Genomic DNA, 57671 nt, shown 5'->3' with positions numbered 1-57671 from the left:
GGAGTCACTGCCTGCGGAGTCACCTGGGGATTCCGTCCCCGCACAGAACTGGAAGAGTTTCATCCGGCACATATCGTAGACAATGCTACGGACATTGCCGTTATCGCCGCTCTTTGAGAAGGCACTCCCTCCCCCCCAGCTATCCGAGAGTGCATATTTACATTATGATATTTTTTAGGCACGGATTACGCGAAAAACACGGAGTTTTTCTTTGTCTCTCCGTGAAATCCACGTACTTCCACGCCTAAAAAATAATCAGAAAGAGAACAGCCTCAGAACAATTTTCGCATCGCTCCTTTATCTCCTACCACAAGATAGGTATTCCCGTCAATCAGTAAAGCGCGCCCACGTTTCTTCTTTCGGTTTTCCTCGTTATCCACATTCACTCCAATCACCCGTCCATCATAGAAAGTGGAAATATCCTTAAAGATAGTATGCCCCACAATGATATGTTCGACGTCATAACGTTTCAACATCAGTTGCAGGGAGTCTTGTGCCAATGGATGGTATTTTGCATCCGTCCGTACCAATCCACGATACCAGATAGGTCCGCTATTACCATATAGGAAAGCCGTGAGAGGCGATAAGGCCTTACGTTCCTTCTTGCTCATGAACAATGCACGGCTCATTTCCTCATTCACTGTGGGAATATTCAAGTCACGGTCATAAAACTCCTTTCCCAAACCTGCGTGCACATACAGATTAGGTCCGATGGTCTGCATCGTATTACGGGTACCAAGCCATTTGCCAAGTTCTGTGTCCGGACCGAACAATGCCGGATAATCCATACCCAGTTTTCGGGCCAATGTCTTGTACTTTTCTTTGGTATAACGCAAATCATTTGCCGTCACAAGCGGTTCATGGTTACCCAACAGAAACGAAACATGACCACCTGCATCTGCCGCCTCCTTCTCCAATTTATAGAACAGCCAAAATATCTGCGGCACATCTTTGCCACGGTCAAATATATCACCGATAACCACCAGATGGTTGGTTCCAAAACTCCAATGGTAGTCTTTATCAATGACATTGTTGCCTCGCAGCAAGCTCATCACGCAATTCAACTTGCCATGGGGGTCAGACATCACAAACACTTTATCCGGTTGTCTGTATTGCCATTCCGGACGTTTGACCGGATGCAGCTTCACATCAAACGGATAACGCCCTTTGTGGTCCGTGACATGAAGGGTGAAATCCTGAGGAAGCACCGTATAAGTCGTATCTTCTATCTGCCCTTGGGCTGTAACGCTTATGACGCGCACCTTGCCGTCCGGTTCATAAATCACATAAGGTCCGTCTGCCGACAATTCCTCCTTCTTCTCCTTATCCTTCTTCTTACCGTCTAAACCAAGAGTTCCGGCACTTAGGCCGGAACTGATGAAGGTTAGAATAAATACAGTAAAAAAAGACTTTACAATAGTAGTCTGATACTTCATATTCTCGCTTTTTTGGAATTAATCACCATAAGTCGGATTCTGCTGCATATTCGGATTGGAATTCATCTCCGCCTTAGGAATGGGCAATACTACACGATAATAGTTCCAATCAAAAGATACGCTCTCATCCACCATCTTCAGATGTGAAGTCTCGGCTATTTCCGGAAATTCCTTGGTCGACTCCTTGCGCACGATAGTCTGATGATTACGAAGGGCGTCGAAGAAACGGTGTCCTTCACCGAACAACTCTTTACGGCGTTCCAACAGAACATCATCCAACGTCACCGTCTTACCCTGCACGGTCTTTTCCGGATTGGCACGGCTGACAATAGCATCCAGATACTTTACAGCCTTGTCATTGTTATTGAGCTTTACAGCCGCTTCGGCAGCAATCAGATAAAGTTCGGACAGACGAAGTACTGGAATATTGGAATCTTCCACAGCCTTGCCGCTTTGCGGCTGATACTTGGCTATGTAAGCTCTCTTTGTCTTAGGAACAACCGTATATGCCTGATTCCTGACATCATCCGGATCTTCCTGCATCAGTTCATAGAAAGAACTGGTCAGGCAATAATCATCATAACCCGCCTGCCAACAAAGGTAAGCCACACTTTCTTTGCCAACGCCGTCCACTGTCAGATTCACCAACTCAAACAAGACTTCTCCCGGATCGGAAGAGGCAAAATCAGTTCCCCATATCGTGCCATACTCATCATTGGTCCACAAACGGTACTTATTCTTTTCCGCTCCCGCAATGGCAGCTTCAGCCGTAATCAAGGCATTCTGATTATCTTCCATATACAAATAGGCTCTACTCAGCAACAGCATTGCCGCCCACTTATTAATCTTACCCTTGTTGAATTCTTCATCCAGCAGGTCAGCACCTTCCTTCAAATCCTTGATGATTGCCTCATAACACTGGGCAACGGTATTGCGCGACGGCTTGTTTTCCGTATTGGATACTTCGGTCACAATAGGCACTCCCAAAGAAGCTCCTCCATCCTTGGCATACGGATAGCCGAAGAAACGGGTCAGGTCGAACAAGGCAAATCCACGGAGAGCCAAGGTCTGGCCTTTCAGGTCGTTGAAGTATTCCGTATCATCCTCACTGACATCCAATCCGTCTATTTGAGACAAAATGATATTACAATTCTGGATAATCTTATAGGCATAAGACCAGTGGGAAGACGGACCGGAATCCTTTGTATAGTCCAGCATATAGTAGCTGGTGGTACGCTTTCCGGTCTTTATGGACTGCGTATCGTCACCCGTCACGTCTCCGTAATAAATCATACGGCCCGAGTAATAGTTGGTACTGCGCATCACGTCGTAGATACCGTTCAAGCTATATTCCACATCATCCAGATTCTGTATGGCGGTTTCAGTCGGAATCTTTGTACTGGATTCAACATCAAGCCAGTCATTGCCACAGGAGGCGGTCAGGCTGACCAACATCCCCATCATCATATATTTTAATGCTTTCATTGTGTTTCTTTATTATGAGGTTAGAAATTCAAATTAAGACCGAAAGTTACTGTTTTCAAAGGAGGTGTTCCCCAGCCGGCTGTACCTGCACTGACTGATTCCGGATCATAGAAATCGTAAGCGGCCCAAGTCCACAAGTTGTTGGCAGATGCGTAAAGGCGCAGGCTGTTTACGCCGATTTTCCGGGTCCATGTTTTAGGAACGGTCACACCGAAAGTCAACGTTTTCAGACGGATAAAGTCCGTGCTGTGCAAGCGGCGGGTAGTGGTAACGCCATTCATGGCTACCGCCGGCTTCTCTATAAACACTTCATATTTACTGATATCTCCCGGTTGCTTCCAATTGTCACGATAATAGGCCGGAATATTAAGAGTAAAGTCCTTGCCGCCATGTTCTGTTTTCTGTGCCCAGTTATCATATCCATAAGCACCGAACTGATAAGAGAACATGAAGCTCAAATCGAACCACTTGTAACGCAAAGTATTAGAGAGACCACCGGTCACATTGGGCTCGGCATGTTTCTTCAGAGGAATGGCTTTGGCATCCTTGTTATTCTCTGTGATTTCCTTGATATAGTTTCCATTCTCGTCCACGTCGTTGGTATAGAACTGAGGTGCACCGGTCTCGGGGTTGATTCCGGCAAATTCTATCATGTAGAATGTACGGTAGGACTTGCCAATCATGTGAATCTGCGAGCCGCTGATAATCTGGGTCTGTTCGCCGTCCAGTTTCACAATCTTATTCTTGTTGTGCGAAAGGGTGAAAGAGGTAGACCAGTCAAAGTCTTTGGACACAATGTTCTTGGAATTGATTTCCAATTCCACACCCTGGTTCTTCACCTCACCGATATTCATCAGATAGGAACTGAAACCGGTAGTCATAGATACGGGACAGTCCATCAAAAGGTTCTTAGTAGTACGGGTATAGTACTCCAAAGTGAAGTTCAAACGGTTGAAGAAGCCGAAGTCCAGACCGATATTCAAGTTGTAATTCGTTTCCCATTCCAAATCCCTATTTTCAATCTGCGACTGAATCAATGCAGGATTCTCCATATAGCCGCCACTAAGGCTCGTCAAGCCCATATAGCCGTATAAGTCGGAGGGCAACGTACCATTCACACCGTAGGATGCACGGAGTTTCAAATCGGTCAGCCATTTGGACGTGGGTTTCATGAAATCCTCTTCGATAATACGCCATGCTCCTGAAACAGACCAGAAACTTCCCCAGCGATTATCTCTGTGCAAACGTGAACTGCCATCCATACGATAGCTCCCACCCAGATAATACTTGTTCTTGTAGTCATAGTTGAGACGGGTGATGTAAGAAACCATTCTTGACCTCTTGGAAGAACCATCTATGCTCTCTAAAGTCTGCCCGTTGGCAATGTCATTCTTTATCGGAGTCAGGAAGTTAGTAGCATATCCCGACAAGAAATCATTGTACTTGGAATCGATTTCATATCCGACAAGGGCATCCAAATTGTGGTCCTTTTGGATAGTAGTCTTGTAAGTCAACTGGTTTGACCACACCAACTTGTTATATTCACTATATGCCTTTTCGGCTCCACCATTATTCTTCTCACCGTCGGAGGTACGGGAGTCTTTCCATTCTTTACCCTTACTGATGTTATAGTCATAGCTCAAAATAGACTTTAACTTCAAGTCCTTGATAAATTCATATTCGGCATTAATCGTATTGAACATACGGGTAACATACTCACGCTGGTAATTGTACTCCTGGGCAAGAACGGGATTTCTTCTTGACAACGAAATCAAGTCCTGGTTATAGCTTCCATCTTCATTGTAAACCGGATCTGAAGGCGTCAATTTGCTTACGCTGGAGTAGAAAGGAGCAGTATAACCGGTTCCTTCACTATATACATCCTGATTCAGATTGGTAAACATGATGTTGGCACCGAATTTCAATTTATCCGTAGCCTGAAAATCAACATTCAAACGTCCGGTAATTCTTTCCAGCCCCGATGTTTTTACAATACCTTCTTGGTTGAGATAGGACAATGAAGAATAGTATTTGAATTTGTCAGTTCCTCCGGATATGGAAGCCTCATAACTGGAATGGCTTCCTTTCTTGAACAGATAATCTCCCCAATCCGTATAGCCGCACCAGGGAACCGGAGCATATTTGTCGATATTCTTATCAGCATAAGCTATGGCATCCGCATCCGATTTGCCGCTGCGCTGTTGTCCAAGCACCATACCATTGTATATGTATTCGCGACGTTCTGCTCCGCTCAAAGTAGGACGATAATCCATAGCAAAGTCACTGAATCCCCAATCGGCTTTCAAACTGATAGAAGCCTTACCGGTTTTACCTTTCTTCGTCGTAATCAGAACCACACCATTCGCAGCGCGCGAACCGTAGAGTGATGCAGCAGCGGCATCCTTGATAATCGTAATATTCTCAATATCCGAAGTGTTGACGGTTGACATGGCATCCAGACCACCATCCGAACTGATGGAGTTTATCGAACCGGAAGTAACGGGCACTCCATCAATAACATACAGCGGAGAGTTGGAGGCATTGAAAGAGCCCATACCACGAATACTCAAAGAAGCTGAAGAACCCGGCTGGCCGGAAGCAGAAGTAAACTGTACACCCGTAGCATTTCCCTGCAACAAATCCTGGAAAGAAACGGAAGGCACATCGGCAATCTTTTCATTCTTCACACTGGCAGCCGAACCCGCATAAGCAGATTTCTTGAATGTACCGTAACCAGTTACAACCACCTCTTCCATCATATTTGCATCCGGCACCAATACAATCTTCAATATCTTACCCGAAGTAGCTTTCACTTCCTGACGAACATAGCCGACATAAGAGACAAGCAAGGTAGCCGATGCATGCTCCACCTTGATAGAGAAACCTCCATTCAAATCGGTAATCTGACCGTTTGTAGTACCTTTGACCAAAACATTGGCTCCAATGACGGGCTCACCGGTCTCATCCACCACTGTTCCGGAAATAACATTAGCTTGTTCTACTGCCTTCACAGCATTCACTTCATTGGCTGGACGGATAGCAATGGCCCCGTCTTTTACGACATAAGCCAATCCGCTATTCTTAAGACATTCATCCAGCACTGCTGCGATTTTTCCATTCGTGACCCTCAAATTACGTACCTTGACATTCTTTACGTCATTTGTACTATAAATGAAAGTAAAATCCGTCTGGCGTTGAATTTCCCATAACACGTCACTTAAAGTGGCGTCCTGCACATTTACAGTAACTGTTGTCTGGGCAAACGCCGTATTGGCAGCCTGCACAAAGCCAATCATAATAAAACTGAAAAACAGGAATGTAATCCACATACGTTTACTACCTTCCCAAAACCTGGTGTAGCTCTGTTCCTTAGTCATAATTAAATTATTAAATGGTTATTTATAGAATATAATAGTTTTACCGTTGATTTTGACATGTATGTTTTCCGTCGCTTCCAGTAGCTCAAGGAAAGGAGCTATTTCCTCATAACGGTTCACATAGCAACCGAAACGCAGGTTCTTTAACGCTTCGTCTGAATAGTCCACTTCAATATTATACCACCTTGAAAGGATTCTCATAATATCTTCCAGCCGTTGATCTTTAAAATTGATTTTTCCCTTCACCCATGATGTATAGAAGGCAGTATCTACTGTACGCACTTGTATATTCCCGCTCCCGGGAATTAATGATGCCTGCTGTGAAGGTTTTAAGACAAGACTCTGTCCCTCCCCGGTGTCCACCTTAACAGAACCACTGACAAGAGTCGCCTGATATTCTTCACCCGGATAGGCCGAAATATTGAAAGTTGTTCCCAACACCTCAATCTGCATACCTTGAGTCGATACAATGAAGGGATGACCGGTCTTATTTACTTCAAAATAAGCTTCTCCCGCCAATTCCACTTCCCGCTTCCCTGCTTCGAAAGCAAGCGGAAAACGTAGACTGCTCATTGAATTCAGATGTACTTTTGTACCATCATTCAGAACAAGTGTATACTCACCGCCTCGAGGCACTTCAACTTTATTATATGCCAAAGCTGACAGCACAACCTGCCCGTCTGCAGCGCTGTAGTTCAAGGTCGTCGAATCTATCTGTATTTGTTTACCAGCCAACTGCAACTGCCGCCCATCGGCATTCTCATCCAGATAAACCGTTTCCCCATTATCCAATGTAAGAATAGCTTTGGCTCCACCCGGCAGTATTTGCTGGGCAGCCAATAATTGATTGCCATCCATGACATGGGGTACAGAAATATCCTGAAATGCAAAAACCAATATCAGCACCGGTGCAATAAAAAGAGCAACGTACCGTAACAGTTTCAAATGTCTCCTTCTGAGCTCCATCCTCTTGATACGTGTTTCGACACCTTTCCATCCAGCCTGCGAATCAAACTCCATTTTACGAATTTCGTGCTGTGCATAATGTTCATCACTACAAATCTTTTGGAAAAGCTGCTCATGGCTTTTGCTCTCTTTGCGCCATTTATCCAAAAAACGGCTCTCTTCCGGTGTTACTTCACCGGATAGGTGCCTGGAAATAAGATGAGCTATATGAAAGTACTCTTTTATCATAATTTGGCATGTTTTAGTCTATCTTTAATGATAATACAAGCCAAAATGAAAACATGGTGAATCGATAAAGACTTTTTTTTGAAAAAATAGAAAAAAATGTGCTTTTAGATAAATAACAGAAGGCAATAATAATAATCGGTAAGGAATGCACGAAGCTTTTTATAAGCCACTTTTTTAAGAGTATGTACCGTTTCGGGAGAGACATTGAGACGCTCTGCTATTTCTGCATTCTTTTTACCTTCCAGAGCCAACTGCATGATGGCTCTCATTTGGGTAGGAAGTTTCTCTATAGCTTCTGACAGAATCCGGAAAGTCTCTTCTTCCACAATCGCATCACGAAAAAAAGCATCTGCTTTTTTGGCTATAATCTTTTGCTCGTATTCATGAGCTACCTTCGAATGCTCAAGTTCGTTCAAGGCATGGTTACGTACGGCCGTATAAAGAAAAGCTTTCACCTGATGAAGATAAAAGAAATCGTCTCTTATCTGCCACAACTTGGCAAATACGTCTTGTACTATATCTGCTGACATATCCGCATCCTCCATGTATTGGAACGCGAAAGAACAAAGCGCCGCATAATATTCCTTAAAAATATTATGAAACTCTTGCTCATCCAGCTTAATGCTTACAACAGAGTGGGATTTATCCTTTTTTATCAGATTTAGCGCCATATTTATGCTTTTCGGGCGCTAATATAGTTAAATTTTCAGAATATAACCAATATAACTATCAATCCTCTAAATCTTTTCCCCATAAATCAATATCGGATGGAGCTTTCCATAAGCTCCATCCGACCAATAGTCCTATTGCCAATAAAAAAATCAAATATATCATTATAGTCCGGTTTGTTTCAATGTCTTATAATAACACAGTAAACTGGATTAAAGTTCACTCCACCCAAAATTGTTGTTTTTCCTATGTATACTTTTCAATGCAGAGAGTGTATTATTTGGTTTTCGTGTACGAAAACGAGCAATTTTGTGCACGATAACGACCAATTTCGTCCAAAATTGTCCCATTTACTAAATAATTATGCTTTTCGAGTTTGATTAATTGAGAAAAGGTCTTATTTTTGACCCGGTTTTTAATTCATACTATTGCAAAAACAAACTCAATTACCTAATTAAATCACAAGAGAATGGAACAAGTTTTCGGCTATATCATCGGCTTAGGAGCAGCAGTGATGATGCCTATAATCTTTACAATTTTGGGAGTATGCATCGGCATCAAATTCAGTAAGGCGCTAAAGAGTGGTCTGCTGGTAGGTGTCGGTTTCGTAGGTCTGTCAGTTGTCACTGCGCTGTTGACCAGCAGCCTCGGTCCTGCTCTGAGCCAAGTCGTTGAAATTTACGGTCTTCAGTTGAAAGTATTCGATATGGGATGGCCTGCAGCTGCGGCTGTAGCCTATAACACATCGGTGGGTGCATTCATCATTCCGGTATGTTTGGGAGTAAATCTTCTGATGTTATTAACGAAAACGACCCGTACGGTCAATATCGACCTTTGGAACTACTGGCATTTCGCATTTATCGGCGCAGTCGTTTATTTTGCCAGCGACAATATCTGGTGGGGTTTCTTCGCCGCTATTATCTGCTACATCATTACCCTGATTATGGCCGACTATACCGCCGACAAATTCCAGGGATTCTACGACAAGATGGAGGGTATCTCCATTCCCCAGCCTTTCTGCGCAGGTTTCGTTCCATTTGCCGTAGTCATCAATAAAGCATTGGACAAAATCCCCGGTTTTGACAAATTGAACATTGATGCGGAAGGCATGAAGAAGAAATTCGGTTTGCTGGGTGAGCCTCTGTTCCTGGGTATTCTGGTCGGTTGCGGTATCGGTGCTTTGTCTTGCAAGAACGGTCAGGAACTGGTAGACAAGATACCTTATATATTAGGTTTGGGTATCAAGATGGGCGCCGTAATGGAGCTGATTCCGCGTATCACCGCTTTGTTCATCGAAGGCTTGAAGCCTATTTCTGATGCTACCCGCGAGCTGATTGCCAAGAAGTTCAAAGGTGCTGTCGGCCTGAACATCGGTATGAGCCCCGCATTGGTTATCGGCCATCCTGCAACGCTGGTGGTTTCCCTGCTGCTGATTCCCGTAACCATACTGCTGGCTGTCATCCTGCCGGGTAACCAGTTCCTGCCTCTGGCATCGCTGGCCGGAATGTTCTACCTCTTCCCACTGGTACTGCCCATCACGAAAGGAAATGTAGTAAAGACGTTCATCATCGGACTCGTTGTACTGACCATCGGTCTTTATTTCGTAACAGACCTCGCCCCCTATTTCACACAAGCAGCCCACGATGTATACGAGAAGACACAAGATGCTGCCGTGAATATCCCCGCCGGCTTTGAAGGCGGCGCACTGGATTTTGCATCCAGCCCCTTTGCTTGGGTCATTTTCCACCTGACCTACTCGTTGAAATGGATAGGCTCCGGTATCCTTGTATTATGCACATTGTTCCTGATGATTATGAACCGTCGTGCTATCATCAAATACCAGAAATCAATCAAAAATTAAAAGTTAAAAATTAAATAGTAACGGATTATGAAAAAGTTAGTACTTGCATTTATGATGGGAGCAGCTGCCATGGCAGCCAATGCCCAAGTGAATTACAAAGTGCAGACCGCCTGCCATCCGCAGGACGTGAAGCATTATGACACGGAACTTCTGCGCAGCAGATTCATGATGGACAAAGTGATGGCTCCGGATGAAATCAACGTAACCTACACCCTCTACGACCGATTGATTTACGGTGGCGCCATGCCGGTGAACAAGACATTGAAGTTGGAAGTGTTCCGTGAACTGGGTCCGGAAATCACTTACTTCCTCGAACGCCGCGAACTGGGTGTCATCAATACCGGCGGTGACGGAGTGGTTACTGTAGACGGTAAGGAATACCCCATGAAGTATAAGGAAGCCCTTTACGTAGGCTGCGGAAATAAGGAAGTAACCTTCAAGAGCAACGACGCTACCAATCCCGCCAAGTTCTACATCAACTCGGCCCCGGCCTACAAACCCTATGTTACTCAGCTGATTACCACCGATGCCAAGCTTCAGAAAGCCAACCCCAAGAAATATGCACTGGGCATCTCCGACCATTATGGAAAAATGGAAGACAGCAACGACCGTATCGTAAACCAGCTGATTGTGAAAGATGTACTGGAAAGAGTGAAAGACGGCGGTACCAACCAGTTGCAGATGGGACTCACGGAACTGGCTCCCGGCTCTGTATGGAATACCATGCCTGCCCACACGCACACTCGCCGCATGGAAGCTTACTACTACTTCAACCTGAAACCCGGCAACGCTATCTGTCACCTGATGGGCGAACCGCAGGAAGAACGTTTGATATGGCTGCACAACGAACAAGCCATCACTTCTCCCGAATGGTCCATCCACGCTGCTGCCGGAACCAGCAACTATACTTTCATCTGGGGTATGGGCGGTGAAAACCTGAAATACAGCGACAAAGACGAAATCAAATACATCGATATGAAATAAAGTTGCCCTGCAACGTCCGATAGGCATGGACTTAAATAATCCATGCCTATTTTTGTCATTTTCTACATCCTTTTTACTCAATATTACACCTCGAACAACACACAAACCCCTACATTTGCATCAAAATATAAATCTATTATCATGAGTACATTTCAAAACACCGCAGGGCGGATGACCAATTACCGTTGGATTATCTGCGCCATGCTATTCTTCGCGACAACCGTCAATTACCTCGACCGCCAGGTTCTTTCATTGACCTGGAAAGATTTCATCTCCCCCGAATTCCACTGGACCGATACACACTACGGCTACATCACAGCTATCTTTTCCATCGTCTATGCCTTAGGCAATCTGTTTGCCGGACGTTTCATCGACTGGATGGGAACGAAAAAAGGGTATTTATGGGCCATTGCCGTATGGTCTATCGGTGCTTGTATGCACGCCCTCTGCGGACTTGCCACAGAAATGACCCTCGGCATTGAAAATGCCGCCAACATGATTAGCGCTACCGGTGCATTGGCCTCTACCATAGCCATCACCAGCGTTTACTACTTCATTGCCGCCCGTATCATACTGGGCATCGGTGAAGCAGGAAACTTTCCTGCCGCCATCAAGGTGACTGCCGAATATTTTCCAAAGAAAGACCGTGCCTTCTCCACTTCCATATTCAATGCCGGCTCTACCATCGGAGCACTGATAGCCCCATTGTGTATCCCTACCCTGGCCCGCTACTTCCAACGCATGGGCGTGGGCAACGGCTGGGAAATGGCTTTTATCGTTATCGGCGGATTGGGTTTCATCTGGATGGGACTGTGGATATTCATGTACAAGAAACCTGATGAAAATCCACACGTAAACGCAGCTGAGCTGGCATATATAGAACAAGACAAAGACAATGAGAAGGATAAAAAGGCGACTACTCCGACAACCAAGGATGAAAAGAGCATTTCTTTCCTGCAATGTTTCAAATATCCGCAAACCTGGGCTGTATTTTTCGGCAAATTCATGACTGACGGTGTATGGTGGTTCTTCCTCTTCTGGGCACCCGCATACATTTCGGACGTTTACGGATTCTCCTCAGATACTCCCACGGCACAGATGCTTATCTTTGTGCTCTATGCCATCACGATGTTGTCCGTCTATGGCGGGAAATTGCCCACCATCATTATCAACAAAACCGGTAAGAACCCCTACGCCGCACGCATGCAGGCCATGTTCATCTTTGCACTGTTCCCGCTATTGGCATTGTTTGCACAGCCATTGGGCAACAAGGAAGTATTTGGCGAACAAGCCTATTGGTTCCCGATTATCATCATAGGTATTGCAGGCGCTGCCCATCAGTCCTGGTCGGCCAACATCTATTCTGTGGTAGGTGATATGTTTCCCAAGAGCACCATTGCCACCATTGTGGGAATCGGAGGTATGGCGGGCGGTATCAGCTCATTCCTTATCAACATGAGTTCCGGTTTGCTGTTCGACTATGCCGACAAGACACAAATGGTATTTCTTGGATTCCAGGGCAAGCCTGCCGGATATTTCATCATCTTCTGTGTATGTGCAGTGTCCTACCTGATAGGCTGGTGCATCATGAAGGCACTGGTTCCGAAGTACAAACCGATTATAGTGGACTAATCAGAAGTCTCTATATAGATATTCAGAATCATGCGGAGTTTGCAAACTGCATTACATGCCTTGCAAACTCCGCACAAAAAAAGCCTTTTCTCACGAAATGGCTTTTCTTCGTTCAATTACAGTCAAAAACAAAAAACTGTAAATGGAACACAATTTAAGATGAAAAAAAGGGAAGTCTCACGACTTCCACAATTCTTCTAACCTTAAATCTAAATCTCTATGAAAAAAACGTGATGCAAAGATAATGGTTTATCTCACACAGCGTTATTAATAAACTCTATAAAGAAGCAGAAAATATTTAAGATTTACTAAATAAGACGGTTACGAATGGCAAACTACAGACAAGAGCTCGGCATAAATAGGATTAAGTTTCAATAGTTGCGGCACTCCTGTCATAAACATCTGCCTGCGGGCACGAGTAAGGGCAACATTCAATTTCCGGTCAATCCGAGTACCGTTTTCCTCCGTCATATTTGCCAGAAACTTCAACTGATAAGCCCGGTTCACACAGAAAGAGTAGATAATAACATCCCGTTCGCTACCTTGGAAGCGTTCCACGGTGTCTACCAATATATCCTCCAAAGGAGCAATACCCAAAGCAGCAATCTCTTTCTTAATCAAGGCTATCTGACTGCGATAAGGAGTGATGACACCTAAAGTGACAGCCGGGTTGAAACCGGAAACAGCTGCATACTGCCGATAGATAGCCGCTGCCAACCGTGCCACAATCCGCGCCTCCGAATGGTTCATCTTGGCCGACTGTGCCGGCGGTTCGACTGCGGCAGGCAGAAAAGCGACACGACGAGTCAGCAAGCCGGCAAACTCACAATCACACAGCTCAGGAGCAAGAATCAGCTCTCCCTGCTGGTGCGGCAGACCAACCGGTTCCAACAGACCACCGTAAAAAGCCCGGTTAGGAAACAAAGCTACCTCGATATTCATACGACCCTGACGGCAGAGCATGTCGTAGGAGGGATGAGGGATAAAAGATGAAGAATGAGAGGTTGATGCCTGGCGATTGGCACTTTCCTTGGAGAGATTCCTATAAAGGCGTTCGAAAAGGGAATCTTTCAAATTATACAATCCGATGGCCTGCAAAGCTTCGTCACACACTTCCGACTGCTCGGACGACTGCAAGACCACTGCGGGTAGCTGCTTATGGTCACCTATCAAAATAAATTTGCCGATGGCATCCGCGCCTGCGGGATTGCGGGTACAGAGTAATCCCAGCAGTTGTGGTTCCAAAATTTGGGTAGCCTCATCCACAATCGCTACATCAAAAGTCTTCAACCGGAAAAGTTCGGTCTTGGAAGAAAGCGTGGCAACCGTACCGACAAAAACACGGCAACGGGCAATGCGCTCCTGCACCTGCCGCCGAGTGGCACAAGATTCCAACACATTCTCAATCAGATACGGGCGGAATGAGTCATCGCAAGACAACTCACTGCCTAAACGGATAAAGTCTATTTCAGGCTCAATGGAAGCCAGCGCCTTACTGATTTCATCTACAGCACGATTGGTATACGAAAGCAGTAGAATCTGTTTCCCCTCCCGGTAAAAGGCTTCTACCATGCCCCGCAGCGCGCGAGAGGTCTTGCCGGTACCCGGCGGACCGATTAAAAGGAAATAGTCGCGGGCAGCCTGCGCTTTTAGAATAATCCGCGAAAAATCATCCGGAGCGGTCGCAATACCAGTATCCAAAGAAGCATCGAACTCGGGAGGGCGCTGCCCCAACAACAAATCACGCCGTCTTTGAGTGGCAGAAAGGAAAGCGGAAAGTCCCAGATACATGCTACGAAAGGAGGTGTCCATATAGTCGTGTTCTATGGCATAAAGGCTAGCAGCAGGCAATACACCCGCATTCTGCTGAGTGGCACGAAGACGGATACAGACCTCGTTATCGGATATGCGCTCTATATTACCTTTAAACACCATCTTGTTGGTAACGTTGTCGGTATCCGTATTCCGTTCGTAAAGAACCACCGCATCACCCTGACGGAAATTGGGCAGAACCCGCTCCTGCCGGGAAGCAACCATTTGCTTCGTTCTGAGTGACAAATACGGTTTATGCGCATCTGCCGCATGATTCTCGCAAATAGCCAAATCGTACAGAATTTCACCTGCCTCACATTTCTCAGCCAGTGTGGAAAGCCAGAGGGCGGCAGCACCGGTACGTCCTTCATAATCCACATCTCCAGATTTGGAGGTATAGAGTTCCTTGGTTATAAAGTTATAGAGCGTATAAAAATAGCTTTGTTCCAACGACGAAAGCGAACGGATGCGTTGCGCTACGGCATCGATGGAGGGGCAAAGGAAGCGTTTCCACAAGGTATTGTCCAAACCGCGCTCATTCAAGGTATCCGGATGGATGTCTTTCAGGCGCTCTGCCGTATACTGTGGGCTATTCCGTAACTGGATGCCATATTCATTGGCTACAATCCGGTTACGCACATCCATCACACGGCGCACCATTGCCCACGAAGGACGCGCCGGATAAAGCAACGGATAACGGGTATAGAGCAGATAAGCCTTTACACGTCGATGGTCCATTCCCATAGAATACTCCAACACAGCCTGATAGAGCAACATCTGCACCTTATTGTTTTCTTTAGGCTCCACCTTACCACGGATGGAATACTCGTCCGCCTTACCGGACTTCATTTCAATGAACGAGGTCATATCCCGCTGCATGTAGTCCAGACGCCCTTGCAAACCCAATGCTTCACAGATGTAAGAGGGTTCCAGCACGGCATCAGTCCTATCGAGCTCATAGCCGGATGCACGAAATGTTTCTGTCACCGTCCGGTGGATATTATCGAAATGGCGCTTGCAATCGGAAAAGAATTCAGCTTCCTTCTCCCGGTCGCGCAGGTCGGCACATGCTGCCAGCTCGATGGGATAAGAACGGAAGGCCTTCTTCATGCATGCCAAATAATCGGGTGCCTCCTTGGCATGAATCCATTCGTCCAGAAAGAGGTTGGCAATATTACCCAACAGTAACGGACGGGTATTGTCTGGCGACTGGAGCCGTGCCAGGATATAATTGGCAGGATGATGCCCGTAATCCTTGAAGCATTCGGCAAGCGAACTGATGTCTATCAAGTAATCGGGCTCAAGTATAATAAAGGAAGGGGTGAGTATGCCGACTTCGTCCACCGTAACATCCAGCAGATTGACCTGGGCATGCCGCCACAGAATCCGGCAGATTTCTGCAAACTCTTCATTAATCTGAGGTACATTATAACGGACACGCAACGGCTCATCGGCTACAGTGTCTACGGGCAGTACATATAAATAAGTATCATCGGCATACTGAAAACAGACGCGCATGCGCTTTATCCGTTCTTTGGCGGGCGGTGCCACTATATAGGTGGCATCCGCACGGGGTAGCAGGCGATAAAGTTCGGCAGGTATCTCCTCCCCCGTCAAGCGCTTGACAAAGAATGCCAGTGTCTTGGCATCACGCAACAACTGTTCACGTTGCGGTTCCGCCTGGCGGTTCAGAATAGCATTGGAGGTCAGCCGGAAGGTATGCAGACGGTTCTGTTCCACGGTGGAAAGTCCGGCCTTCGAAGCCACGAAACTGATACGTGCAGAAAGGTCCGTCATCTGCAAGCTGCCGTCGGGCATCTGTGTACGGCACAAACGCTCCAGCAACTCGCGCAATTGCCGATAGGCCACGTCCAAGGAGATTTCCTCAACGTGGCAGGCTTCCAGCAATATACTAAAATATTCCTTTACTTCACAATCCATCATTCCTCTGTCTCCACTTCTTCCGCTTCATCATCAGTCTTTTTATCCTTTATCATCAGGATACTCAACTCATAGAGCAGATAAAGCGGCACCGCCACTACTGTCAAGGTAAACGGGTCACCGGTCGGAGTAATGATGGCCGAGGCAATAACAATGATGACAACAGCATGACGGCGGTATTTCCGCAAAAAGGTCTTGTGCACCAGTCCCAGCAGGGAAAGCAGCCATGTCACCAGCGGCAGTTCGAATGCCAGTCCCATGCAAAGCACCAACATCATGAAATTGTCGATGTACGAGTTCAGGGAAATTTGATTCTCGATGGCTGCGCTCAATTGATAAGTGGAAAGGAAACGCAATGTCAGCGGATAGACCATAAAATACCCCAGCAACACACCGATGAAGAACATCACCGTACCTATACCCAGCGCTTTCCTCACCCCTTTACGCTCGTTTGGATAGAGTGCAGGGCTTACAAAGCGCCAGATTTCATAGAAAGTATAAGGAGCAGCCGTTACCACCGACATCCAGAAAGCGGTAGACATGTGGACAAAGAACGGTGCGGCAAGATTGATATTGACGAGCTTCACATGAAACTCCTGGGTAAAGAATTCATCCTGCAAATCCAGTCTCTGCCCTATCCAGCGCAGCAAGTCATAGAAAATGAAGTCGTTATGGCAAGGAGCCAATATCACATTGTCAAACAGATAAGGCATGGCAATAAAATAACCGATAGCCAATACAAACCACACACCGAGTACACGAAACAACACCCGGCGCAACTCGTCCAAGTGGTCCCAAAAGGTTAGTTCTTTTTCTGACATAAAGGGATTTACTATTTGACAATTTACTATTTACTATTTGGGCTGCGCTGCGGGGATTTACTATTTGACAATTTACAATTTACTATTTGGGCTGCGCTGTGGAAAAGGCAACAAGCCTACCCATACTCCTGAACTTCTCAGAGTATCAAATAGTAAATAGTAAATTGTCAAATAATAAATACCCTTGTTCCTTTATTTCTTTTCAGCCGGTTTATCCAAATCTTCCTGAGCCTTGTTTATCTCTTCTTTGGCTTCATTCACACCATCCTTGAAGCTCTTCACTCCTTTGCCCAAACCACGCATCAATTCGGGAATTTTCTTACCACCAAACAACAGCAAGATGACCAATGCAATAATTATCCATTCGGAACCGCTGGGCAGAAAGCCTAATAAAAGTAAGTTTGTCATAGTTATATCTGATTAATTATAGTGCAAAGATAGGAAAATTAAGGATTAGGGATTAAGGATTAAGGATTAATTTTATCGCAATCCCTAATCCCTAATCCCTGCCCCCTATCTTCAGTCTTGATAATAAATACGTTTTACCCGTGTAGAAACGCTTGTCAACACCTCATAAGGAATAGTTTCGAGTACATCGGAAAGAACGGTTATAGGCAGATGGTCACCAAAAATTTCCACACTGTCACCCTCCTTGCAATCGATGTCCGTCACGTCAATCATACAGACATCCATGCAGATATTCCCTACATAGGCTGCCCGTTGGCCGTTTACAAGACAATAGGCATGTCCATTTCCAAGATGGCGGTTCAGGCCGTCGGCGTAACCGATGGGAAGAGCCGCTATACGCGACGGACGGGTGAGATGCCCTTTCCGGCTATACCCCACCGTATCCTCTTCGGGAACATCACGTATCTGGAGGATGGTAGTCTTCAACGTGCTCACATTATTCATAATGGAATTGTCTATGGGATTGACACCATAGAGGCCGATACCCAGGCGCACCATATCGAATTGCGCCCCGGGGAAACGCTCGATACCTGCGGAATTGCAGATATGGCGAAGTATCTTATGCGGAAAAGCCTCCTGCAATTCCATGGACGCTTTCTCGAACATTTCTATCTGCCGGCGTGTAAAACTGTCGAATTGTTGCGAATCGCTCCCTACCAAATGCGAGAAGACGGAACGGGCAATCACAGCATTCTGTCCCTTCAGCCGTTCTATCAGCCGGGGCATATCCTCCGGAGCAAACCCCAGGCGGTGCATACCGGTATCCAGCTTTATGTGGATGGGGAAGTTTGTGATACCTTCCTTTTCCGCTTCTTTAATCAAAGCGTCCAGCAGATGGAAGCTATATACTTCGGGCTCCAGCTTGTAATCGAACATGGTCTTGAAAGCAGTCATCTCAGGATTCATGATAATGATGTTCGCAGTGATGCCCGCTTTGCGGAGTTCGGAGCCTTCGTCGGCAACCGCCACGGCAAGATAATCGACATGATGTTCCTGCAAAGTCTTGGCTATCTCATAAGAACCTGCACCGTAAGCGGAGGCTTTCACCATGCAGACCATCTTTGTTTCCGGCTTCAGCTTGCCACGATAATAGTTCAGATTGGCAATCATCGCTCCAAGATTAACCTCCAGAATGGTTTCGTGCACCTTCTTCTCCAATACTTCCGTCAAGGAGTCAAAACCGAACTTACGTGCACCCTTAATCAGAATTATTTCGTTTTCAAGGCGAAGTTCCCCACGCTGAATGGCACGTATCAAGGCCGCTGTATCCGGATAAAAGGTCTTCTCTATATTAAAGCGTGCAGCGCAGGAAGATATTTCATTTCCTACACCTATGATGCGTTCAATGCCACGGCTGTTTACCAGCTGTGCCACTTGTCGGTAAAGTGTCGGCGTGTTCTGACCGGTCTCCAATATATCCGAAAGAACCAAAGTCCGCCTCAATCCCTTACTTTGCGAACGGCGGTAAAGAAAATCGAGTGCAATATCCAATGAGCCAAGGTCAGAATTATAACTGTCGTTAATCAACAGACAGTTGTTTTTTCCCTCCTTGACTTCCAGCCGCATGGCGATGGGTTCCAGCCTTGCCATACGTTCTGTAATCTGTTCGGCAGGAAGCATCAGATAGAGGCATGCGGCCAGGCAGTTCAGCGAATTCTCGATGGAAGCATCATCTATGAACGGTAGAGTAAACGTATTGTCCATATCCAGATAGCGATAGGAAATGACAGTACAGTCATCCCGTTTCTCCACTTTACTTATATATAGAGGACGTTCCATATCTTTCCGGCTCCACGCAATCTCACGTGCAGACAGCATGGACTTCGCCACACAGTTGCTGACGAACTCATCGTCACCATTATAAATCACTACATCACAATTCTTGAAAAGCGTCAGCTTCTCCATGCATTTCTCCTGCAACGAGAAGAAATTTTCCTGGTGAGCCCCTCCTATATTGGTCAGGATGCCTATGGTAGGCTTGATGATGTTCTGCAAAGCGCGCATTTCCCCCGGCTCGGAAATACCGGCTTCAAAAATAGCAAGTTCGGACTGTTCGTTCATCTGCCACACAGACAAAGGCACTCCAATCTGGGAGTTATAACTGCGGGGAGAACGGATAATGGCACGTTCCGGACTGAGCAACTGGTGCAGCCATTCTTTCACAACGGTCTTGCCGTTGCTTCCCGTAATACCGATGACCGGTATCTGGAACTGGTTCCGATGCTGTTCCGCCAGTTTTTGCAGGGCTTTCAGCGGGTTGGGAACAATGAGATAATTGACAATTGACTGCGCATCATCACGCTGCATAGCATTGTCAATTGTCAATTGTCCATTGTCCATTAATCTAAAGCTTTCTTCGCTAAGCACAAAATTACGTACTCCACGGGCATATAAATCTGTAATATAGCGCGCACCGTCATTCCTCTTGGTGGTCAAGGCAAAGAATAATGTTTCCTCAGGAAAATTCAGGGAACGGCTGTCAGTGAGCAGCCAGTCTATGGTAGCCGGCGCGTTTCCCATACGCCGTGCGCCAATACTTTCGGTTATGCTTTCAATCGAATACGACATATTTCTCTCTCTTTTTGGAAATCTAAGTACGGGTATTTTCCGTTAAGTTGGTCTATTTTTAACACAATTTGTCCTAAAAAACGCTTATACTCTTCTGAAGCGGGATAAAATGGCTTATGTGACAACATCTTACGGATATTTTCACTTTCTTCCATAATCCGTAACGCATCGGCAGAGATGCACGACCGGGTAAACCGTTCCCAGACATAGCGAATGGCTCTTTCGGAAGGATGCACCATGTCTTCTGCATAGAAGCGATAGTCACGAAGCTCGTCGAGCAGCAGCTCATAAGCCGGAAAATAGAAAACATGTTCCGGGAAAGTGGCTTGCAACTGGTTCACGGCAAGTAGCAGGGTAGCTTTACTGAGCTGGTTGGCATGCATTCCGTCACGTACGTGGCGGATGGGGCTGACGGTGAACAATACTTTCAGCCGGGGAATCCGCGCCAGCAAGCCGGAAAGCAAAGAGGTGTAGTCAGATACTATTTCACAGACAGAAAGCATACGGCGGGTAAAGCAGGACTCAGGTTGCTTATGACAATTGGCAACTACAGTTCCCGTCTTTTTATTTTCATAAACCCAGGCAGATCCGAAAGTCAGCAGCAGACAATCCAACCGGTCCAGCCTTTCATGGGCGCTTTTCAAACGCCCGTTAATGCCTGCCAATGTTTCCTCTGCAGAGACTGAGGAAAAACTACCATGATGCATGGCACTATGCCAAAGTTCATGAAAGAGGAAAATATCGTTTTCATTGTAGCATCTGCCCGCAATGATTTCACGCAATGCCGCAGAAATGGAAAACGGATTATAAAGCACACCATAAGGATTGACGTCACAACGGAACTTGGCATCCGCCAGCCTTTGCCCCATCTCGGACGCAAAACAAGAACCCATCAGCAACAGATTATTCTCTTGCGAAAGAAGGGGCATACTGGAAACTACTTCTACAGGCGTATAAAGATTCATAAGTTCGAAATAAATAAACCATTCACTTTCTCTGAAAAAATGATGTACCAACTGCTTGCTACGCCACAAAGATAGTAAATTTCAATATAAAAAAGGCAGGTGATATAACCTCTCATTATATCATCTGCCTTAAATAAAAATACTATATATTCTATTAATACCAATTAGCCGTAGGATCAGCCACCCAATCTGCAAAACCTGGATATTTATCATTAATAGCCTGACGCTCAGTAGTCCATTCATATCTTGTCTCTACACGTATCTTCTGCGGAGCTTTGCCAATCTCTGCTTTCAGTGTATATACTTCAGCATTTTGGCCTTCCACTTTGATATTTACGGCACCGGTACCGTTAACTCTGTACATCACCGGAGCCTTAGTTGCCCCAGCATCCGTATTTACCATTGTAGTATTAGAAACACCAAAGAGTTCATGAACTTCACGGCTATCACCGCCTACCTCAATATACAAAGGCAAAGTACCACCCGCAGCCTGCAGGGTAATGATAGTTGCTCCCCCATTGGTCGCTACATCAAACACGACATCGTTGAAGTCAAAATCATCACTGTCTCCAAGGTCTTCTGCTATGATTCTGTACGCATTCGTATATACGGCCGGAGAGATTTTCACAATCCAATCACTATAATACCCATCTGCAGCCACTTGTTGATTTGGGTTCTGTCCGGTAGCTTCAAAGTCAAATCCCACATAATAAGCACCCCCAATATATTGTATAGTATAATTATAGTGCATTTTACCATCCAAAGAAACCCTATAGCCAAAAGAAGACGTTCCACTATTCTGCATTAGCATTATAGCCCCCTCAGTAGCATTAAAATTATTGATATGCTCATCTGATGCTGCAACCAAAAAATCCATATTAGAGTGTGAGCCACTTACATGTTGAACAAAAAAGTCGGTCCAATCCACACCAATGGATTGTGGATTCTGATGTGTTTTAAACCATTCCGTAACCACTTCTTTTTCTGTAGCCGTAATACCCTCGGGTACTTCCGTAAAATCTTTCCATTGATTGCTATTAGTGTTAGCAACACGCGTTGTCGGTGTTGCCCCAAATCCCCAATCCTGATCAACTGCAATTTCTCCATACTTCTGCACGAAAGCCGATGCATACTGTGCCTCTTTCTTAGCCGCCGCCTTTTCCGGGTCGAACAAATCGCTATCAGAACCGCAAGCGGAAAATACCACTACGCCCATAATAGCCAAAATTCCAAAGTTGAGCTTTTTCTTCATATCATTCATTGTTTATTCATTTAACAATTCGTGATTACACCCCATTCCGACACATATTACAACCAAGGATATCATTATATACAACTCAAAATTGTATAACATATTGATAAATAGGACATATTCTACTTCGCAAATATACATAATACTATATCAAATAACAACCAAAACCTCAAAAAGTTGCAATAAATAATTTATTAAGTTGTATTTTTCAATAAACATTAAATTTAAAGCATCTCTTATCATAGATGCACACATACGAAAGTACAAGTCAATTTTTGAAAGGACTAATATCTTTGCCTACCAAAATTAAATTATTCCTATATGGAGAAAAAATCGTTCCACCATGGTGGAACGATTTTTTCTCCAGGATGGAACAATATTTTCTCCATGGAGGAACGATTTACTATCAGGCATCTTTTCCCTTAACCATAGGCAGGCTGAACGAGAAATATGGCGTATGCAAAGAGAAAGTAAAAACAGAAGTGAACAAAAGAGGCTTTTTTTCCTTCTAAAACTTCCCGCCATCCGTTTTCTTTTGCTATTTTTGCATTTTGTAATCTTCAGATTAGAAATGAGAACAGAACCAACAACATATAACTTGCTTAACACCATTACATTTCCCGAGGATTTACGCCAACTCAGCGTAGAAGAGCTTCCTGAAGTCTGTAAAGAATTGAGGCAAGACATTATAAAGGAGGTTTCGTGTAACCCCGGACATTTCGCTGCCAGCCTGGGCACGGTAGAGCTGACCGTTGCCCTGCACTACGTATTCAATACTCCGTACGACCGCATAGTCTGGGATGTAGGCCATCAGGCGTACGGGCACAAGATACTGACCGGACGCCGTGAAGCATTCTCCACCAACCGTAAATTCAAGGGAGTTCGTCCTTTTCCCTCACCAGAGGAAAGCGATTATGACACATTCACCTGCGGACATGCGTCAAATTCAATCTCCGCCGCTCTTGGCATGGCTGTTGCCGCTGCCGAAAAAGGCGAGAAAGACCGCCATGTGGTCGCCGTCATCGGTGATGGAAGCATGAGCGGCGGCCTGGCTTTCGAAGGACTGAACAACGCTTCGTCCACCCCCAACAACCTTCTTATCATTCTCAACGACAATGACATGTCGATAGACAGAAGTGTAGGTGGCATGAAGCAGTACCTTTTCAACCTGACTACCAGCAACCGCTATAACCAGCTGCGCTTCAAGACATCCAGACTGCTGTTCAAAATGGGACTTTTGAACGAGGACCGCCGCAAAGCGCTGATTCGCTTCGCCAACAGCCTGAAATCAATGGCCGCCCAGCAGCAGAATATCTTTGAAGGGATGAACATCCGCTACTTCGGCCCTATCAATGGACACGATGTGAAAAACATAGCCCGTGTCCTGCGGGACATCAAAGATATGCAGGGACCGAAAATACTGCATCTGCACACTGTGAAAGGAAAAGGCTTCGAACCTGCCGAGAAGAATCCGGATATCTGGCATGCACCGGGCAAATTCGATCCGGAAACCGGAGAACGCCTCAAGGCGGATACCAGCAATTTGCCTCCGCTTTTCCAGGACGTGTTTGGGGAAACGCTGGTAGAACTGGCAAAGGAAAATCCGAAAATCGTCGGAGTAACCCCCGCCATGCCCACCGGCTGCTCTATGAACAAGCTGATGGACACCATGCCCGACCGTGCCTTCGATGTGGGTATTGCCGAAGGGCATGCAGCCACTTTCTCGGGCGGTATGGCTAAAGAAGGAATGCAGCCTTTCTGCAACATCTACTCCTCCTTCATGCAGCGGGCATACGATAATGTCATCCATGACATCGCCCTGCTCCGCCTCCCCGTCGTACTTTGCCTAGACCGCGCCGGACTGGTAGGAGAAGACGGACCGACACACCATGGAGTTTTCGACCTGGCCTATTTCCGTCCGATTCCCAACCTGACCATATCTTCACCGATGGACGAACATGAATTGCGCCGCCTGATGTACACGGCACAGTTGCCGGACCAAGGTCCGTTCGTCATCCGCTATCCCCGCGGACGCGGCGTATTGCTGGATTGGAAATGTCCGCTGGAAGAAATCCCCGTAGGCAAAGGGCGCAGACTGAAAGAAGGCAAAGACCTGGCAGTCATCACCCTCGGTCCCATAGGCAACGTGGCCGCACGTGCCATAGAGCGTGCGGAGAAGGACAAAGGAATCTCCATAGCCCACTACGACCTGCGTTTTCTCAAGCCGCTCGACGAAGCCCTGCTGCACGAGGTGGGACTCAACTTCCAGCATGTCGTCACCATAGAAGACGGTGTCAAAAAAGGAGGAATGGGCAGTGCCATACTGGAGTTCATGGCGGACAATGACTATATTCCCCATTTCAGACGTATCGGTGTACCCGATGCCTTCATAGAACACGGCACCATACAAGAGTTGCACCATCTTTGCGGAATGGACGAAGAAGGAATCTATAATCAATTGATAATTGATAGTTGAAAATTGACAGTTTGAGCATTTACCCCATAGGTCAACTATTAATCACCAACTATCAGCGAACTAAAAGTGAAAATAATTATTGCAGGTGCCGGCGCAGTAGGCACACACTTGGCCAAGTTGCTGTCCCGCGAGAAGCAGGACATCATTCTGATGGACGACAACGAAGAGAAGTTGAGCACACTGAACTCCAACTTTGACTTGATGACGGCTACAGCTTCCCCTACCTCCATAAAAGGCTTGAAAGAAGTGGGAGTGGGAGAAGCCGACTTGTTCATAGCCGTCACCCCCGATGAAAGCCGGAACATGACCGCATGCATGCTTGCCAACAATCTGGGAGCACAGAAGACCGTAGCCCGTATTGACAACTACGAATACCTGCTGCCCAAAAACAAGGAATTTTTCCAGAAGCTGGGCGTCGATTCACTCATCTACCCGGAAATGCTTGCCGCCAAGGAAATCGTGTCCTCCATCCGCATGAGCTGGGTACGCCAATGGTGGGAGTTCTGCGGAGGAGCCTTGATACTGATAGGCACCAAGATGCGCGAAAAAGCCGAGATACTGAACATCCCCCTCCATGAGTTGGGCGGACCGGAGCTGCCCTATCACGTGGTAGCCATCAAACGGGGAAGCGAAACACTGATTCCCCGTGGTGACGATACCATCAAGCTACATGACATCGTATACTTCACCACCACACGAAAATACGTCCCCTACATCCGCAAAATAGCCGGCAAGGAAGATTATGCCGATGTGCGCAACGTGATGATTATGGGTGGAAGCCGGATTGCCGTACGCACCGCCCAATACGTCCCGGACTACATGCAGGTGAAAATCGTGGACAACGACCTGAACCGCTGCAACCGCCTGACCGAGTTGCTTGACGACCGCACCATGATTATCAATGGCGACGGGCGGGATATGGACTTACTTGTGGAAGAGGGACTGAAGAACACGGAAGCCTTCGTAGCCTTGACCGGCAACTCGGAAACCAATATTCTGGCCTGCCTTGCCGCCAAACGCATGGGAGTCAGCAAAACCGTAGCGGAAGTGGAGAACATCGACTACATAGGCATGGCCGAAAGCCTTGACATCGGCACCGTCATCAACAAAAAGATGATTGCTGCCAGCCACATCTACCAGATGATGCTGGATGCGGACGTCAGCAACGTGAAATGCCTGACCTTTGCCAATGCCGATGTAGCAGAATTTACCGTTAAGGCCGGCTCGAAGATTACCAAACATCCGGTAAAAGACCTCGGCCTCCCGAAAGGAGCCACCATCGGCGGACTTATCCGCCAGGGGGAAGGCGTTGTGGTTATGGGTAACACCCTGATACAGCCGGGTGACCATGTAGTGGTATTCTGCCTGAACATGATGATTAAGAAAATCGAAAAATACTTTAACTAATTGAGAATGAGTAGTTGGTAAATGATTAACTTCAAGACAATCATACGGATTATCGGTATTCTGCTATTGCTGGAAACAGTCATGTTTCTGGTCTGTTCGGGCGTGTCCTTCTACTACAGAGAAAGCGATATGCTCGACTTCTGGAAAGCAGGAGGCATCACAGCAGGGGTAGGCTTATTGCTGGCGGCTCTCGGCAAGGGAGGTGAACGACAACTGACGCGCCGTGACGGATATGTACTGGTCAGCTTTGCCTGGGTGGCATTCTCTCTTTTCGGAATGCTGCCTTTCTATATAGGCGGATACATACCCGACATTGCCAATGCATTCTTCGAAACCATGTCCGGTTTCAGCAGTACGGGTGCCACCATCTTGGACGACATCGAGTCACTTCCTCATGGAATACTGTTCTGGCGCAGTATGACACAGTGGATTGGCGGCTTGGGAATCATCATGTTCACCATTGCAGTGCTTCCCATCTTCGGAGTCAGTGGCCTGCAGGTGTTCGCCGCCGAGGCAAGCGGCCCTACACATGACAAGGTTCATCCCCGTATCGGTATCACCGCCAAATGGATTTGGAGTATCTATGCCGGCATAACCGCTCTGCTTGTCGGTCTGCTGATGCTTGGAGGTATGGACTGGTTCGACAGTATCTGCCATGCATTTGCCACTACCGGTACCGGTGGCTTCTCCACCAAGCAGGCCAGCGTTGCCTACTACAAATCTCCTTATATAGAATATGTCATCTCCATTTTCATGTTTATCTCCGGCATCAACTTCACCTTGCTATTATTGTTCGTCAACCGGAAATTCAAGAAGTTCATCGGCAATGCCGAGCTGAAATTCTATTTCGGTTCAGTTGTGCTCTTCACTGCCGTCATAGCCATCGTGCTTTACTATACCAGTCCCATGGGGATGGAAGAATCCTTCCGCAAATCCTTGTTCCAGGTAATCTCCCTCCAGACCTCCACCGGTTTTGCGACAGATGACTATATGCAATGGACACCCGTCTTGTGGGGGCTGCTTACCATCATCATGCTGATGGGAGCGTGTGCAGGCAGTACCACCGGAGGCTTGAAGTGTATACGTATGGTAATTCTTACCAAAGTTTCACGAAACGAGTTCAAACACATCCTACATCCCAATGCCATACTTCCGGTACGGATAAACAAGCAGGTAATCTCTCCCTCCATTGTCTCCACCGTACTGGCCTTTTGTTTTATTTATATCGCCATTATAGTCATCAGCACACTGCTCATGATGGCTATGGAGGTCGGAGCTGAAGAAGCAATGGGCTGCGTTATTTCCAGTATCGGTAATATGGGACCCGGATTGGGTAAAACCGGACCTGCCTATTCGTGGAATGCCCTGCCCGATGCAGCTAAATGGCTGTTATCCTTTTTAATGCTTCTGGGTCGTCTTGAGTTATTTACCGTACTGCTGCTTTTCACACCGGATTTCTGGAAACGGAATTGATTTAGGATAAAAAGTGTAAAAATAATCATTTTTTGTTATGCGGGGATAGCAAATTGAACAATACTTATTATATCTTTGCGTCCTTGAAAGAGAGAATTGTGGTATGAAGCAATGCATTAAATACTGTTTAATCATAATCTTTGCAGCCCTATTGCACGACAGTGCAACCGGAGCTGCAGATATTTTGTGCGTTCCTGCCACCCGACAAGCAGAATGCTGTACGCTGTCACAAGCTCCTACCACCCAACAAGCAGTCCAGAAGTTCTACGACTTGTTTTCACCAAACTCCCTCTGCATAGAACATGTGGACCATACGCAAGTACCAACCAACAAAAGCGTACTCCTGCGCATGTACATCTACAAGATGCAGCAGCATGCCTATGCACCGGAATGCGACCGTTTGTTGAATCTGTCTCCTCATCCCGTACCCGACGCGAATTATTACGTGTTCGGGCTAAGAAAGATTATCATTTAGAAGGCCTGCAAGCGCAGACGCTTGCCCCTGACCTCGCCGGACAACAAATCAGAGGTTTTGTCCTCCGGTGCGATGTATCTATTATTATATATCTAAAATCTTATCAGGTTTATGAACTTTACTTTGTTAGTGGTCGTCTTATTGACGGCAATCGCTTTCGTGGGTATCGTCATCGCGCTCTCCAATGCGATAGCACCCCGTTCGTACAATGCACAGAAGATGGAGCCGTACGAGTGTGGTATCCCTACCCGCGGTAAATCGTGGATGCAATTCCGGGTAGGTTACTATCTGTTTGCCATCTTGTTCCTGATGTTCGAAGTGGAAACGGTATTTCTGTTCCCTTGGGCAGTCATCACCCGCGAACTTGGCGTGGCAGGACTTTTCAGTGTTTTATTTTTCCTGATTATATTGATTCTGGGCCTTGCTTATGCCTGGAGGAAAGGAGCTTTGGAATGGAAGTAACAAAGAAACCGAAAATTAAATCTATCCCTTATGAGGAGTTTACAGACAACGAAACGTTGGAGAAACTGGTTCGGGAACTTAATGCCGGAGGCGCCAATGTCGCCCTTGGCGTACTGGACGATTTCGTCAACTGGGGACGCAGCAACTCACTGTGGCCTCTTACGTTTGCAACCAGCTGTTGCGGTATCGAATTCATGGCCCTCGGCGCAGCCCGCTACGATATGGCGCGCTTCGGGTTCGAGGTAGCCCGTGCCAGTCCGCGCCAGGCAGACATGATTATGGTTTGCGGAACAATAACCAACAAGATGGCTCCCGTTCTGAAACGTCTTTACGACCAGATGGCCGATCCGAAATATGTAGTAGCCGTAGGCGGCTGTGCCGTCAGCGGAGGCCCGTTCAAGAAATCCTATCACGTGGTGAACGGTGTGGACAAGATTCTGCCGGTGGATGTCTACATTCCCGGTTGCCCTCCGCGTCCGGAAGCATTCTACTACGGCATGATGCAATTGCAGCGTAAAGTGAAAATAGAGAAATACTTCGGTGGAGTAAACAGAAAAGAAGAGAACCACTAATCAGTACTTAAAAATATGGAAATAAAATACATAGAGCCCTCAGTCCTGCACGACGAAATGCTGCGTCTGCGGAAAGAGAAACAAATGGACTTCCTGGAATGCCTCAGCGGTATGGATTGGGGAATACCCGACGAGAAAGACGCACCGGACACCCCCCGCGGACTCGGTGTAGTCTATCTGTTGGAATCTACTGTTACCGGCGAACGGATAGCGGTACGCACCGCCACTCTAAACCGGGAACATCCCGAACTTCCTTCCGTCAGCGATATCTGGAAAGCTGCGGATTTCAACGAGCGCGAAGTCTACGACTTTTACGGCATCGTTTTCATCGGTCATCCGGATATGCGCCGACTCTATCTGCGCAATGACTGGGTAGGCTATCCCATGCGTAAAGACAATGAGCCGGAAAAAGATAATCCGTTGCGTATGGACAACGAAGAAACGGTGGACACCACCATGGAATTGGAGCTGAATCCCGACGGTAGCATCAAAAATAAGGAGATGCAACTTTTCGGTGATGAGGAATATGTGGTGAACATCGGTCCCCAACATCCGGCCACCCACGGCGTAATGCGCTTCCGTGTATCATTGGAGGGTGAAATCATCGACAAGATTGATGCCAACTGCGGCTACATCCACCGGGGTATCGAGAAGATGTGCGAAAGCCTGACCTATCCGCAGACCTTGGCTCTGACCGACCGTCTGGACTACCTGGGCGCACACCAGAACCGCCATGCCTTGTGCATGTGTATCGAAAAGGCAATGGGCGTGGAAGTAAGCGAACGCGTGCAGTACATACGTACCATCATGGACGAGTTGCAGCGAATAGACTCTCACCTGCTGTTCTATTCTTGTCTTGCTATGGACCTGGGTGCATTAACGGCCTTCTTCTACGGTTTCCGCGACCGCGAAAAGATACTCGACATCTTTGAGGAAACTTGCGGCGGACGCCTCATCATGAACTACAACACCATCGGTGGCGTGCAGGCAGACATTGCTCCCGGCTTCGTAAAGAAAGTGAAGGAGTTTATCCCCTACCTCCGCGGTATCCTACACGAATATCACGACGTATTCACCGGGAACATCATTGCCCAGCAACGTCTGAAAGGTGTGGGTATACTCTCACGGGAAGATGCCATCGCCTTTGGAGCTACCGGAGGCACCGGACGCGCCAGCGGATGGGCCTGCGACGTGCGTAAGCGTATGCCATATGCCGTATATGACAAGGTGGACTTTAAAGAAATCATCCGCACCGAAGGCGATTCATGGGCACGCTACCTTATCCGTATGGATGAAATTCTGGAGAGCCTGAAGATTATCGAGCAACTGATAGACAACATCCCGGAAGGAGCCTACCAGGAAAAGATGAAACCTATTATCCGCGTACCGGAAGGCACTTATTATGCAGCCGTAGAAGGTAGCCGCGGTGAGTTCGGCGTCTTCCTCGAAAGCCACGGCGACAAGATGCCTTACCGCCTGCATTTCCGCAGTACGGGCTTGCCATTGGTATCGACCGTAAATACGATTTGCCGCGGAGCTAAAATCGCCGACCTTATTGCCATTGGCGGAACATTGGATTATGTAGTACCAGATATTGACAGATAAAAGGATTTACGATTTGACAATTTACAATTTACCATGCGGAATTACAGCGCAGCCAAATTATAAATTGTACATTGTGAATTGTAAATCAAAAAGCGCCTCGTAAATTGTAAATAGTAAATTGTAAATAGTAAATGAACAACGTGTTTGACTTTAGTATAGTAACCAACTGGATACACCAGATGCTGACTTCCCTGATGCCGGAAGGTCTGGCAATATTCCTCGAATGCGTGGTGATTGGCGTATGCATCATCTTGATGTATGCCGTGCTTGCCATCATCCTGATTTACATGGAGCGTAAAATATGCGCCTTCTTCCAATGCCGCCTCGGTCCGATGCGCGTGGGGAAATGGGGATTGCTCCAAGTGCCCTGCGACGTCATCAAGATGTTGACAAAGGAAATCATTGATTTGAAATTCTCTGACCGGTTCCTCTACAATCTGGCACCGTTCATGGTAATCATCGCTTCTTTCCTGACATTTGCCTGCCTGCCCATCAACAAGGGATTGGAGGTATTGGACTTCAATGTAGGAGTGTTCTTCCTGCTGGCTGCATCGAGTATCGGCGTAGTGGGTATCCTGCTGGCAGGCTGGAGTTCCAACAATAAATTCTCGCTGATTGGAGCCATGCGAAGCGGTGCGCAGATTATCAGCTACGAGTTGTCCTGCGGATTGAGCATACTGACAATGGTAGTGTTGATGGGAACCATGCAGTTCTCCGAAATAGTAGAAGGACAAGCTGACGGCTGGTTCATCTTCAAGGGACATATCCCTGCATTGATAGCCTTCATCATCTACCTCATTGCCGGAAATGCGGAAACCAACCGCGGTCCCTTCGACTTGCCCGAAGCCGAAAGCGAGTTGACTGCCGGATACCATACGGAATACAGCGGTATGGGCTTCGGATTCTTCTATCTGGCAGAATATTTGAATCTGTTTATCGTAGCCTCCGTGGCAGCCACCATCTTCCTGGGAGGCTGGATGCCGCTACACATCGTAGGCCTGGACGGCTTCAACGCAGTGATGGATTACATTCCGGGATTTGTATGGTTCTTCGGAAAGGCCTTCTTCGTAGTCTTCCTGCTGATGTGGATAAAGTGGACCTTCCCCCGCCTGCGTATTGACCAGATTCTGAATCTGGAGTGGAAGTACCTGGTACCCATCTCTATGGTGAACTTGATTTTGATGGTATTAATTGTAGTATTTAAATTGCATTTCTAACCGGCGTAGCGCCGGAGCAAGATTTCCTTGCGGATAATTTTAATAAAGGCAAAAGTAATGAAAGAAAAGAACTCTTATATCGGCGGACTCATACACGGCGTCACTTCTCTGCTGACAGGTATGAAGACAACCATGACCGTATTCTGCCGACGAAAGACTACCGAACAATATCCGGAAAACCGCTCGACATTGAAACTCTCCGACCGTTTCCGTGGCACGCTGACCATGCCCCATAATGATAAAAATGAACATCGGTGTGTAGCTTGCGGTTTGTGCCAGATGGCTTGTCCCAACGACACTATCAAGGTGACCGGCGAGATGGTTGAAACGGAAGACGGCAAGAAAAAGAAGATATTGGTTAAGTACGAATACGACCTCGGTTCGTGCATGTTCTGCCAACTCTGTGTGAATGCCTGCCCTCACGATGCCATCACGTTCGACCAGGATTTTGAGCATGCAGTGTTTGACCGCACGAAACTGGTCATGACGCTGAACCGTCCGGGCAGCCATGTAGAAGAAAAAAAGAAACCCGCTGCTCCCAAAGAAGAGACAACAAAGTAATTCGTTAATAGTAACTTGTAATTAAACAACATGGAAATAACTCTTGAAACAGTAGTATTCTACTTCCTTGCGGCCTTTATCACCGTATTTTCCATCTTGACGGTAACGACCCACCGCATGGTGCGCTCGGCCACCTACCTGCTGTTCGTGCTTTTCGGTACGGCAGGCATCTACTTTCTGCTGGGTTACACCTTCCTCGGTTCCGTGCAGATTATGGTCTATGCCGGCGGTATCGTAGTGCTCTACGTCTTCTCCATACTGCTTACCAGTGGCGAAGGCGATGTCATCGAGAAGTTAAAGCGTAGCAGGTTCCTTGCCGGACTGGGTGCCACCGTGGGCGGTGCCATCATCGTAGTATTCATCACTTTGAAGCATAAGTTCATTGCCACCACCGACGTGGAGCCTTTGGAAGTCAACATCAAGACCATCGGTCACCACATGCTGAGCGGTGACAAGTATGGTTATCTGCTTCCCTTCGAAGCTGTCAGCATCTTGTTATTGGCATGTATCGTAGGTGGATTATTAATAGCACGTAAAAGATAAGAATTATGATACACATGGAATATTATCTGATAGTTTCGGCTATCATGTTCTTCGCAGGCATCTACGGGTTCTTCACCCGCCGCAACACGCTGGCGATACTTATCAGCATCGAGCTGATACTGAATGCCACGGACATCAACTTTGCTGTATTCAACCGTTTCCTATTCCCCGGAGGACTGGAAGGATATTTCTTCTCTTTATTCTCCATCGCCATCTCGGCGGCCGAAACGGCTGTAGCCATTGCCATCATGATTAACATCTACCGCAACATCCGCAGCATCCAGGTGAACAAACTGGATGAGATGAAGTGGTAAGAGCAAGAATCGCCAAGCGATGTTTCTTGAATAGTAATAATTGATAAACATAGTATATATGGAATATACAATATTAATCCTTCTACTCCCTTTCCTCTCTTTCCTCGCTCTGGGACTTGGAGGTAAATGGATGTCACACCGCACTGCCGGCCTTATCGGAACTGCGGCACTGAGTGTGGTCGCAGTGCTTTCCTATCTCACCGCAGGAATGTACTTCAGCGCTCCCCGCCTTGCCGATGGTACGTACGAGGCGCTGATGCCCTATAACTTCAAATGGCTGCCTTTCACAGAAAGCCTCAGTATCGACATGGGTATCCTACTCGACCCGATTTCGGTTATGATGCTCGTGGTCATCAGTACCGTTTCGCTGCTGGTACACATATACTCTTTCGGCTACATGAAGGGCGAACGCGGTTTCCAGCGTTACTACGCCTTCCTGTCGCTCTTCACCATGTCCATGCTCGGACTGGTAGTAGCAACGAATATCTTCCAGATGTATCTGTTCTGGGAGTTGGTGGGCGTGTCCTCCTATCTGCTGATTGGTTTCTATTATACGAAGCCGGCGGCTATTGCCGCTTCGAAGAAGGCTTTTATCGTGACCCGTTTTGCTGACCTGGGATTCCTTATAGGTATCCTCGTCTATGGGTATTATGCCGGTACATACACCTTCAGCCCTAATGAGATGGCGCTGGCAAAGGGCGGTGCGGCAATGATTCCGCTTGCCTTGGGACTGATGTTCATCGGTGGTGCCGGAAAGAGTGCCATGTTCCCGTTGCACATCTGGCTGCCCGATGCCATGGAAGGTCCTACGCCGGTCAGTGCACTGATTCATGCCGCCACAATGGTGGTTGCAGGTGTCTATCTGGTGGCACGCATGTTCCCGTTGTTCATAGAATATGCTCCCAGCGTGCTGCACATCGTGGCATACGTAGGAGCCTTCACGGCATTCTATGCCGCCAGTGTGGCATGTGTGCAGAGTGACATCAAGCGTGTACTGGCATTCTCCACCATCTCCCAAATCGGTTTCATGATGGTGGCGCTGGGTGTATGTACATCAGCCAACCCACACGAAGGGGGACTGGGCTACATGGCAGGCATGTTCCACTTGTTCACACACGCCATGTTCAAGGCATTGCTGTTCCTCGGAGCGGGTAGCATCATCCATGCCGTACACAGCAACGAGATGTCTGCCATGGGCGGACTGCGGAAGTATATGCCCATTACACATATCACGTTCCTCATCGCCTGCCTTGCCATTGCAGGTATTCCTCCGTTCTCCGGATTCTTCTCCAAAGATGAAATCCTGACGGCATGCTTCCAGTTCAGCCCCACTATGGGATGGATTATGACAGTGATTGCAGGTATGACAGCATTCTATATGTTCCGTCTTTATTATGGTATCTTTTGGGCCGGCTCAGAGCCGGGGCAAAAGTCGGCAAGCGATGGGGGCGACAGCCACATGCCTCACCCCCACGAGAGTCCTCTGGCGATGACCCTGCCCCTGATGCTCCTTGCTGTGGTTACGATAATTGCCGGTTTCATTCCTTTCGGACACTTCATCAGTTCCAACGGTGAAGCATATAACATCCATCTGGATTGGAGTGTGGCAGGTACAAGTATCGCCGTAGCGGTGGTTTCCATAGCCATTGCCACCTACATCTATGCAGGTAGCCGGCAACCCGTTGCCGATACATTGGCACACCGTTTCAAAGGCTTGTGGACAGCAGCTTACCACCGCTTCTATCTGGACGAGGTCTACCAGTTCATCACCCACCGCATCATCTTCGGCTGCATCTGCCACCCCATTGCATGGTGGGACCGCCACGTGGTCGACGGTTTCTTCAACTTCCTTGCCTGGGGGGCTGAAGCTACCAGTGAAGAGATACGCGGCCTGCAAAGCGGACGCATCCAGCAATATACATTTGTATTCCTGCTGGGCACGCTGGCACTGATACTGCTACTATTGCTATAACCCGAGATTTTTCAATCGTAAATCGTAAATCGTTAAATCGTAAATATAAAGATGAACTTTTTATCATTATTCGTACTCATCCCCTTGCTGATGTTGCTGGGTCTTTGGCTCAGCCGCAACATCGCACAAATACGCGCGGTGATGGTGACCGGTGCATCGGCTCTGCTGGTTCTTTCTGCAGCATTGACCGTGATGTACCTCAATGCACGCCACGCTGGTGCCACGGATGAAATGCTGTTCCGTGCCGACATGGTCTGGTATCCTGCACTCAACATCCACTATTCGGTAGGAGTAGACGGTATTTCGGTAGCCATGCTGCTGCTTTCGGCCATCATTGTCTTTACCGGAACATTCGCCTCCTGGAGGCTGCAACCGCTGACTAAAGAATATTTCCTTTGGTTCACCTTCCTCTCCATCGGTGTGTTCGGGTTCTTCATCTCGATAGACCTGTTCACCATGTTCATGTTCTACGAGGTTGCCCTCATTCCCATGTATCTGCTTATCGGTGTATGGGGGTCGGGACGCAAGGAGTACTCCGCCATGAAGCTGACACTGATGCTGATGGGCGGCTCCGCCTTCCTGCTTATCGGTATCCTGGGTATCTACTACGGTGCCGGAGCCACCTCTATGAACCTATTGGAAATAGCACAGATGCACAATATTCCCATCGAACAGCAACGTATCTGGTTCCCGCTCACCTTCCTCGGTTTCGGTGTGCTGGGCGCTCTGTTCCCGTTCCACACATGGAGCCCCGACGGTCACGCCTCCGCACCGACTGCCGTATCCATGCTCCATGCCGGTGTATTGATGAAACTGGGAGGTTACGGATGTTTCCGCATAGCCATGTACCTGATGCCCGAAGCTGCACAAGAACTGGGATGGATATTCCTGATTCTTACCGGAATCTCCGTGGTATACGGTGCATTCTCCGCTTGTGTACAAACCGACTTGAAGTATATCAATGCCTACTCTTCCGTCAGCCATTGCGGCCTGGTGTTGTTCGCCATCCTGATGATGAACCAGACAGCTTGCACGGGTGCTGTTCTGCAGATGCTCTCTCACGGACTGATGACAGCCTTGTTCTTCGCCCTTATCGGTATGATATACGGACGTACCCATACGCGTGACGTCCGCGAACTCTCCGGTCTGATGAAGATTATGCCTTTTCTGGCTGTCTGCTATGTAATCGCCGGTCTTGCCAATCTGGGACTGCCCGGACTCAGCGGTTTCATTGCCGAAATGACCATCTTCACCGGTTCGTTCCAGCATCCCGATACGTTCCACCGCGTGTGGACGGTCATTGCATGCAGCTCCATCGTGATTACGGCAGTCTATATCCTGCGACTGGTAGGAAAGATTCTCTATGGCACCTGCACTAACAAGCATCACCTCACCTTGAGCGATGCAACCTGGGACGAACGTACAGCGGTCATCATCCTCATCGCATGCGTTGCCGCCCTCGGTATGGCACCATGGTGGATTAGCGGCATGATTGGAGACAGCGTGCTGCCAATAACTGATTTATTTACGATTTGACGATTTACGATTGATAAATGACTTGTAAATCCCAAGAGTAACCTCAATCGTAAATCGTAAAATCGTAAATCCCAAGAGTAATTTCAATCGTAAATCGTAAATCGTAAAATCGTAAATAGATATGGATTATTCCCAATTCCTCCTGCTCAAAGAAGAGCTTTCGCTGATATTGGTCATCGTCATCCTTTTTGTCGCCGACCTCTTCATGAGTCCGGATGCACACAAGAATGACGGCAAACCGGTGCTGAACACAATGCTGCCAGTTGTTCTGCTGACCATACATACACTTATCACCATCGTCCCCGGTCCTGTGGCCGATGCCTTTGGCGGCATGTATCACAACCAGCCGATACAGAGCATCGTGAAATCCATTCTCAGTATAGGTACACTGATTGTATTCCTGATGGCCCACGAATGGATGCGCCGTCCGGACACTGCCATCAAACAAGGTGAGTTCTACATTCTGACACTTTCCACCCTGCTGGGTATGTACTTCATGATTTCCGCCGGACACTTCCTGATGTTCTTCATCGGACTGGAGACGGCAAGCATCCCGATGGCAGCCCTGGTTGCCTTCGACAAATACCGCCACCACTCTGCCGAGGCAGGTGCCAAATATATTCTCACGGCACTGTTCTCCAGCGGATTGCTGCTATACGGATTATCTTTGATTTACGGTACGGTAGGCACTCTCTACTTTGCCGACATACCGGCACGCCTCACCGGCGACCCGTTGCAGATTATGGCATTCGTATTCTTCTTCTCCGGCATGGGATTCAAAATATCACTGGTGCCTTTCCATCTTTGGACAGCAGACGTTTACGAAGGTGCTCCAAGCACGGTGACAGCCTATCTGAGTGTCATCTCTAAAGGCTCTGCCGCTTTCGTGCTGATGGCTATTCTCATCAAGGTATTCGCTCCAATGGTGGAACAATGGCAGGAAGTGCTGTACTGGGTTATCATCGCCTCCATCACAATTGCCAACCTCTTCGCCCTACGCCAGCAGAACCTGAAGCGGTTGATGGCTTTCTCCAGTATCTCGCAAGCAGGTTACATCATGCTGGGTGTCATCAGCGGAAGCGCACAAGGTATGACGTCGCTGGTATACTACGTGCTGATATATATGTTTGCCAATCTTGCCGTATTTACCGTTATCACGATTGTGGCACTGCGGGCAGGCAAGTTCACACTTGAAGACTATAACGGGCTGTATACCACTAATCCGAAGTTGGCGTTCCTGATGACACTGGCACTGTTCTCTCTGGCAGGCATCCCGCCGTTTGCGGGCTTCTTCTCGAAGTTCTTCATCTTCGCGGCAGCTTTCGAAGGCGGCTTCCATCTGCTGGTATTCATTGCCCTTATCAATACAATCATCTCGCTTTATTACTATCTGAAGATTGTAAAGGCAATGTACATCAACAAGAGCGACGAGCCGATTGCAGCATTCCGCAGTGACAACTATACACGTGCCAGCCTGGCCATTTGCACGCTGGGTATTGTGGTACTGAGTATTGCAAGTGTGGTATATCAATCCATCGACAAGTTCTCATTCGGATTATAACCGGAGGGTATCATCACTTACCACAAATTACGCAGATTGGCACAAATCATCTTTAGAAGTTCTGATAATCAAGAGCTTTGAGTTGTGTTAATCTGCATAATTTGTGGTGAGTGTGTATTTTAGCACATTTCCATACTATACAATCGGCAGCACAAACCAAAAGCATGAGCCTTTCCCCGGTTCACTGTCCACACCGATTGTGCCACCCAACTGCTCTATAATGCTCTTGCTGATAGAAAGCCCCAGGCCGGTGCCATGCACAAACGTATTCAGCTTTATAAAACGGTCGAATATCTGAGCCTGCATTTCCGGCTCAATGCCAAGGCCCGTATCGGCCACATAAAAACGCAAATGAGTTTCATCCACCTTATTATATCCTACACGTATACTTCCCGCAGTGGTGAACTTGATGGCATTGTTGACAAAGTTGGCTATGACCTGATTCAAACGGTTACGGTCACTGACAATCCGGCATTCCGGCAGATGACGGTCGAAGAGAACTTCCACACCCGGTTTAGCCTTCATCTTCATGAAGCGCACGATGTCCTCACACAGCATGTTCACGTCCAGCTCTTTTTCCACAAAGTCAAATGTCCCGGCCTCTATCTTGGACAAATCCAGTATGTCGGAAATCAGCTGCAACAGCAGGTCATTGTTTTCTTCAATAATCGCCATATACTGCCTTTTTTCCTCCATGTCCCCGGTCTCTCCCATCAGACTGGAGAAACCGACAATCGCATTCAGGGGCGTACGTATCTCATGGCTCATATTGGCAAGGAAGGCACTCTTCAGACGGTCGGCGGTTTCTGCCTTCTCCTTGGCTTCAATCAGCATAGCCTCCGTCTCCTTCAATTCCGTAATGTCATAGTTGACGCCTATCAGCTCTATTTGTCCGTTCTCCGGTTCAAACAGATTGACAACCACATTGGTACGTACCCAGTTCCATTTTCCCTTTTCGCCCGGACGCTCAATGCGCATCTCTCCCTGGAAATGTTTGGCTTCGCCCACACGGGCCTTACTGAAGAAATCAAGCATCCTCCTGCGGTCACTGGGGTACATCTTGCTGTATATTCCCACGACATCCGCCAATTGGGTATTCTCGTCCTCTCCCATATTCTTATACCATTGCTTGATGGCATAGCCTTTCCGGTCGAGCAGGTTCAGCTTGGCATAACCTACCTTCGCATAATCCGATATAAGCAGGAAGAAATTCTCGAAATCACAGATACGGCTCATGGCATCAATCCGTTCCGTATTGTCGATGTTAATCATGGCATAGCCGGTAAAGTTACCTTTACTGTCATACACCTTGCTCACTTTCGTATAAAGATGTATCACATCCTTCGGCTGTTTGGAAGTGGAGTAATACCCTTCAGTCCGGTCGAAAGCATAATTCAGGCGAAAGTCGACCATATCCTCAGTCTGTATACGTTCTGCCAATTGGGCGGACACATTCGGGTTCTCGAATAAGTTCACTCCAATGACATCCTGTTTGTCACGGACCCCGAATATCTCCATATCCTTATTGTTGATGTCTACCAGGAATCCGTCTTTGTCATAGATTTCCACCCCGGCCGGTATATTGGCAAAGATATTCTTGAACAGTTTTTCGCTATGGTCCAAAGCCAGATGAGTCTGTACCGAGTCTGTCGTATCGAGGAATAACGCCACCACTTCATTCTTTTCCGGAGAGTATATCACCACGTGGCAGTGCTTGTTGGTAAGCTCAAAACACATGTCCATTTCCTTATGTGTCCCGGTGTTCACTATCTCAAGCAGATATTCCAGTCTGGGGGCCGCCTCCCTTGAAAAGGACGAGGCTGTCTTGCCGATAAACGTCGACGCAGGTTTTCCCAGAAAATCGGCAAAGATAGAATTCGCATCTGTCACATAATACCCGTAGGGGTTGTCCTTTTCATCACAGACAATGGACATCCGCACATACCCCAAAGGCATATAGCGGAACAAGTTGCTGAGGAAAGTACGTTCGCGCACAGCCTCATCCTTCGTTTTGCGCAACTCTATGCAAATGCTGATGACATTTGCCAACGAACTAAACCATTGGTAATCCTCGTTAGTCCACATTCGGGTACGGTCCACCAAATCAATGCCCATATATCCCCACACCTGGTCATTGGCAACCAGCGGAGTTACCATCAAGGACTTTATATTCTGTCTCGCCAGAATTTCATATTCGGCGTAAGCGTGCTCCGGCAGTTGCCCCAGCGTTTCCAGCAGAACGGGCTTTTGTGCCATAATCTGTGACGTCCACCACGGCAGGCTGTCAGCCTGAACTCCTTGAAGCATTTCTTTCTCAGGAGCCACTCCCGGAGCCACCACCTCGTATGTGCAGCTCTGGTACCGGCACTTCTCATCATATTGGAATATATAGACACGTCCGCCGCGAAAGAAATCAAGAATATCTTTCAGTATGTCGTAAATGCCCGCACTTATATCCTCGTCTTTCAGGAAGCGGAATAGGGAATGGGATATTGAGGTCTGCCGATAAAGTAAATCGTTCACTCTTTGCAAAGCCTGCTTCGCAGCCTCCTCCTTCGGCATCTCTACGCGCTGCAACACTCCGAAAGCCTTCAATGTACCATCCGGCAAATGCTCCTTATACCCCACGCGCGAGTAGACCCAGACCACTCCTTCAGTAGAATAGATAGGAAACGTCTGTTCATAGACCTCCATATTCTGAATGGCAAGGAACTCCCGGCTGATACGCGTCCGATAGTCTTCGCGTATCATTTTACCGAAATCCTCAAAGCTCAGGTATTCCCCTTCCAAGCCTAACAACTTACAGACATATTCGGAGCAGAGATACTGCCTTGAAGAAAAATCAGCCTCCCACCAACCTATCCGGCCAAGAATGGAAAGGCGCCGGAAACGTTCACTATCGTCACGATGAACAGCCATATATTTATCAATATTGGTTTGAGATACAAAAATAGCCATAAAACTCTAATAAGCAACCATTAGAAACCTTTTTCGTCCCAAGCAGCCTATATATAAGGATAACAAACAATCCGGAAGAATGTGCGGTAACCAAATCGTAATAGATTTGAAAATGAAACGTATGCTCCATGTATCACCGGTGTAATGTCATTGCCTCATCTTTGCAGCGGATTAAAAAACGTACAAAGAAAAGAGATGAGCATGAAATTAGACTTGGGAAAGATTTTCTTCCTTATTTTATTCCTCACACTTTCCGTCATGGCTGCCACGGCGGGAACCGTCAAAGGGACAATCACCGACCGACAAACCAAAGAGCCGCTGACGGGAGCCACCGTGCAAGTAAGCGGAACAGCACAAGGCGCCGTCGCCGATTTGGATGGTAACTATACACTGGAGCTGAAGAACGGGACCTATACCCTCACCGTCCGTTACATCGGCTACAAAGACATGACGATGAACGCCGTAGAGATAAAGGGTGAAACCGTGCTGAACTTCGACATGGAGCCGGACACGCAAACCTTGGGCGAAGTGCAGGTCACCGCCAAGAAGAACCTCGAAGGCGAACGTGCCTTGCAAATGGAACGGCAAAAAGCGACCCTCGCCATCGAGAACCTCGGTTCCAAAGAGATGTCCCTCAAAGGCATCGGCAATGTGGAAGAAGGAGTAAAGAAAATAACGGGTATCTCCATCGCCAGCGCCGGACAACTTATCGTCCGCGGACTGGGCGACCGCTACAGCACCACCACGCTGAACGGACTGCCCATCGCCTCGCCCAACCCGGACAACAAGCTGGTGCCGCTCGACCTGTTCCCCTCGTCCACCGTACAGAACATCACCGTCAGCAAGGTGTATGACGCAGCCGCCTTTGCCGACTACAGCGGTGCGCACATCAACATCAGCACCAAAGAAAACATACCGGAAGATTTCTTCCAACTGAGCCTCAACACGGGCGGGAAGTTCAACACCTTAGGCAAAGACCGCTATCAGATGGACCGCAGCGGTTCGCTCTTGAAGACACCCGGCGTAGACGCGGCCGCCCTCGACATGCCCTTGATGGAGTTTGACAAATACGTGAAGACCCACAATATCTTCGATACCTCCTTTGCCGCCAGCAAGAAGAGCTCGTTGCCCGAACTGGGTGGAAACCTCGGTTTCGGCAAGAACTTCGGTATAAGCAACCAGACACTCAGCCTGCTTGCCTCCTTCAGCGCCAGCAACGGCTACCAAAACATGGAAGATGCCTTCTACAAGACACTCGAAGCCACTGGCACCGTGCAGGACGACTTCTCCTACGACAGCTTTGCGCAGGAACTGAAGCTCGCCGCCCTCGGCTACCTGGGCTACACCTTGCGCCGGAGCGACCGCATAGGCTACACTTTCTTCTACGCCCGCAATGCCATCGACACCTACCAACGCCGCGAAGGTACTGATGCCGAAGGACACGAGCTGACCGGCAGCAACAACATCATGCACATATACACCCTGCAAAACCATCAACTGAACGGAATCCATAACTTCGGCGAGGGCGACAGGTGGCAACTGACCTGGGGAGGCTCGTACAGCAAGACCGGCAGCGAAGAGCCCGACCGACGGCAAGTGATGTACGTCAAAGACAACGACGGCAGTCTCAGGCTCTTCAAACTGAACCGCCAAGAGACCATGCGCTACTTCGGCAGCCTGGACGAAGAAGAGTGGAATGCCAACCTCGCCATGCGCTGGAAGTGGAACGACACCAGCCACCTCAAGCTCGGCTTCAACTACAAGGACAAGAACCGCGACTACAACGCTACCCGCTTCTACTACAACCTGAACAAACTGAACCCCGTCATCACCGACATCTACAACACCGACGGCTTCCTCAACCAGCAGAACATTGCCGACGGACAAATCGTGGTACAGCGTGTGATGCAGCCCAAAGACAGCTACCGCGCCGGAAACGAAATCTACTCCGCCTACCTGCTGACCGACTTCTATCCCACCGAAGCCCTCTTGGTGAACCTCGGCCTGCGCTACGAAATGAGCAAGCAATGGGTGCGCTACGCCAGCGACGGCGGCGACTGGTACTCCCGTCGGCGCAATTTAGACAAGAACGACCTCTTCCCCGCCCTGAACCTGAAATATGCGGTGAACCCCACCAACAGCATCCGCTTCTCTGCCTCGCGCACCGTCACCCGTCCCTCGTTCATCGAGATGGCCCCCTTCCTCTATCAAGAGTCCTACGGTTCGGCACAAATCCGCGGTAACGAAGAGTTGCAGAACGGTTACAACTACAACTTCGACCTGCGTTACGAACGCTTCGGCAAGGACGGCGACATGCTCTCCGTGACCGGCTACTTCAAATACCTCGACAGCCCCATCGAACGCATCCAAGACCTGCAAGGCGGCGCCACGCTGCACAGCTTCAAGAATGCCGACAACGGCATGGCTGCCGGCGTGGAGCTGGAGATGCGCAAACGGCTCGTCAAAGACCTGCGCCTAGGCGCCAACATCAGTTACATGTACACCAACGTGAAGCTGCCCCAAGGCGGTGCCTACACCAACAAGGAACGTTCGCTGCAAGGCGCATCGCCCATCCTTGCCAATGCCGACCTCACCTACTCGCCACGCTTCGGCGAAGACAGGCAGCTCAACCTCGCCCTGCTCTACAACCTGCAAGGCAGCCGCATCCATGCGGTAGGCGTGTCGGGTCTGGGCGATGTCAGGCAACAGACGCTGCACACGTTGAACTTCAGCGCCGGATATAGCCTGAACAAGCACTTCAACCTGAAGCTGCAAGTGAACGACCTGCTGAACCGCGATGTCATCTTCAAGCAAGATGTGCCCACCACGGGGCAGGAAATGGAAGTGGAACGCTACCACAAGGGAACGAACTTTGAGGTGGGAATAAGCTACAACCTATAAAGCCCCCGCCCTCCCCCTGAAGGGAACGGAGAACACTCTTTGACAAACAAGCAGATTTAAGAGAATCAATCTGAATGACAGACAGATAAATTGGATATAACAACTAAAACAATTGAATTATGAAAACAATGAAATGGAAATTCTACTCTCTGGCCTTTGTAGCCGGAATGTCTATCCTCACCGCTTGCAGCAGCGACGACAACAACGACAATGACGGTAACGGCGGCAACGGAAACGGCAATGAAATCGAAAACGGTACGATATTGAAAGGTACCATCACCTCCGACGTGACCCTGGCTGCCGGAAACACCTACAAGCTGAGCGGCGAATACATCGTAGAAGAAGGTGCCACGCTCCACATAGAGGAAGGCGTGAAGATTATCGCCGTCTACGATGACATCGCAGACTACATCCTCGTGAAGCAGGGCGGTAAAATCAACGCCGTAGGCACGCCGGACAAACCCATCGTAATGACCAGCGAAAAAGAAGAGCCGGGCGCATGGGGAGGCATCCACATCTGCGGACGCGCCCACACCAATGCCGAAGGCGGCAAGGGAAGTTCTGAAATAGGCGGTGCCGTTTACGGCGGCAACGATGATGCCGACAACTCGGGCACGCTGCAATACATTCGTCTGGAATACACCGGCTTTGCCTTCGATGAAGAGCACGAAGCCAACGGTATCTCTTTCTACGGCGTAGGCAACGGTACCATCGTGGACCACTGCCAAGCCTACAAAGGTTCCGATGACGGCTTTGAGTTCTTCGGCGGCTCGGTAAACGTGAGCAACCTCGTAGCCGTAAGCTGTAGCGACGACTCCTTCGACTGGACCGAAGGCTGGAACGGCAAAGGCACCAACCTCGTGGCTTACCAAGAAGCCGAATCCACACTGGGCTACGACTGCGACTGCCTGATGGAGTGCGACAACAACGGCAGCAACAACGCCGCCACTCCCGTTGCCCACCCCGTATTGAAGAACCTCATCCTCGTCGGCAACGGCGGCAGCAAGCAAGGCATCCGTCTGCGTGCCGGCACGGAAGTGGAAATAGACAACGCCAAGGTCTGCGGCAAAGGCCAACCCCTAACCGTGGAAACCGCCCTTACCGAAAACGCCCTGAAGAACGGCACTTCCAAGCTGACCAACATCACCCTCACCTCCGAGCTGAGCTGCAAAGAAGGCATCTACACCCATGCCGACTTTATCGCCGTGACAAGCAACAAGGTGGACGCCAACCTGAGCTATAGTTCTTTCGAGGACATCAAGAAAGAATGCAGCTGGATGAACGGAAGCTGGGTGAAGTAAAAAAAAAGAAGCACTCACAAGACTATAAAGAAACACACAACTTCTTCAACAGCGTACCCCTCGAATGCCTTCCGGCTTCAAGGGGTACGCGCTGTTTCAAGAAAGAAACTAAAAGTACCGTTTACTTCTTCTTCAGCTCCTTCTTCAATTCCTGAACCTGAAAGCTGAACAAGTCCAGATGACGGCAAACGCGCTGCATGAAACTGCCTGCCGCCCTGAAGCAGATACGCGAGATACGGACTTTGTCTGCCGTGCACTCCTCTATCCGCTCCACCGGTTCACTGGTGATGGCAGGATAGAAATTTCCAAGCCCCTTGATGTTCACCGTGCGCCCGCTCGCCAGATAGTCCGCTATAATATCCGGCAGTTGCACCAGCACGGACTGGGCATCGCCCACCTGCAGGGAGCTGACAAAAGCCAGCCTCTTGGCCAGTTCGTCATTGCTCACCGGTTCCGGCTGAAGCACTTTTGACGCGGCGTAGTAGCGCACCACTTCCTTGTCTCCACTCTTGTCCACCTTCTTGCGGACCACATAATTCATTGACATACCAATCTTTCTTTATAATTAGGTTCGTAAAAAACGAAAGATATTCCCGCCCGACGCGAGGCACACCTACAACTTGCATACACAAAGCCTATACCTTACGGTAAAGACTCCGTGACCGAATACCTTTCACTATATGACAGAATACCTAAAACACCCGGATGTATTGCCCCAAAACATGGGGATGTTTTCACCCAAAACACCCGGATGTAATACCCCAAAACATGGGGATGTTTTGGGAGAAAAGATGGGGATGTTCTGACCTTTCAGTATAGGGTTCAAAGGTAATGACTCCCTATGAGAAATACAATAGATATAGGCCTTTTTGATGATCGGAATCAAGCTCCTTTTTCTTCGGAAGCAGCAGGCAGTACCCGCTGGAAATCTCTGCCGGACGGAGACTGGAATACCTGCAAATCAAATTCGGGAATGATGGCCAGTACGTGGTCGAAGACATCGGCTTGTACTCCTTCATACGGCACCCAGTCTTTGAGGGCACAGAAGAAATAAAGCTCTATCGGGATACCGTGGTCGGTAGGCTGGAGTTGGCGCACCATGCAGGTCAGTTCCTGGTTTACGTCGGGAAGACTTTTCAAATAAGCCGTCAGATACGCCCGGAACACACCAAGATTGGTCTGGCGGCGTCCGTTGACGAGGATGGAGTTATCGATGCCGTTTTCTGCATTGTACTTTTCAATCACTTCCTCCGTCTGCTCCACATAATCTTTCAGTAGCTGTATCTTGCGATATTTTGCCAGCATCTCCGGGGTGCAGAAACGGACGCTGGTCATGTCGATATTGATACTGCGCTTCACTCGCCGCCCACCGCTCTCGCGCATGCCGCGCCAGTTCTGGAAGGAGTCGCTGACAAGCAGGTAAGGAGGGATGGTGGTAATGGTATTGTCCCAGTTGCGCACCTTTACGGTGTTCAACGTTACCTCTATCACCGTACCGTTGGCACCGTACTTGGGCATCTCAATCCAGTCGCCCACCTTCAGCATGTCGTTGGCCGAAAGCTGCACACCGGAGACAAAGCCCATAATGGAATCCTTGAATACCAGCATCAGGATGGCTGCCGAAGCACCCAATCCGGCAAGCAGCGAAAGCGGGTCGCGGCCTATCAGTTCGCCCACGACCACAATGCCGCCCACCAGCCATAGGATGACTTGCATGGTTTGCAACATCCCCTTTAAAGGGCGGTCACGAAATTGCTCCTTCTCACTGTATACACTGTAAACAGCCTTCAGGAACGAGTTAACGAAACTCAGGAAAGTAATGATGATGTAAATAAGGCAGATACGCCGGATGAAATCCATTGCCGATGAACCGACTTCGACAAATGCCAATGGAACAAACAGATAGATGATAACGGGAGCCACCATGCGGCTGAGGTGCACCATCACTTTACGGTCGAATACGATGTCGTCCCACGTAGCCTTGGTCTTCTTCACCAGTTGTGCCACTACCTTCAGCAGGATTTTCCGGCATAGGGCATCCGCCAGGAAAGCAACGGCAAGTATCAGTGCGAAGGCAATGAATTGGTCGAGCATATCAGCCCGGGAAGGGGATATGCCCCACCCGATTAAAAGGTCGTCTATCTTCTTCAATATCTCCATAATCGTATGTTTATCATAACGGCAATCTTATCTACGCGACTGTTCCTCCCGCTCGAGGAACTCCATAATGTCTTCTTTCAACCACTGATAAAGATAAAGGTTCTTGTAGCCGCTGTTTTTTTTCAGCATCACGGATACATTGACCTGACTGTTCTCATACCCCGTCAGTTCGTTGCGGAACTGTTCGTTATGCTCTGCCAGGCGCTTTATCTCCTGCTCGCGTTCACGACGCAGCACCGTACATACCGGGATAAGGATTTTCAGCACTACACAATCCATGATATGGTGTCCTTGGATATAAAGATAGGTATTGTCCGGAGTCAGTCCCAAACGTTCCAACTCCGTGCCCAGCTGCTCCACCCGGTCGATGTAGCGGGGGAAACGGGCTTGCAGTTCGGACAGCTTTGCCGACACCGTCTTTTGCATCTCGTCCAGACTACGGTAAGGATGACGCAGGTTTATCTCTTGCAAACGCACGCAGGCGTTGAAGTCGTACATCGGGAAAGTGTGTGTGTCGTGCTGGCGGTAGAACCAGACATTCCACAGAAACAGCGGATAGGCAATCTGAGAATAACGCTTCAGAAAAGCGGGGAAGTCCAGGATATGCCGGTCGTTCAGCGTGGCCTGCACACAGACTTCATGCAGACTGTCGGCAAAGCAGTGGAAGTTCTCGATGGCATAGCCATAAGTCTGGAAGATATAGGGATTCTTGTTTATCTTATGCGACACCTTGGTGGCACCTTGCAGCAGGAAGTCGTAGTCGCTGTCTACACAAGCTATCAGGCTGCGGCCCAGCTCCGATGTGTTCAACGTATTCATCAGCACCATCTTCTTGCCCTTTGCCAGGGAGGTGGCAGACGGAAGCATCACCTGGAAATAACGCTCCTCATTCTCGAACTCGGACAGCAGCGTCCGCCAGAAAGCGATGTCGTCATAGCTCTCCACATACGCCACTATGCGCCTGCGTGCTCTCTTGGGAGACAACTTGCGGGCGGCATCCAGATAGGCGGAAGTAAGGTTATGTTTTAAAGAAGTGGACACTTGGGTAGGGATTAAGGATTAGGGATTAGGGAGGAGATTTCGCTGACTTCGGTGACGGCATCCAGCCAGCCTTCCATGATGACGGCGGGCGAATGGGTGGTGAGGATAAGCTGCACATTGGGATTCAGGCTGCGTATCATGCCGATGAGCTTCTGCTGCCATTCGATGTGCAGGGAGGCTTCCGGCTCGTCCATGAAGAGTACGCAGTGGTCATCGTCACGCACCAGCACGGTCAGCAGGATGACCAGCATCTGCTTCTCGCCCGAAGACAGTTTGTAGGGCAGCAGGCGCTCGCCGTTCTGATAGAAAACGATGTCGTTGCTTTTGCGGTCTATCGTCTTATGGGTATAGCTGAAAAGCTCGTCAATCATATCCTGGAACTTCCGCTTGGGGAGGGAAAGGGAGGGAGCCAGGCTGCGCTGCTCTTCGTCACCGCTGAGCAGCTCTATCATCTTGTTGCCGATGTTCACCTGGTAGTCCAGATAACGGCGCTGGAGCAGATAGAGCTGCCAGTCCAGTTCCGACTTCACGTTGGCATCGGCCATGCGTGCCGTAAAGTCGCCCATGATAAGGGGGCGGTCGTAGCTGCGGATTACATCATAGGGGATAAAGGTGGCTGCGGGGTTGTCGAAGTAGACGTGTACGCCGTTCTTCTCGTCACTCTTCACTTCACCCGATGTCTGTTCCAGATAGTTGACCGAACGGTTCAGGATAGTGGTCTTCCCCACTCCGTTGATGCCGGAAAGTATATTGACGTCAGGACGCAGGTCCCAGGCAATATCGTACCGATGCCACAATCCGTGTATTTCGATACGCTTGATGTAATTGGCTTGTACTTCCATGGTTTCTTGCTTTTAATTAGAAGCAAATATACACGATAATCTCTTATTTCTACGCCCATGAACCAGAAAAATCATATAATGAAAGATTTTCTCTTTTCAGAAAATAGTTGTTCTTTTGCACCCGCAAAGAACAAAAGAGTATGGACAAGAACATTCAAGGGCATCTGTTCGCCCTTACCGCAAATATCTTATGGGGGCTGATGGCACCTATCGGCAAGTCGGCCTTAGCGGAGTTTTCCGCGTTGTCAGTAACCACATTCCGCATGGTAGGCGCAGCCGCCTGCTTCTGGCTCCTCTCCTTGTTCTGCAAACGCGAGCAGGTGGACCACCGGGACATGCTGAAGATATTCTTCGCCGCACTCTTCGCGCTGGTATTCAATCAGGGTGTCTATATCTTCGGACTCTCCATGACTTCGCCCATAGACGCCTCCATCGTTACAACCACGCTGCCCATCGTCACCATGATAGTGGCTGCAATCTATCTGAAAGAGCCGGTCACCAACAAGAAAGTGCTGGGCATCTTTGTAGGGGCTATGGGCGCATTCATACTCATCATGAGCAGCCAGACCACCGGTGCCGGCAATGGCAGCCTCATCGGAGACCTTCTCTGCCTGCTCGCCCAAATCAGCTTCTCCATTTATCTGACCGTATTCAAGGGGTTGTCGCAAAAATACTCTCCCATCACCCTGAACAAATGGATGTTTGTCTATGCCTCCATGTGCTACATCCCGTTCTCTTACCACGACGTGGCTGCCATACAGTGGAGCGAAATATCTACAGCCGCCCTGCTGCAAGCGGGATATGTGGTTGTGGGAGGAAGCTTCCTTGCCTATATCTTCATAATGAGTGCGCAGAGGCTGTTGCGCCCCACTGTGGTGAGCATGTACAACTACATGCAGCCCATCGTGGCCTCAACCGTTGCCATCATCTTAGGATTGGGAGTGTTCAATTTGGAAAAGGGAATAGCCATAGCCTTGGTATTCCTGGGAGTGTACATCGTGACACAAAGCAAGTCACGCAAGGATTTCGAGAAAGAAGGGAAAGCCGTATAAAACAGCCGTTCCACCGTCACAGTACTCCGGCACGTACCCGGCTCAGAGACTCGGGAGTCATTAACAGATAAGATGCTATGTGGTTGACTGAGGCACGCCGGGCTATCTCCGGATAATCCCTGACGAAGCGCGCATACCGCTCGCGTGAGGTTTCGAAACGCCAAGAGTCTGCTTTATATTGGGAAAGCATTAAAGACCCCTCCAATAAATGGCGAAGCAGACGGGCTATATGCAGATAACGCTCAGAGAGTTCGACCAGTCCTGCATACGAAATGCTCCAGATGACGCCTTCCTCCAAGGATTCCAGCTGAAGGCAATTACGGCGTCCGGTGAAAAGGCTGACGATACACATAGCGCCGTCACCGTCGCAGGCAAAGTTCTCTGTAATGTCCCGGCCTTCTTTGAAATAGAACTGGCGAAGCAGTCCTTTCTCTACAAAAACAATATCCCTGGCTATATCTTTTTCACTAATCAACAGTTCTCCTTTGTGCACCTCACGGCGTACAAACAAACCGGCAATGAGCTCCAGCTCCTCAGAAGGGAGTTCATGAAGGCGGCGGGTAAACCGCCGCGCCACTTCCATGTTGTTTTCCTTAGTCATCGATATAGAGAAAGGGATATGCCCCTATTTCTTCAGTTCTGCAAAATAGGTGTCCAGCAAGTTCTTGGCAGCCACAAAAGAAGTCAAGTTGCCCTGTAGCACTTGTTTTTCCTTGCCAGTCAGCATCGCTTCAATCTGCGGATTGTGGTAGAAGCTGTCGCGCAGCTGTTCGTTAATGGTCTCGTACATCCAGTATTTGCTTTGCTCATTGCGGCGGTATTCAAAATAGCCGTTATCTTTCACAAAGTCAATGTATTTGTAGACCATACCCCACACTTCTTTTACACCAAGATTATAGAAACCGGAATAAGTCAGCACTTGGGGTGTCCAACCGCTCTCCGGAGCCGGGAAGAGGTGCAGCGCATTACGGAACTGCGTTGCTGCCAGTCTGGCCCGCTCCAGATTGTCGCCATCAGCCTTATTAATAACAATGCCATCGGCCATTTCCATGATGCCGCGTTTGATGCCTTGCAACTCATCGCCCGTACCCGCCAGCTGTATCAGCAGGAAGAAGTCTACCATAGAATGTACGGCAGTCTCACTCTGCCCCACCCCTACCGTCTCTACAAATATCTTGTCGAAACCGGCAGCCTCACAAAGCACAATCGTTTCACGCGTCTTGCGTGCCACGCCACCCAGCGAACCGGCAGAGGGACTGGGACGTATAAAGGACTTGGGATGAACGGAGAGCTTCTCCATACGCGTCTTATCACCGAGAATACTGCCTTTGCTGCGTTCACTGCTCGGGTCAATGGCAAGAACGGCCAACTTGCCGCCGTGTTCCTCCAGTACATGCAAGCCAAATACATCAATAGAGGTACTTTTACCGGCACCGGGCACACCACTGATACCCACACGGACGGAGTTGCCCGAATAGGGCAAACACTTCTCTATCACCTCCTGCGCCACAGCCTGGTGCTCCGGTTTCACACTTTCCACCAGTGTTACAGCCTGGCTGAGTACCGTAACATCACCTTTCACTATACCCTCCACATAGTCTGATACGGAAAGCTCGCGTTTCTTCCGCCTGGGACGGTTCTTCAAGTAAGGATTGACCGATGAAGGTTGCTCAATGCCTGCATTGACAACCAAGCCTTTATATGCTTCATTATTTTCGGGATGTTCCATGGCTATTTGTGAGTTATAAGTTATGAGTTATGAAGGACTTTACGACTTCTTATTGTTTTGCTTTAATGTTGATTTCAACTTTCGGCTGCATCGGGTCATTGGTAATCATCAGCAGACGCAGATGACGGCGCTTCTTGCCTATATTCTTCTTCACTACCGTTACCCGCAGGCGGGTGCTTTCACCGGGTTGCAATACACTCTTCTTGAGGTTAACTCCCACTGCCGGGTGGAATACCTGGAGTTTGTTTATCTGTAAAGGAGAACGCCCGGTATTGGTAATGGTAATATCCTGACGTGCTTTTGACTTCTTTGTCAATATCGCACTCATATCAACTTCTTTGGTAGAAAGGCTGATGACAGGAGCATTTGCCTTCTCCACTTCCGTCATTCCGGAGAAATCCGGTAAAAGAATGGCAGAAACGGGAATCTCGTTTTCATCGCCCACCTTGTCACCGGAGAAGCGAGAAAGATAGACCGACGTTTGAGTCAGTCCGAGGCCAGTCAGTCTTTCCGAATTCAATGTAAGTGTAATCACTCCTTTTTCTCCCTTTTGCAGCACGTTAGGTTCTACTTTTGTCTGCAAATAAGGGGGCAGATGCATCAGTACCGGTTCATAAGGACGGTCGGAAAGATTGACCACGCCGATATGAATCACCGGCTGCTCACCATGCTGAATATCGGGGAAGTCGAGGCTGTTCTTGTCAATACGTATCTGACCGATAAGATAGGGATGCGTCTTGGTAAAGTCCTTGATTTCCTGTACTACTTCACCATTGAACTTCAAATAGACCAGATTGGGTTGCGCATTGCTGTAAATAGCCACAGATTTCTGGAAATGTCCCAATGCCTTGGCGTCAAAAGTCACATTTACTGTTCCTTTTGCCCCCGGAGCAATAGGCGTTTTTGTCCACTGGGCCACGGAGCAGGCGCAATCCGGCTCTACTTCTGTAAGCACTAAAGGCTGGTCACCCGTATTGGTGATGGTATATTGCACAGTCACGGGATGCTTCCATTCTATCTGGCCGAAACTGTACATCTCTGTATTCGAGGTAAAACGAGCTTGCGCTACAGCAGTCAATACCACACTTGCAAGCACATATAAAGTTATCAATATCCGCTTCATCTATTTTTCTTAATATCAAGATTTCCTAATTCTGCCACTCTCATTCAATATTAGTCGGACAAAAATAGGTGTTTTGTTCGAGAATGAAAAGTTTTGTTCCAGGATATTCTCAAAGGGCTATAAATTAATCGGTTTCGTTGCCGAGTGCTTTAAAAGAACGGGATTAAAAAACATAAAAAAAGAACGAACTTAAAGAACCGCCTTATGAATGCACAGTTTTTCATCAACGAGATCGGATGCAAATTCAACCTTAGAAAACCCAAGTCCGAAAAGCCGACGAACGTTTATTTTGTAGCACGCGTCAGGAACAAGCAGATAAAACTTTCTACTGGAGTAAGGGTATATCCGGACCAGTGGAACGTCAAGAAACAGGAGGCGTATATCAGTTGCCGGTTGACTGAGCTGGACAACGAGAACAATACCATCGTCAATGAAAAGATTGGCAAACTGAAACTTTATTTTTCGGAATACAAGCAGTACCTTTGCGACCACCCTGAAGAGATAGAACGCAGGGCCATCATTCTACTTAAACAATATATCTATAAGGATACTATGAAGAAAAAAACGGAGAAACCAGCTACCTTCATCATGAAACAGATCGTAGAGGAGAAGGATATCGTGGATAGTTCAAAAAAACAGTACCGATTCAACATCGACAAGTTCAAAAGGTTTCTGGATGAGAACTCCATACCTGATACTTGGGAAAGTATGAACCTGGAAACATTCACCAAGTACCAGCAATTCTTACTTAAAGATAATAAAGAAGGCAAGAAAGCTTCCACTGTGAAGAATATCATAAAAGGTACATTCTTTTCTGTGCTCAGAAAAGCTTCCAAACGTCTTGACATCCCTTTCAAGTGGGAAGAGAGTAATCTTGAAAGCTTTGACCTTGTGAAAGACAAATCCAACAAGGAACTGGCGCGTAATAAAGAGGTAGCACTGACAGAAGAGCAGATTAAACAACTCTATGAGTACCAACCGAGCGGCACCGAGAAGCAAGTCGAAAAGAATACAGAGATAAGAGACTTGTTCGTGCTTCAATGCCTCGTGGGGCAACGCGTCAGTGATATGCATAAGTTTTTCAACGGTGATAACGAAAGGGATGAGGAGAACGGTACAATATCTATCGTCCAGCAGAAGACCGGAGCCAGGGCTATCATTCCTCTAGTTCCGATGGCAGAAGAAATTATAAATAAATATACCGGTACGGAAGTCAAATATTATAAGGAAAAACGAAGAGGATTAAATGATGAGTTAAGAGTCATAGCCCAGGAAGCAGGTCTTAACGAACCTATAACCTATGAGGAGGATGGCGTCAAATATACCAAACCCCTCTATGAACTGCTTCACACCCATTCTGCAAGACATACTTTTTCTACCATAATGTGCCGTAGGGGGGTGCCGAGAGAGGATATAATTATTGCGACGGGGCATGAGAATACCCAGATGCTGGATAAGATATACGCCCACCTAACCTCCAAAGACAAGTCCAGGAAGGTGACGAATGCTTTCAAAAAGAAGCTAGGTGACGGCATTTTCGATATGGGAGTCCAGCCAGAACCGGATGAAAATGAACAGAAGTCAGTTCCGACCGCTCCAGTCAAGCCCAAGCAGAAGGCAGACGTATTCAACCACGTCTTTGCCGGTGACCTGCTGCTGAAACTCTCCAGGCTGAAGAATAAAGGTATAGACATCACAAAACTAGCTGACACTGAGGAAGCCGTGAAAATACTCAAGGACGTCGGCAGGATAGATGAGATAGACAAGGATAAATACAAGGACAATACACGATTGCGTGACAAGGTAGCCAGGATTGCCTCTGTCGTATGGTTCATCGCATTCAAACGGAATGACGCGGTACTGATACAGATGTTCCAGAACAATATCACGGAGCTGGGCCTGAGGAACATCTTTCTCAACGAGGAGATTATGAGGGAGGCCAGGCTCGAATCCCTGATGAACGGCGATGAAAAGGTCCTGAAATTCGTGGAGGTGCTGAATATCAGAAGCATGGAAGAGCTGGAGGAGTATAAGAAGTGGAATAAGGGTAGATAATATAATGGTAAAATATATTTTCATATAATATAAAAAAAATAAAAGTTCCAAGCTGATACATATCAAGGGAAATGCCACTTCCCGAAAGTGCAGACATCGCTTCCCAAGGAGGGTAAATATCATCCGCTGGTGGGTAAACACTATATTTCAGGCGGGTAAACGTTCAAAATGCGGCTCCTTGGAAAATACAACATGATACGACTTTTTGAATTGAATATTAATTGGTTAAGTGACGAAAAACTATCTATCCTTAGAGTGTGTAAAACGCTACCCACCTATACATGATATAAATATAGCGAAAAAGACCGGCTTGTCATGACCTACAGAACACGCATAGTATTATATGACATATAAAATGTTTTACATTATTCCATTCCCCAAGTAGCCATATAACCAACACTTCATCCCAAATCCGTACGGGTAATAATGAATAGGGCGGATGAGTGGCCAATATAGAGTCCAGTTACCGGATTAGTTCCCATACTGATACTGAGATAACCCTTCTACTGATGATGAACTTGTATCCTATACTCATCGCCTCTTTATGACCAGCCCTCGTATTAAGTATTTATCCTTACCGTATCCCTTCAGTTTCATACCTTAATACTCCACAAGGCAAGGGAGATGAACGGGCAATGGATAGACGTGCCTGAAGTAATGTGGAGAGAGGTTTATATTTCCTCCGCCTGTTTTCCGGCACTGTCATAGGTTTGCCCGTCGATTATAGCCGTGAAGTAACCATATCAGCTCTTCAACATTACTCTTTCATTCCATTCATCGGGGTAAGGACTATCTCGCAATATTAATGGGAGACATATATAGCCTGGTTTAAACCGGATCCATTGTAAGGATTATGGGAGTGGTTTATCGGATCCTTGCTTATACTGATACACTTTTAACCATACTTCCTAAAACAATATGTACAGGACAAATGAGAAGTTGAAACAATGTATAAGTACTCCAATTCAGCCAGGGGAAAAAGCAAGGTCCATCATTCATACATTATCCAGACGGTGGGATACAAGAGTTAACTGGAAGCCCATTGTATCATATGATTATTACAATTGATAATAATACTCACTCAGGCGGCGTGAGCCTACAACAAACGAAAGAAAGAAAATTATTATATCCCGAGTGTACTGATGATTACAATTAATCATTTAGTTTGGTTTTATTGCCAAGATTGATTAGTTTTGTTACTGAATCATTAATTTTAAAAAGTTAAATTATGGCTTATGGAGTAGCTCTTCTCTTAATAAAAAAGGAGAATGACAAAGAAATTGAAGTGCGTTATACAGAGGAATTAAGAATGGATTATCAAAAACTTCTCGATTTATATCCATTCCGTGCCGAGTATAATGGTTATATGGATTACTACTTGGATATATCCAAAGAACAATTAACAGACGTATATGAGCAGACAAAATCCTATTATTATGGAAGTAAAAAGGAACGGCTGAAAGAGAGCGAGAAACAGCAAGAGTATTTGAACTCGATTTTGGCACGAACCGATTATAACTTAATTCGTATACATATATTCGAGTTTAACCTTTATTAGTTCCTTAAAATGGTTTTCATATTGCTTTGTGATAAGAACCTCATAAAAAGTAAGTTCTTATGATTGGAAAATCTGGAATATGTCAGTGGAAAAAATGAATGGCGACTGTTTCGATACTTTGATTGGTTACGCGGAAGAGTAATATGGACAAGGCTCACGTTATCGAGAAGTATTTAGATTTTTAACAAAATGTTTTTATACGTAACGAGATATCCTTTCTCGCTGATAATAGGATCTGTTTTTGTATATTCTAATTTAGGGACTGTCGTTAAATTCCGTCATTATGAGTCAATCGGCAGACTGTCCCGGTAA

42 protein-coding genes (1 of these 42 running past the window's edge) are annotated in these 57671 nt (G+C 47.7%); 23 read left to right on the top strand and 19 right to left on the bottom strand.

The window, feature by feature from the left end; genetic code table 11:
* Positions 1–117, top strand: partial view of an HAD family hydrolase gene (locus DWY55_RS05740; RefSeq protein ID WP_005823917.1) — the 3' end only. Its footprint begins 537 nt before the window's first position; the window shows 117 of its 654 coding nt (coding positions 538–654); the start codon falls outside the window, past its left edge; its stop codon occupies positions 115–117.
* 155 nt (positions 118–272) lie between these two features.
* Here DWY55_RS05740 and DWY55_RS05735 read toward each other — a convergent pair whose 3' ends face one another.
* The 5 genes from DWY55_RS05735 to DWY55_RS05715 all read right to left on the bottom strand — a co-directional run bounded on the left by DWY55_RS05735 (position 273) and on the right by DWY55_RS05715 (position 8163).
* Entirely contained in the window at positions 273–1436 is a 1164-nt protein-coding gene (locus DWY55_RS05735; protein ID WP_117877866.1) for a metallophosphoesterase, read from the bottom strand.
* A gap of 18 nt (positions 1437–1454) precedes the next feature.
* Complete coding sequence (locus tag DWY55_RS05730) at positions 1455–2921, bottom strand: RagB/SusD family nutrient uptake outer membrane protein (RefSeq protein ID WP_005835238.1); 1467 nt, start codon at positions 2919–2921, stop codon at positions 1455–1457.
* 20 nt (positions 2922–2941) lie between these two features.
* Positions 2942–6298 (bottom strand): TonB-dependent receptor, encoded by a 3357-nt coding sequence (locus tag DWY55_RS05725; RefSeq protein WP_005823925.1) that lies wholly within the window; start codon positions 6296–6298, stop codon positions 2942–2944.
* An 18-nt stretch (positions 6299–6316) separates the two neighbouring features.
* On the bottom strand, positions 6317–7492 hold the full coding sequence (locus DWY55_RS05720; protein WP_005823927.1) for a FecR family protein: 1176 nt from the start codon (positions 7490–7492) through the stop codon (positions 6317–6319).
* 104 nt (positions 7493–7596) lie between these two features.
* The gene (locus tag DWY55_RS05715; RefSeq protein WP_005823929.1) at positions 7597–8163 is read right to left on the bottom strand and encodes an RNA polymerase sigma-70 factor; all 567 of its coding nucleotides are present in this window, start codon (positions 8161–8163) and stop codon (positions 7597–7599) included.
* A 467-nt stretch (positions 8164–8630) separates the two neighbouring features.
* Here DWY55_RS05715 and DWY55_RS05710 point away from each other — a divergent pair, with 467 nt between their 5' ends.
* The 3 genes from DWY55_RS05710 (at position 8631) to DWY55_RS05700 (ending at position 12638) form a co-directional block, all read left to right on the top strand.
* Entirely contained in the window at positions 8631–10022 is a 1392-nt protein-coding gene (locus DWY55_RS05710; RefSeq protein ID WP_005823931.1) for a PTS galactitol transporter subunit IIC, read from the top strand.
* Positions 10023–10049: 27 nt separating this feature from the next.
* Positions 10050–11006 carry a 5-dehydro-4-deoxy-D-glucuronate isomerase gene (gene kduI, locus DWY55_RS05705; protein WP_005823932.1) on the top strand — a complete coding sequence of 319 codons (957 nt, stop codon included), beginning with the start codon at positions 10050–10052 and terminating at the stop codon, positions 11004–11006.
* Positions 11007–11147: 141 nt separating this feature from the next.
* Positions 11148–12638, top strand: a complete 1491-nt coding sequence (locus tag DWY55_RS05700; protein ID WP_009037147.1) for an MFS transporter — start codon at positions 11148–11150, stop codon at positions 12636–12638.
* Positions 12639–12959: 321 nt separating this feature from the next.
* On the opposite strand, the gene DWY55_RS05695 is transcribed toward DWY55_RS05700, so the two are convergent.
* The 6 genes from DWY55_RS05695 to DWY55_RS05670 all read right to left on the bottom strand — a co-directional run bounded on the left by DWY55_RS05695 (position 12960) and on the right by DWY55_RS05670 (position 22465).
* Positions 12960–16391, bottom strand: a complete 3432-nt coding sequence (locus DWY55_RS05695) for a DEAD/DEAH box helicase (RefSeq protein WP_009037148.1) — start codon at positions 16389–16391, stop codon at positions 12960–12962.
* Positions 16391–17212, bottom strand: coding sequence for a twin-arginine translocase subunit TatC (gene tatC, locus DWY55_RS05690; RefSeq protein ID WP_009037149.1), 822 nt, complete (start codon positions 17210–17212; stop codon positions 16391–16393). The genes DWY55_RS05695 and tatC overlap by 1 nt, the downstream gene beginning before the upstream one ends.
* Positions 17213–17404: 192 nt before the next feature.
* Positions 17405–17620: a twin-arginine translocase TatA/TatE family subunit gene (locus tag DWY55_RS05685; RefSeq protein ID WP_005823939.1), complete on the bottom strand. Its 216-nt coding sequence runs from the start codon at positions 17618–17620 to the stop codon at positions 17405–17407.
* 111 nt (positions 17621–17731) lie between these two features.
* On the bottom strand, positions 17732–20248 hold the full coding sequence (locus tag DWY55_RS05680; RefSeq protein WP_009037150.1) for a bifunctional UDP-N-acetylmuramoyl-tripeptide:D-alanyl-D-alanine ligase/alanine racemase: 2517 nt from the start codon (positions 20246–20248) through the stop codon (positions 17732–17734).
* A complete protein-coding gene (locus tag DWY55_RS05675) occupies positions 20224–21213 on the bottom strand; it encodes a GSCFA domain-containing protein (protein ID WP_117877861.1) in 990 nt (329 codons plus the stop codon). Before DWY55_RS05675 ends, DWY55_RS05680 begins: the two co-directional genes overlap by 25 nt.
* Before the next feature lie 154 nt (positions 21214–21367).
* Positions 21368–22465 carry a hypothetical protein gene (locus DWY55_RS05670; protein ID WP_117877933.1) on the bottom strand — a complete coding sequence of 366 codons (1098 nt, stop codon included), beginning with the start codon at positions 22463–22465 and terminating at the stop codon, positions 21368–21370.
* 571 nt (positions 22466–23036) lie between these two features.
* Between DWY55_RS05670 and dxs the strand changes: the two genes are divergently transcribed.
* The 14 genes from dxs to DWY55_RS05595 all read left to right on the top strand — a co-directional run bounded on the left by dxs (position 23037) and on the right by DWY55_RS05595 (position 38639).
* Positions 23037–24941 carry a 1-deoxy-D-xylulose-5-phosphate synthase gene (gene dxs / locus DWY55_RS05660; RefSeq protein WP_117877857.1) on the top strand — a complete coding sequence of 635 codons (1905 nt, stop codon included), beginning with the start codon at positions 23037–23039 and terminating at the stop codon, positions 24939–24941.
* A 66-nt stretch (positions 24942–25007) separates the two neighbouring features.
* Positions 25008–26348 (top strand): Trk system potassium transporter TrkA, encoded by a 1341-nt coding sequence (gene trkA, locus DWY55_RS05655; RefSeq protein ID WP_005835221.1) that lies wholly within the window; start codon positions 25008–25010, stop codon positions 26346–26348.
* A gap of 21 nt (positions 26349–26369) precedes the next feature.
* Positions 26370–27821: a TrkH family potassium uptake protein gene (locus DWY55_RS05650; protein ID WP_120178038.1), complete on the top strand. Its 1452-nt coding sequence runs from the start codon at positions 26370–26372 to the stop codon at positions 27819–27821.
* A gap of 103 nt (positions 27822–27924) precedes the next feature.
* On the top strand, positions 27925–28296 hold the full coding sequence (locus DWY55_RS05645; protein WP_005823953.1) for a hypothetical protein: 372 nt from the start codon (positions 27925–27927) through the stop codon (positions 28294–28296).
* Positions 28297–28407: 111 nt separating this feature from the next.
* The gene (locus DWY55_RS05640) at positions 28408–28758 is read left to right on the top strand and encodes an NADH-quinone oxidoreductase subunit A (RefSeq protein ID WP_005823956.1); all 351 of its coding nucleotides are present in this window, start codon (positions 28408–28410) and stop codon (positions 28756–28758) included.
* Positions 28749–29330: an NADH-quinone oxidoreductase subunit B gene (locus DWY55_RS05635; RefSeq protein WP_005823959.1), complete on the top strand. Its 582-nt coding sequence runs from the start codon at positions 28749–28751 to the stop codon at positions 29328–29330. The genes DWY55_RS05640 and DWY55_RS05635 overlap by 10 nt, the downstream gene beginning before the upstream one ends.
* 15 nt (positions 29331–29345) lie before the next feature.
* Positions 29346–30935, top strand: a complete 1590-nt coding sequence (locus tag DWY55_RS05630; protein WP_008665629.1) for an NADH-quinone oxidoreductase subunit D — start codon at positions 29346–29348, stop codon at positions 30933–30935.
* A 140-nt stretch (positions 30936–31075) separates the two neighbouring features.
* A complete protein-coding gene (gene nuoH / locus DWY55_RS05625) occupies positions 31076–32152 on the top strand; it encodes an NADH-quinone oxidoreductase subunit NuoH (RefSeq protein ID WP_009037156.1) in 1077 nt (358 codons plus the stop codon).
* Between the two features lie 57 nt (positions 32153–32209).
* Complete coding sequence (locus tag DWY55_RS05620; RefSeq protein ID WP_005835213.1) at positions 32210–32713, top strand: 4Fe-4S binding protein; 504 nt, start codon at positions 32210–32212, stop codon at positions 32711–32713.
* A gap of 30 nt (positions 32714–32743) precedes the next feature.
* Complete coding sequence (locus DWY55_RS05615; protein ID WP_005823970.1) at positions 32744–33256, top strand: NADH-quinone oxidoreductase subunit J; 513 nt, start codon at positions 32744–32746, stop codon at positions 33254–33256.
* A 5-nt stretch (positions 33257–33261) separates the two neighbouring features.
* Positions 33262–33570 carry an NADH-quinone oxidoreductase subunit NuoK gene (gene nuoK / locus DWY55_RS05610; protein WP_005823972.1) on the top strand — a complete coding sequence of 103 codons (309 nt, stop codon included), beginning with the start codon at positions 33262–33264 and terminating at the stop codon, positions 33568–33570.
* Between the two features lie 58 nt (positions 33571–33628).
* Complete coding sequence (nuoL, locus tag DWY55_RS05605) at positions 33629–35542, top strand: NADH-quinone oxidoreductase subunit L (protein WP_117713612.1); 1914 nt, start codon at positions 33629–33631, stop codon at positions 35540–35542.
* A 51-nt stretch (positions 35543–35593) separates the two neighbouring features.
* Positions 35594–37078: a NuoM family protein gene (locus DWY55_RS05600; RefSeq protein ID WP_005823976.1), complete on the top strand. Its 1485-nt coding sequence runs from the start codon at positions 35594–35596 to the stop codon at positions 37076–37078.
* 121 nt (positions 37079–37199) lie between these two features.
* Complete coding sequence (locus tag DWY55_RS05595) at positions 37200–38639, top strand: NADH-quinone oxidoreductase subunit N (RefSeq protein ID WP_005835210.1); 1440 nt, start codon at positions 37200–37202, stop codon at positions 38637–38639.
* Between the two features lie 135 nt (positions 38640–38774).
* On the opposite strand, the gene DWY55_RS05590 is transcribed toward DWY55_RS05595, so the two are convergent.
* Positions 38775–41558 carry an ATP-binding protein gene (locus tag DWY55_RS05590; RefSeq protein WP_057253183.1) on the bottom strand — a complete coding sequence of 928 codons (2784 nt, stop codon included), beginning with the start codon at positions 41556–41558 and terminating at the stop codon, positions 38775–38777.
* A gap of 234 nt (positions 41559–41792) precedes the next feature.
* Here DWY55_RS05590 and DWY55_RS05585 point away from each other — a divergent pair, with 234 nt between their 5' ends.
* Complete coding sequence (locus DWY55_RS05585; RefSeq protein ID WP_120178037.1) at positions 41793–44498, top strand: TonB-dependent receptor; 2706 nt, start codon at positions 41793–41795, stop codon at positions 44496–44498.
* Positions 44499–44617: 119 nt separating this feature from the next.
* Positions 44618–45799 (top strand): hypothetical protein, encoded by a 1182-nt coding sequence (locus tag DWY55_RS05580; protein WP_016274126.1) that lies wholly within the window; start codon positions 44618–44620, stop codon positions 45797–45799.
* Between the two features lie 121 nt (positions 45800–45920).
* Here DWY55_RS05580 and DWY55_RS05575 read toward each other — a convergent pair whose 3' ends face one another.
* The 4 genes from DWY55_RS05575 to DWY55_RS05555 all read right to left on the bottom strand — a co-directional run bounded on the left by DWY55_RS05575 (position 45921) and on the right by DWY55_RS05555 (position 49842).
* The gene (locus DWY55_RS05575) at positions 45921–46346 is read right to left on the bottom strand and encodes an HU family DNA-binding protein (protein WP_117749178.1); all 426 of its coding nucleotides are present in this window, start codon (positions 46344–46346) and stop codon (positions 45921–45923) included.
* Between the two features lie 335 nt (positions 46347–46681).
* A complete protein-coding gene (locus DWY55_RS05565) occupies positions 46682–47959 on the bottom strand; it encodes a mechanosensitive ion channel family protein (protein ID WP_165859509.1) in 1278 nt (425 codons plus the stop codon).
* A gap of 27 nt (positions 47960–47986) precedes the next feature.
* Positions 47987–49000, bottom strand: a complete 1014-nt coding sequence (locus DWY55_RS05560; protein WP_005823997.1) for a DUF4435 domain-containing protein — start codon at positions 48998–49000, stop codon at positions 47987–47989.
* A gap of 11 nt (positions 49001–49011) precedes the next feature.
* Positions 49012–49842 carry an AAA family ATPase gene (locus tag DWY55_RS05555; protein ID WP_005823999.1) on the bottom strand — a complete coding sequence of 277 codons (831 nt, stop codon included), beginning with the start codon at positions 49840–49842 and terminating at the stop codon, positions 49012–49014.
* Positions 49843–49982: 140 nt separating this feature from the next.
* On the opposite strand from DWY55_RS05555, the gene DWY55_RS05550 reads away from it, so the two are divergent.
* A complete protein-coding gene (locus DWY55_RS05550) occupies positions 49983–50894 on the top strand; it encodes a DMT family transporter (protein ID WP_005835197.1) in 912 nt (303 codons plus the stop codon).
* 16 nt (positions 50895–50910) lie between these two features.
* Here the strand turns inward: DWY55_RS05550 and DWY55_RS05545 are convergent, their stop codons facing one another.
* Genes DWY55_RS05545 through DWY55_RS05535 form a run of 3 tightly spaced genes read right to left on the bottom strand, consistent with a single transcriptional unit; the run spans position 50911 to position 53746 of the window.
* The gene (locus tag DWY55_RS05545; protein WP_005824006.1) at positions 50911–51495 is read right to left on the bottom strand and encodes a Crp/Fnr family transcriptional regulator; all 585 of its coding nucleotides are present in this window, start codon (positions 51493–51495) and stop codon (positions 50911–50913) included.
* A 24-nt stretch (positions 51496–51519) separates the two neighbouring features.
* On the bottom strand, positions 51520–52623 hold the full coding sequence (gene meaB, locus DWY55_RS05540) for a methylmalonyl Co-A mutase-associated GTPase MeaB (protein WP_117877853.1): 1104 nt from the start codon (positions 52621–52623) through the stop codon (positions 51520–51522).
* A gap of 49 nt (positions 52624–52672) precedes the next feature.
* A complete protein-coding gene (locus DWY55_RS05535) occupies positions 52673–53746 on the bottom strand; it encodes a DUF1573 domain-containing protein (protein ID WP_057282150.1) in 1074 nt (357 codons plus the stop codon).
* 204 nt (positions 53747–53950) lie between these two features.
* Between DWY55_RS05535 and DWY55_RS05530 the strand changes: the two genes are divergently transcribed.
* Positions 53951–55801, top strand: coding sequence for a tyrosine-type recombinase/integrase (locus DWY55_RS05530; RefSeq protein WP_120178035.1), 1851 nt, complete (start codon positions 53951–53953; stop codon positions 55799–55801).
* 1228 nt (positions 55802–57029) lie between these two features.
* On the top strand, positions 57030–57359 hold the full coding sequence (locus DWY55_RS05525; protein ID WP_120178034.1) for a hypothetical protein: 330 nt from the start codon (positions 57030–57032) through the stop codon (positions 57357–57359).
* Positions 57360–57671: the final 312 nt, after the last annotated feature.

It is taken from the genome of Bacteroides sp. AF25-38AC, from assembly GCF_003602995.1.
Classification (GTDB): Bacteria; Bacteroidota; Bacteroidia; order Bacteroidales; family Bacteroidaceae; genus Bacteroides; species Bacteroides uniformis.
The sequence above is the reverse complement of the archived record's forward strand: the minus strand, read 5'-3'. Positions and strand labels throughout refer to the sequence as shown.

Coding starts and splice junctions, on each gene's coding strand:
- DWY55_RS05735 (WP_117877866.1), bottom strand. CDS start 1,436: ATGAAGTATCAGACTACTATTGTAAAGTCTTTTTTTACTGTATTTATT.
- DWY55_RS05730 (WP_005835238.1), bottom strand. CDS start 2,921: ATGAAAGCATTAAAATATATGATGATGGGGATGTTGGTCAGCCTGACC.
- DWY55_RS05725 (WP_005823925.1), bottom strand. CDS start 6,298: ATGACTAAGGAACAGAGCTACACCAGGTTTTGGGAAGGTAGTAAACGT.
- DWY55_RS05720 (WP_005823927.1), bottom strand. CDS start 7,492: ATGATAAAAGAGTACTTTCATATAGCTCATCTTATTTCCAGGCACCTA.
- DWY55_RS05715 (WP_005823929.1), bottom strand. CDS start 8,163: ATGGCGCTAAATCTGATAAAAAAGGATAAATCCCACTCTGTTGTAAGC.
- DWY55_RS05710 (WP_005823931.1), top strand. CDS start 8,631: ATGGAACAAGTTTTCGGCTATATCATCGGCTTAGGAGCAGCAGTGATG.
- kduI (WP_005823932.1), top strand. CDS start 10,050: ATGAAAAAGTTAGTACTTGCATTTATGATGGGAGCAGCTGCCATGGCA.
- DWY55_RS05700 (WP_009037147.1), top strand. CDS start 11,148: ATGAGTACATTTCAAAACACCGCAGGGCGGATGACCAATTACCGTTGG.
- DWY55_RS05695 (WP_009037148.1), bottom strand. CDS start 16,391: ATGGATTGTGAAGTAAAGGAATATTTTAGTATATTGCTGGAAGCCTGC.
- tatC (WP_009037149.1), bottom strand. CDS start 17,212: ATGTCAGAAAAAGAACTAACCTTTTGGGACCACTTGGACGAGTTGCGC.
- DWY55_RS05685 (WP_005823939.1), bottom strand. CDS start 17,620: ATGACAAACTTACTTTTATTAGGCTTTCTGCCCAGCGGTTCCGAATGG.
- DWY55_RS05680 (WP_009037150.1), bottom strand. CDS start 20,248: ATGTCGTATTCGATTGAAAGCATAACCGAAAGTATTGGCGCACGGCGT.
- DWY55_RS05675 (WP_117877861.1), bottom strand. CDS start 21,213: ATGAATCTTTATACGCCTGTAGAAGTAGTTTCCAGTATGCCCCTTCTT.
- DWY55_RS05670 (WP_117877933.1), bottom strand. CDS start 22,465: ATGAAGAAAAAGCTCAACTTTGGAATTTTGGCTATTATGGGCGTAGTG.
- dxs (WP_117877857.1), top strand. CDS start 23,037: ATGAGAACAGAACCAACAACATATAACTTGCTTAACACCATTACATTT.
- DWY55_RS05650 (WP_120178038.1), top strand. CDS start 26,370: ATGATTAACTTCAAGACAATCATACGGATTATCGGTATTCTGCTATTG.
- DWY55_RS05645 (WP_005823953.1), top strand. CDS start 27,925: ATGAAGCAATGCATTAAATACTGTTTAATCATAATCTTTGCAGCCCTA.
- DWY55_RS05640 (WP_005823956.1), top strand. CDS start 28,408: ATGAACTTTACTTTGTTAGTGGTCGTCTTATTGACGGCAATCGCTTTC.
- DWY55_RS05635 (WP_005823959.1), top strand. CDS start 28,749: ATGGAAGTAACAAAGAAACCGAAAATTAAATCTATCCCTTATGAGGAG.
- DWY55_RS05630 (WP_008665629.1), top strand. CDS start 29,346: ATGGAAATAAAATACATAGAGCCCTCAGTCCTGCACGACGAAATGCTG.
- DWY55_RS05620 (WP_005835213.1), top strand. CDS start 32,210: ATGAAAGAAAAGAACTCTTATATCGGCGGACTCATACACGGCGTCACT.
- DWY55_RS05615 (WP_005823970.1), top strand. CDS start 32,744: ATGGAAATAACTCTTGAAACAGTAGTATTCTACTTCCTTGCGGCCTTT.
- nuoK (WP_005823972.1), top strand. CDS start 33,262: ATGATACACATGGAATATTATCTGATAGTTTCGGCTATCATGTTCTTC.
- nuoL (WP_117713612.1), top strand. CDS start 33,629: ATGGAATATACAATATTAATCCTTCTACTCCCTTTCCTCTCTTTCCTC.
- DWY55_RS05600 (WP_005823976.1), top strand. CDS start 35,594: ATGAACTTTTTATCATTATTCGTACTCATCCCCTTGCTGATGTTGCTG.
- DWY55_RS05595 (WP_005835210.1), top strand. CDS start 37,200: ATGGATTATTCCCAATTCCTCCTGCTCAAAGAAGAGCTTTCGCTGATA.
- DWY55_RS05590 (WP_057253183.1), bottom strand. CDS start 41,558: ATGGCTGTTCATCGTGACGATAGTGAACGTTTCCGGCGCCTTTCCATT.
- DWY55_RS05585 (WP_120178037.1), top strand. CDS start 41,793: ATGAGCATGAAATTAGACTTGGGAAAGATTTTCTTCCTTATTTTATTC.
- DWY55_RS05580 (WP_016274126.1), top strand. CDS start 44,618: ATGAAAACAATGAAATGGAAATTCTACTCTCTGGCCTTTGTAGCCGGA.
- DWY55_RS05575 (WP_117749178.1), bottom strand. CDS start 46,346: ATGTCAATGAATTATGTGGTCCGCAAGAAGGTGGACAAGAGTGGAGAC.
- DWY55_RS05565 (WP_165859509.1), bottom strand. CDS start 47,959: ATGGAGATATTGAAGAAGATAGACGACCTTTTAATCGGGTGGGGCATA.
- DWY55_RS05555 (WP_005823999.1), bottom strand. CDS start 49,842: ATGGAAGTACAAGCCAATTACATCAAGCGTATCGAAATACACGGATTG.
- DWY55_RS05550 (WP_005835197.1), top strand. CDS start 49,983: ATGGACAAGAACATTCAAGGGCATCTGTTCGCCCTTACCGCAAATATC.
- DWY55_RS05545 (WP_005824006.1), bottom strand. CDS start 51,495: ATGACTAAGGAAAACAACATGGAAGTGGCGCGGCGGTTTACCCGCCGC.
- meaB (WP_117877853.1), bottom strand. CDS start 52,623: ATGGAACATCCCGAAAATAATGAAGCATATAAAGGCTTGGTTGTCAAT.
- DWY55_RS05535 (WP_057282150.1), bottom strand. CDS start 53,746: ATGAAGCGGATATTGATAACTTTATATGTGCTTGCAAGTGTGGTATTG.
- DWY55_RS05530 (WP_120178035.1), top strand. CDS start 53,951: ATGAATGCACAGTTTTTCATCAACGAGATCGGATGCAAATTCAACCTT.
- DWY55_RS05525 (WP_120178034.1), top strand. CDS start 57,030: ATGGCTTATGGAGTAGCTCTTCTCTTAATAAAAAAGGAGAATGACAAA.